Source organism: Ruegeria sp. CF4 (assembly GCF_056537345.1).
Window position 1 is genome coordinate 1 of record NZ_JBQFRJ010000011.1, and the last position, 56,057, is coordinate 56,057.

55 protein-coding genes and 2 tRNA genes (1 of these 57 running past the window's edge) are annotated in these 56,057 nt (G+C 59.9%); 22 read left to right on the forward strand and 35 right to left on the reverse strand.

Translation table 11 applies throughout. The annotated features are described in order from the left end of the window. Positions 1 to 246 precede the first annotated feature (246 nt). Complete coding sequence (locus ACR0NF_RS17825) at positions 247 to 1,356, forward strand: hypothetical protein (protein WP_480778708.1); 1,110 nt, start codon at positions 247 to 249, stop codon at positions 1,354 to 1,356. A gap of 17 nt (positions 1,357 to 1,373) precedes the next feature. Here the strand turns inward: ACR0NF_RS17825 and ACR0NF_RS17830 are convergent, their stop codons facing one another. From ACR0NF_RS17830 to ACR0NF_RS17865, 8 genes are all read right to left on the reverse strand, one after another. Beyond that, positions 1,374 to 2,546, reverse strand: coding sequence for a DUF6538 domain-containing protein (locus ACR0NF_RS17830; RefSeq protein ID WP_480778709.1), 1,173 nt, complete (start codon positions 2,544 to 2,546; stop codon positions 1,374 to 1,376). Between the two features lie 62 nt (positions 2,547 to 2,608). Next, positions 2,609 to 2,683 (reverse strand) — tRNA-Phe (locus ACR0NF_RS17835). A 79-nt stretch (positions 2,684 to 2,762) separates the two neighbouring features. Further along, positions 2,763 to 2,945 carry a DNA gyrase inhibitor YacG gene (locus ACR0NF_RS17840; RefSeq protein ID WP_480468992.1) on the reverse strand — a complete coding sequence of 61 codons (183 nt, stop codon included), beginning with the start codon at positions 2,943 to 2,945 and terminating at the stop codon, positions 2,763 to 2,765. Continuing rightward, on the reverse strand, positions 2,942 to 3,964 hold the full coding sequence (locus tag ACR0NF_RS17845; RefSeq protein ID WP_480468991.1) for a ribonuclease E/G: 1,023 nt from the start codon (positions 3,962 to 3,964) through the stop codon (positions 2,942 to 2,944). The genes ACR0NF_RS17840 and ACR0NF_RS17845 overlap by 4 nt, the downstream gene beginning before the upstream one ends. Further along, positions 3,961 to 4,542 carry a Maf family protein gene (locus ACR0NF_RS17850; protein ID WP_480468990.1) on the reverse strand — a complete coding sequence of 194 codons (582 nt, stop codon included), beginning with the start codon at positions 4,540 to 4,542 and terminating at the stop codon, positions 3,961 to 3,963. The genes ACR0NF_RS17845 and ACR0NF_RS17850 overlap by 4 nt, the downstream gene beginning before the upstream one ends. A gap of 11 nt (positions 4,543 to 4,553) precedes the next feature. After that, positions 4,554 to 4,772 carry a translation initiation factor IF-1 gene (gene infA / locus ACR0NF_RS17855; RefSeq protein ID WP_005978431.1) on the reverse strand — a complete coding sequence of 73 codons (219 nt, stop codon included), beginning with the start codon at positions 4,770 to 4,772 and terminating at the stop codon, positions 4,554 to 4,556. 91 nt (positions 4,773 to 4,863) lie between these two features. Continuing rightward, positions 4,864 to 5,739, reverse strand: coding sequence for a carbon-nitrogen hydrolase family protein (locus ACR0NF_RS17860; RefSeq protein WP_480468989.1), 876 nt, complete (start codon positions 5,737 to 5,739; stop codon positions 4,864 to 4,866). 398 nt (positions 5,740 to 6,137) lie between these two features. Further along, positions 6,138 to 6,212 (reverse strand) — tRNA-Thr (locus ACR0NF_RS17865). Positions 6,213 to 6,295: 83 nt separating this feature from the next. Here ACR0NF_RS17865 and ACR0NF_RS17870 point away from each other — a divergent pair. The 9 genes from ACR0NF_RS17870 (at position 6,296) to ACR0NF_RS17910 (ending at position 12,100) form a co-directional block, all read left to right on the forward strand. Then, positions 6,296 to 6,451 carry a hypothetical protein gene (locus ACR0NF_RS17870; protein ID WP_480468988.1) on the forward strand — a complete coding sequence of 52 codons (156 nt, stop codon included), beginning with the start codon at positions 6,296 to 6,298 and terminating at the stop codon, positions 6,449 to 6,451. Between the two features lie 6 nt (positions 6,452 to 6,457). Continuing rightward, positions 6,458 to 7,726: a UDP-N-acetylglucosamine 1-carboxyvinyltransferase gene (murA, locus tag ACR0NF_RS17875; RefSeq protein WP_480468987.1), complete on the forward strand. Its 1,269-nt coding sequence runs from the start codon at positions 6,458 to 6,460 to the stop codon at positions 7,724 to 7,726. Beyond that, a complete protein-coding gene (locus ACR0NF_RS17880; RefSeq protein WP_480468986.1) occupies positions 7,723 to 8,199 on the forward strand; it encodes a DUF2948 family protein in 477 nt (158 codons plus the stop codon). The genes murA and ACR0NF_RS17880 overlap by 4 nt, the downstream gene beginning before the upstream one ends. Then, positions 8,196 to 8,717: a GNAT family N-acetyltransferase gene (locus tag ACR0NF_RS17885; protein ID WP_480468985.1), complete on the forward strand. Its 522-nt coding sequence runs from the start codon at positions 8,196 to 8,198 to the stop codon at positions 8,715 to 8,717. The genes ACR0NF_RS17880 and ACR0NF_RS17885 overlap by 4 nt, the downstream gene beginning before the upstream one ends. Positions 8,718 to 8,777: 60 nt before the next feature. After that, positions 8,778 to 10,079, forward strand: a complete 1,302-nt coding sequence (gene hisD / locus ACR0NF_RS17890) for a histidinol dehydrogenase (protein ID WP_480468984.1) — start codon at positions 8,778 to 8,780, stop codon at positions 10,077 to 10,079. Positions 10,080 to 10,177: 98 nt separating this feature from the next. Further along, complete coding sequence (locus ACR0NF_RS17895) at positions 10,178 to 10,657, forward strand: UPF0262 family protein (protein WP_480468983.1); 480 nt, start codon at positions 10,178 to 10,180, stop codon at positions 10,655 to 10,657. 3 nt (positions 10,658 to 10,660) lie between these two features. Continuing rightward, entirely contained in the window at positions 10,661 to 11,113 is a 453-nt protein-coding gene (locus ACR0NF_RS17900; RefSeq protein WP_480468982.1) for an arsenate-mycothiol transferase ArsC, read from the forward strand. A 2-nt stretch (positions 11,114 to 11,115) separates the two neighbouring features. Then, positions 11,116 to 11,514 carry a ketosteroid isomerase-related protein gene (locus tag ACR0NF_RS17905; protein WP_480778710.1) on the forward strand — a complete coding sequence of 133 codons (399 nt, stop codon included), beginning with the start codon at positions 11,116 to 11,118 and terminating at the stop codon, positions 11,512 to 11,514. Beyond that, positions 11,507 to 12,100: a GNAT family N-acetyltransferase gene (locus ACR0NF_RS17910; protein ID WP_480468980.1), complete on the forward strand. Its 594-nt coding sequence runs from the start codon at positions 11,507 to 11,509 to the stop codon at positions 12,098 to 12,100. Before ACR0NF_RS17905 ends, ACR0NF_RS17910 begins: the two co-directional genes overlap by 8 nt. Before the next feature lie 72 nt (positions 12,101 to 12,172). Here the strand turns inward: ACR0NF_RS17910 and ACR0NF_RS17915 are convergent, their stop codons facing one another. From ACR0NF_RS17915 to ACR0NF_RS17935, 5 genes are read right to left on the reverse strand one after another with little or no spacing between them, the layout of a single operon-like run. Continuing rightward, complete coding sequence (locus ACR0NF_RS17915) at positions 12,173 to 13,183, reverse strand: Ldh family oxidoreductase (RefSeq protein ID WP_480468979.1); 1,011 nt, start codon at positions 13,181 to 13,183, stop codon at positions 12,173 to 12,175. 13 nt (positions 13,184 to 13,196) lie between these two features. Further along, the gene (locus ACR0NF_RS17920) at positions 13,197 to 13,826 is read right to left on the reverse strand and encodes a DUF3726 domain-containing protein (RefSeq protein ID WP_480468978.1); all 630 of its coding nucleotides are present in this window, start codon (positions 13,824 to 13,826) and stop codon (positions 13,197 to 13,199) included. After that, positions 13,823 to 15,508, reverse strand: a complete 1,686-nt coding sequence (locus ACR0NF_RS17925; protein WP_480468977.1) for a hypothetical protein — start codon at positions 15,506 to 15,508, stop codon at positions 13,823 to 13,825. Before ACR0NF_RS17925 ends, ACR0NF_RS17920 begins: the two co-directional genes overlap by 4 nt. After that, positions 15,505 to 16,482, reverse strand: a complete 978-nt coding sequence (locus ACR0NF_RS17930) for a membrane dipeptidase (RefSeq protein ID WP_480666518.1) — start codon at positions 16,480 to 16,482, stop codon at positions 15,505 to 15,507. Before ACR0NF_RS17930 ends, ACR0NF_RS17925 begins: the two co-directional genes overlap by 4 nt. Beyond that, the gene (locus ACR0NF_RS17935; RefSeq protein ID WP_480666517.1) at positions 16,482 to 17,924 is read right to left on the reverse strand and encodes an aldehyde dehydrogenase family protein; all 1,443 of its coding nucleotides are present in this window, start codon (positions 17,922 to 17,924) and stop codon (positions 16,482 to 16,484) included. Before ACR0NF_RS17935 ends, ACR0NF_RS17930 begins: the two co-directional genes overlap by 1 nt. A 100-nt stretch (positions 17,925 to 18,024) precedes the next feature. Here ACR0NF_RS17935 and ACR0NF_RS17940 point away from each other — a divergent pair, with 100 nt between their 5' ends. Then, complete coding sequence (locus tag ACR0NF_RS17940; protein WP_480778711.1) at positions 18,025 to 18,897, forward strand: LysR family transcriptional regulator; 873 nt, start codon at positions 18,025 to 18,027, stop codon at positions 18,895 to 18,897. Positions 18,898 to 19,025: 128 nt separating this feature from the next. Further along, the gene (locus ACR0NF_RS17945; RefSeq protein WP_480778712.1) at positions 19,026 to 19,472 is read left to right on the forward strand and encodes a hypothetical protein; all 447 of its coding nucleotides are present in this window, start codon (positions 19,026 to 19,028) and stop codon (positions 19,470 to 19,472) included. On the opposite strand, the gene ACR0NF_RS17950 is transcribed toward ACR0NF_RS17945, so the two are convergent. The 5 genes from ACR0NF_RS17950 to ACR0NF_RS17970 form a co-directional block, all read right to left on the reverse strand. Then, positions 19,469 to 19,714, reverse strand: coding sequence for a MoaD/ThiS family protein (locus ACR0NF_RS17950; protein WP_480468972.1), 246 nt, complete (start codon positions 19,712 to 19,714; stop codon positions 19,469 to 19,471). The two genes, ACR0NF_RS17945 and ACR0NF_RS17950, sit on opposite strands and share 4 nt — an antisense overlap. Further along, a complete protein-coding gene (locus tag ACR0NF_RS17955) occupies positions 19,707 to 21,962 on the reverse strand; it encodes a xanthine dehydrogenase family protein molybdopterin-binding subunit (protein WP_480778713.1) in 2,256 nt (751 codons plus the stop codon). Before ACR0NF_RS17955 ends, ACR0NF_RS17950 begins: the two co-directional genes overlap by 8 nt. After that, entirely contained in the window at positions 21,962 to 22,441 is a 480-nt protein-coding gene (locus ACR0NF_RS17960; protein WP_170408211.1) for a (2Fe-2S)-binding protein, read from the reverse strand. The genes ACR0NF_RS17955 and ACR0NF_RS17960 overlap by 1 nt, the downstream gene beginning before the upstream one ends. Continuing rightward, a complete protein-coding gene (locus ACR0NF_RS17965; protein WP_480778714.1) occupies positions 22,438 to 23,304 on the reverse strand; it encodes an FAD binding domain-containing protein in 867 nt (288 codons plus the stop codon). The genes ACR0NF_RS17960 and ACR0NF_RS17965 overlap by 4 nt, the downstream gene beginning before the upstream one ends. A 129-nt stretch (positions 23,305 to 23,433) precedes the next feature. Beyond that, positions 23,434 to 26,646 carry a reductive dehalogenase gene (locus ACR0NF_RS17970; protein WP_480778715.1) on the reverse strand — a complete coding sequence of 1,071 codons (3,213 nt, stop codon included), beginning with the start codon at positions 26,644 to 26,646 and terminating at the stop codon, positions 23,434 to 23,436. Positions 26,647 to 26,723: 77 nt separating this feature from the next. On the opposite strand from ACR0NF_RS17970, the gene ACR0NF_RS17975 reads away from it, so the two are divergent. Next, positions 26,724 to 27,626 carry a LysR family transcriptional regulator gene (locus ACR0NF_RS17975; protein ID WP_480468968.1) on the forward strand — a complete coding sequence of 301 codons (903 nt, stop codon included), beginning with the start codon at positions 26,724 to 26,726 and terminating at the stop codon, positions 27,624 to 27,626. On the opposite strand, the gene ACR0NF_RS17980 is transcribed toward ACR0NF_RS17975, so the two are convergent. Further along, entirely contained in the window at positions 27,617 to 28,468 is an 852-nt protein-coding gene (locus ACR0NF_RS17980) for a LysR substrate-binding domain-containing protein (protein ID WP_480468967.1), read from the reverse strand. The two genes, ACR0NF_RS17975 and ACR0NF_RS17980, sit on opposite strands and share 10 nt — an antisense overlap. Positions 28,469 to 28,571: 103 nt before the next feature. Here ACR0NF_RS17980 and ACR0NF_RS17985 point away from each other — a divergent pair, with 103 nt between their 5' ends. Then, entirely contained in the window at positions 28,572 to 29,273 is a 702-nt protein-coding gene (locus tag ACR0NF_RS17985; protein ID WP_480468966.1) for an SDR family oxidoreductase, read from the forward strand. A gap of 2 nt (positions 29,274 to 29,275) precedes the next feature. Here ACR0NF_RS17985 and ACR0NF_RS17990 read toward each other — a convergent pair whose 3' ends face one another. The 3 genes from ACR0NF_RS17990 to ACR0NF_RS18000 are packed head-to-tail and all read right to left on the reverse strand — an operon-like array spanning position 29,276 to position 33,813. Continuing rightward, positions 29,276 to 30,547 carry an NAD(P)/FAD-dependent oxidoreductase gene (locus tag ACR0NF_RS17990; RefSeq protein WP_480778716.1) on the reverse strand — a complete coding sequence of 424 codons (1,272 nt, stop codon included), beginning with the start codon at positions 30,545 to 30,547 and terminating at the stop codon, positions 29,276 to 29,278. Between the two features lie 42 nt (positions 30,548 to 30,589). Continuing rightward, on the reverse strand, positions 30,590 to 31,624 hold the full coding sequence (locus ACR0NF_RS17995) for an ACP S-malonyltransferase (RefSeq protein WP_480778717.1): 1,035 nt from the start codon (positions 31,622 to 31,624) through the stop codon (positions 30,590 to 30,592). After that, positions 31,621 to 33,813, reverse strand: coding sequence for a dehydrogenase E1 component subunit alpha/beta (locus ACR0NF_RS18000; RefSeq protein ID WP_480778718.1), 2,193 nt, complete (start codon positions 33,811 to 33,813; stop codon positions 31,621 to 31,623). The genes ACR0NF_RS17995 and ACR0NF_RS18000 overlap by 4 nt, the downstream gene beginning before the upstream one ends. Before the next feature lie 180 nt (positions 33,814 to 33,993). Between ACR0NF_RS18000 and ACR0NF_RS18005 the strand changes: the two genes are divergently transcribed. Beyond that, complete coding sequence (locus ACR0NF_RS18005) at positions 33,994 to 34,884, forward strand: LysR substrate-binding domain-containing protein (RefSeq protein WP_480778719.1); 891 nt, start codon at positions 33,994 to 33,996, stop codon at positions 34,882 to 34,884. 1 nt (position 34,885) lies between these two features. On the opposite strand, the gene ACR0NF_RS18010 is transcribed toward ACR0NF_RS18005, so the two are convergent. Beyond that, positions 34,886 to 35,638, reverse strand: coding sequence for a nuclear transport factor 2 family protein (locus tag ACR0NF_RS18010; protein WP_480778720.1), 753 nt, complete (start codon positions 35,636 to 35,638; stop codon positions 34,886 to 34,888). A 158-nt stretch (positions 35,639 to 35,796) separates the two neighbouring features. Beyond that, the gene (locus ACR0NF_RS18015) at positions 35,797 to 36,954 is read right to left on the reverse strand and encodes an acyl-CoA dehydrogenase family protein (RefSeq protein WP_480778721.1); all 1,158 of its coding nucleotides are present in this window, start codon (positions 36,952 to 36,954) and stop codon (positions 35,797 to 35,799) included. 204 nt (positions 36,955 to 37,158) lie between these two features. On the opposite strand from ACR0NF_RS18015, the gene ACR0NF_RS18020 reads away from it, so the two are divergent. From ACR0NF_RS18020 to ACR0NF_RS18040, 5 genes are all read left to right on the forward strand, one after another. Then, positions 37,159 to 37,791 (forward strand): pyridoxamine 5'-phosphate oxidase family protein, encoded by a 633-nt coding sequence (locus ACR0NF_RS18020; RefSeq protein WP_480778722.1) that lies wholly within the window; start codon positions 37,159 to 37,161, stop codon positions 37,789 to 37,791. A gap of 106 nt (positions 37,792 to 37,897) precedes the next feature. After that, complete coding sequence (locus ACR0NF_RS18025) at positions 37,898 to 40,372, forward strand: heavy metal translocating P-type ATPase (RefSeq protein WP_480778723.1); 2,475 nt, start codon at positions 37,898 to 37,900, stop codon at positions 40,370 to 40,372. Then, positions 40,369 to 40,758 carry a Cu(I)-responsive transcriptional regulator gene (cueR, locus tag ACR0NF_RS18030; RefSeq protein WP_480656951.1) on the forward strand — a complete coding sequence of 130 codons (390 nt, stop codon included), beginning with the start codon at positions 40,369 to 40,371 and terminating at the stop codon, positions 40,756 to 40,758. Before ACR0NF_RS18025 ends, cueR begins: the two co-directional genes overlap by 4 nt. A 91-nt stretch (positions 40,759 to 40,849) precedes the next feature. Then, complete coding sequence (locus ACR0NF_RS18035) at positions 40,850 to 41,722, forward strand: NAD(P)-dependent oxidoreductase (protein ID WP_480468956.1); 873 nt, start codon at positions 40,850 to 40,852, stop codon at positions 41,720 to 41,722. 110 nt (positions 41,723 to 41,832) lie between these two features. Continuing rightward, positions 41,833 to 44,898: an aminotransferase class III-fold pyridoxal phosphate-dependent enzyme gene (locus ACR0NF_RS18040; protein WP_480778724.1), complete on the forward strand. Its 3,066-nt coding sequence runs from the start codon at positions 41,833 to 41,835 to the stop codon at positions 44,896 to 44,898. A gap of 44 nt (positions 44,899 to 44,942) precedes the next feature. Here ACR0NF_RS18040 and ACR0NF_RS18045 read toward each other — a convergent pair whose 3' ends face one another. After that, positions 44,943 to 45,419 carry a hypothetical protein gene (locus ACR0NF_RS18045; RefSeq protein WP_480656948.1) on the reverse strand — a complete coding sequence of 159 codons (477 nt, stop codon included), beginning with the start codon at positions 45,417 to 45,419 and terminating at the stop codon, positions 44,943 to 44,945. After that, positions 45,416 to 45,583, reverse strand: a complete 168-nt coding sequence (gene hemP, locus ACR0NF_RS18050; RefSeq protein ID WP_480468953.1) for a hemin uptake protein HemP — start codon at positions 45,581 to 45,583, stop codon at positions 45,416 to 45,418. Before hemP ends, ACR0NF_RS18045 begins: the two co-directional genes overlap by 4 nt. Positions 45,584 to 45,807: 224 nt before the next feature. On the opposite strand from hemP, the gene gph reads away from it, so the two are divergent. Then, positions 45,808 to 46,482 carry a phosphoglycolate phosphatase gene (gene gph, locus ACR0NF_RS18055; RefSeq protein WP_480468952.1) on the forward strand — a complete coding sequence of 225 codons (675 nt, stop codon included), beginning with the start codon at positions 45,808 to 45,810 and terminating at the stop codon, positions 46,480 to 46,482. Between the two features lie 210 nt (positions 46,483 to 46,692). On the opposite strand, the gene ACR0NF_RS18060 is transcribed toward gph, so the two are convergent. From ACR0NF_RS18060 to ACR0NF_RS18070, 3 genes are all read right to left on the reverse strand, one after another. After that, positions 46,693 to 47,868, reverse strand: a complete 1,176-nt coding sequence (locus ACR0NF_RS18060) for an acetate/propionate family kinase (protein ID WP_480468951.1) — start codon at positions 47,866 to 47,868, stop codon at positions 46,693 to 46,695. Beyond that, the gene (locus ACR0NF_RS18065; RefSeq protein ID WP_480656947.1) at positions 47,868 to 49,253 is read right to left on the reverse strand and encodes a bifunctional enoyl-CoA hydratase/phosphate acetyltransferase; all 1,386 of its coding nucleotides are present in this window, start codon (positions 49,251 to 49,253) and stop codon (positions 47,868 to 47,870) included. The genes ACR0NF_RS18060 and ACR0NF_RS18065 overlap by 1 nt, the downstream gene beginning before the upstream one ends. Before the next feature lie 76 nt (positions 49,254 to 49,329). Continuing rightward, positions 49,330 to 50,598, reverse strand: coding sequence for a cytochrome-c peroxidase (locus ACR0NF_RS18070; protein WP_480778725.1), 1,269 nt, complete (start codon positions 50,596 to 50,598; stop codon positions 49,330 to 49,332). 15 nt (positions 50,599 to 50,613) lie between these two features. Between ACR0NF_RS18070 and ACR0NF_RS18075 the strand changes: the two genes are divergently transcribed. After that, positions 50,614 to 51,084: a tetratricopeptide repeat protein gene (locus ACR0NF_RS18075; protein ID WP_480468948.1), complete on the forward strand. Its 471-nt coding sequence runs from the start codon at positions 50,614 to 50,616 to the stop codon at positions 51,082 to 51,084. Between the two features lie 31 nt (positions 51,085 to 51,115). Here the strand turns inward: ACR0NF_RS18075 and ACR0NF_RS18080 are convergent, their stop codons facing one another. The 6 genes in view from ACR0NF_RS18080 to ACR0NF_RS18105 are tightly spaced (at most 53 nt apart) and all read right to left on the reverse strand, a layout consistent with a single transcriptional unit that may run on beyond the window. Continuing rightward, on the reverse strand, positions 51,116 to 52,177 hold the full coding sequence (locus tag ACR0NF_RS18080) for a TRAP transporter substrate-binding protein (protein WP_480468947.1): 1,062 nt from the start codon (positions 52,175 to 52,177) through the stop codon (positions 51,116 to 51,118). A gap of 25 nt (positions 52,178 to 52,202) precedes the next feature. Further along, positions 52,203 to 53,492, reverse strand: coding sequence for a TRAP transporter large permease (locus tag ACR0NF_RS18085; RefSeq protein ID WP_039540899.1), 1,290 nt, complete (start codon positions 53,490 to 53,492; stop codon positions 52,203 to 52,205). Then, positions 53,493 to 54,080 carry a TRAP transporter small permease subunit gene (locus ACR0NF_RS18090; RefSeq protein WP_170514490.1) on the reverse strand — a complete coding sequence of 196 codons (588 nt, stop codon included), beginning with the start codon at positions 54,078 to 54,080 and terminating at the stop codon, positions 53,493 to 53,495. Positions 54,081 to 54,133: 53 nt separating this feature from the next. Continuing rightward, a complete protein-coding gene (locus tag ACR0NF_RS18095) occupies positions 54,134 to 54,649 on the reverse strand; it encodes a flavin reductase family protein (RefSeq protein WP_480778748.1) in 516 nt (171 codons plus the stop codon). Next, a complete protein-coding gene (locus ACR0NF_RS18100) occupies positions 54,649 to 55,539 on the reverse strand; it encodes an aldo/keto reductase (protein WP_480778726.1) in 891 nt (296 codons plus the stop codon). The genes ACR0NF_RS18095 and ACR0NF_RS18100 overlap by 1 nt, the downstream gene beginning before the upstream one ends. Continuing rightward, positions 55,539 to 56,057, reverse strand: partial view of an LLM class flavin-dependent oxidoreductase gene (locus ACR0NF_RS18105; RefSeq protein WP_480778727.1) — the final stretch only. It continues 636 nt past the right edge of the window; only the last 519 of its 1,155 coding nucleotides appear in the window; its start codon lies beyond the right edge, outside the window; its stop codon occupies positions 55,539 to 55,541. Before ACR0NF_RS18105 ends, ACR0NF_RS18100 begins: the two co-directional genes overlap by 1 nt.

A 56,057-nucleotide genomic window follows, 5' to 3' on the forward strand; every position in this document is an offset into this window, starting at 1 on the left:
AACGCGCCTGTTGACGTGGACTCACCCCTCCTGATACCCCCTGTTTTACTGAGGTGATCACCGGTGACGGTGCCTGTAACGGGAGCGGAACTTCCGCCCCCGGGCACCACTTAAAGTCCCAACCTGTTGATCAAACTTGGTTTTCTTGTGGAAACTGCGCGGGCGTAGGACACTATGTTGCAAGCAATTCCTTGCCGCATCTCCGATACGCCTTCTTGTCACAGCGAGCAGAAAAACACGTAACCAATGGCAAACTTTGAGACCAAGAAAATCCACACTCTCAACGCAAGAGGCAACATCATGCTCGAAGTTTACCGAGATGTACTGTCGCTGTCGGGTTCGCAGATGCACACCCTCATCCAAACCCTTCGACATAGGGTCGAACACGCCCTCGGCGCAAAAGGTATTTCTTACGATAGGTTAAGGAGCGCATTAGAACCTTCTCAAGATCGCCGAGAAATCGCTTTGATCTTCGATACCACCAAGATCAACCACGATTGGTATGGGTTTAAGGTGATGGAGAGGATACTTCCGCTCCTAGACCTTAAGTCCAACCATAGTGTGTTGGAAGGTGACTACCTTGGTCGAACTGGGCAAAGCGAAAAACAATACAATGCCTTCAAGAACGCCGTGCGACTTCGTCAGGATATTACCTATCAACATCCTTCACAGTTCCACGTGGTGTATATCAACAACCTTACCGAAGCTATGTTCGAACGACTGGACAAAGGCCTAGCGGGCTATTCTGGATATGCTGGGTACGCCGACATGACATATGGTTCGGAGTTCAAGTTGTTCCTCTCAACCATGCTGGCAAATTCTTTCATCAAGTATGGAAAGGCGATCATTCAAGGGCATGAGCCCGATCGTCCGGACAATGAGGACTGCAATATGAAAGGTTATCCGTTCGAAAAGTTCGGATACCGGTGCAGAAGCATCAACGGCGACCTAATGGGGGTGCTCTTGTCATACAAGATCGAGCGGCCTGTATACGGCGGCTTCGAGGTTGATACTGAGTTTTCGTTGAATGCTATCGGAGTAAAAGTAGGAGATATCGACAAGCTTTCTGTCGAGGTTACCGACGCCAAGGCAGAATACCTCAAAGAAAGCAAAATCAGATCCCTTGAAATTGCCGGATTGGCCGATATCGGAGCGACAGAATTGGCAGGCATGATAAAGTCTAAGCTAAGAGGCAACTACATTTATGGACTAAGCCATATCGCTGAACACAACGTGACCAAGTTTAGTATCATCCTAGAGTTCTCCGGCTCCAAGACAGGTTCACCCAAAAGGCTCAAGGCAGCACTTGCTTACGAGGCAGAAAGAGAGGTTTTGCGCCTCTTAACGATGTACTGAGAGGCTGATCAGCCACTTCAGTCTTCGGGTAGCAAAGACATCCATCGAGCCAATACAGGCAAGGGATAACCGACGCCATAGCTCTGACCGACGCCTGTAGCTTGCCAACCACCAATCTGATCAACGATGTCCGCAGGGCACTCAACGGCACGCAACCGATCTCGCATTGAGTGACGAAAGCTGTGAAGCGTGCAATTGGCTGGCACCAGCGGCTTCAGCCACTTGTTAAGTGCCGCGCTTGCCGAGTTGGCATTTGTTTTCCCAGTGTTGTTGTAGCGAGGAAAGGCGAATGCGTCATTGGCGAATGCGTTGCGAATTCGATTGGCCGCCCATAGCGAACTCCCGACCAATGGCACCTTGCGGGCACTACTAGCGGTTTTGAGGCGCCTCCAGTCGTGCTCTTTGATGACAACGTGAGGATGGGAGCAATCTAGCAATAGATCATCGGTCGATAAACCGGCAGCCTCGGCGAGCCGCATACCTGTGTCTGAAATCAAAGCAACTAGCCATCGAATCTCATCGTCGACCCTCTGACACTCTTGCTGGATCGAAGCGATAACGTCGACGGGCAAAGGTGCGCGTTCTTGCACTCCAGCTTGCCGGTCGAAATACACCCCTCCGAAAGGGTTCGTGAACGAAACGCCCATCTCGCTAGCAGCAAAGTTCGTGACTGAGCGGACCGTTCCTAAAATTCGGGTGATGCTGCTGCCCGACAAGCCGCGCTCCAACAGCGCATCTCGGAAGTCATTGGCGTCTGCCTTAGAGTAAGCTCGAAGGTCTTTGTCTCCAGCGACGTCGATCGCGTAGCCACAACTCCGCTCTGCCGCACGGTGAAAAGTGACCGGGCGACCGTCTCCCTTGAGTTTTAGATATACGCCGACAGCCTCTGAGAGCGTCAGCGAGTCGGTCTTCGTAGCATCTGGCGCTTCGTGAAAAGTTTCGGATGACACGCGAAGTCGGCTTTTCCCAGGCAACTCGGCGTCCTTGCACCGAAGGTGGTACCAGTACTCATCCAGTTGGTCCGCAGCACGTCGTGCCCGTACCGCTGCGATCCTTACCGACCTTGTTCGCAGTGAATACGCGATTTTCCTCGTGTCGTAGTGCTTCAAAAGGTCCGCCGGGACCCGCCGCTCGAAGTAGTAGATGCCGTTCTTGGTGAACGAAAAAGGAACCAATTTGTCATACGCCATGTCCTACGCCCGCGCAGTTTCCACAAGAAAACCAAGTTTGATCAACAGGTTGGGACTTTAAGTGGTGCCCGGGGGCGGAATCGAACCACCGACACGAGGATTTTCAATCCACTGCTCTACCCCTGAGCTACCCGGGCACGGGAACGGAACTTACCGTTGGGTGGAGGCGTTCTATGATTTGCCATCGGGAGTGTCCAGAGGCTTTTTGACATTTTTTCAATGTTGACGCGGTTGTCCTTGATCATCGTCTGAAACGTCAGGATCCGCATCCTCTTCGCGCTGTGAAGGAACAGAGTATGACCCGTTCAGCCATTTGGCCAGATCAAGATCCGCGCAGCGTTTTGAACAGAAGGGGCGGAAGCTGTGGACGGAATCTTCGCCGCAGATCGGGCAACTCATTTCAGCACCTCAGTCAGCGGAACGCGAGCACGTTTGCGTTGCAATTCATAATGACCAAGCGGGGTCCAGCCGGCCAGAATGGTCTCGTCGGGATCGGTTTTGAAGGCAGCGCGCAAGGCGGCCTCGAACCCACGGCGGTCTTTCTTGGGCATTGGGGCGAGATCCAGCGTGATTTGTCCGCCAAGCCCGCGCACTCTCAGCACCCGAGGCAGTGATTTGGCGCAGGCGAAGTTGGCTTTGGTTCCTGCCGCCAGCGAACTGTCCGACCCGGTATTAACATCAACCGCGACCAGTGCCCGCGTGGGCTGGATATAGAGGTGCCCGCCACCCGCAAGAGGTTCGGAGATGCCGCGCGCGACGTCCAGCGCATCCAGCACGCCGTGATCCTCGAAACCACCCGGGGCGGTGACGACCTCGGCTGGGTCAGTCCAGTCGCGCCAGGCGAGAATATGCGGGCCATCACCCTCGCTGAGGGTTTCAGGCTGGTCGCCCGGGTCGTTCAGAACCTGTTCGGCCTGGAGACGCATCGCAGCGATGTCTTCCGCGATCTCGTCGCTTTCCGCCCCGGCGCAGCAAGACCTCAGGATCAGGCCATGCGGGCTGTCCTCCATCTGCTCGTGCGCGATTTCCAGCAAGCGGTCTCGCTCGTCTTCGTCGCGGATGCTGCGCGAGATATTGAGGCCGGGTGCATCGGGCGTGACAATGGCGAAGCGGCTTTTGAACAGAACGCGGTTGGTAACCGGTATCGCCTTACCCGGCTCGGCGTAACCACTGATCTGGACCAGCAGCAACGCCCCCGGAGCCAACCCTTTGACCTGCCGCAGAAAAGCGGGGCCGTCGGGGGTGGTCAGAAACATGCCGCCCTGCCCTTTGACCGGGCGCTCGGCGCGCGCACGATAGATGGTGCCCGGAGGAGGTGCCTCTCCGGTAATCAGAAAGTCCTCAAGTGCGCCATCCATCATGAGTGCGGCGGCTTCGCGGCCTTCGATATGGTCCAGAACGATTGTGCGGCCTTTCATGACACCTCACCACGATACAAGGGGTAACCGATGCCTTGCAAAAGCGAGGCAGTCTCGGCCAGAGGTAAGCCCACGATGCCGGTGAACGAACCAGAAATCCATGGGATGAACGCTCCGGCGGGGCCTTGGATGGCATAAGCGCCGGCCTTGCCTTGCCAGTCCCCCGTCGACAGATAAGCGTTGATCTCTGTGTCCGAGAGGCGCTTTACCTTGACCTGTGAAACCACGTCGCGTTGCAGAATTTTCTCACCGCGGCGTACGGCAACCGAAGTGATCACACGATGGCGTCTGCCGGACAACGCATGCAGGAATTCGGCGGCCTGCCCTGCATTTTCAGGCTTGCCCAGAATACGGCGGCCCAATGCAACGGTGGTATCCGCGCAAAGGGTGACATCACCGCTATCCGCCTGAACCGCCTGCACTTTTTCGCGCGTGATGCGACTGCAATAGGGAAGCGGCAACTCGCCTTTCAAAGGCGTTTCGTCGATCTCAGGAGGGTGTATCGCATCAGGATGAACACCAAGCTGCGCCAGCAGGTCCAGCCGCCTTGGGCTGCCCGATCCGAGGATAAACGCCATTGGGCGAAGCGTTATTTAAAGCGGTAGTTGATCCGACCCTTGGTCAGATCATACGGGGTCATCTCGACCTGAACCTTGTCGCCAGCCAGAACACGGATGCGGTTCTTGCGCATCTTGCCTGCCGTATGTGCGATGATCTCATGGCCGTTTTCCAGCTCGACCCGAAACGTCGCATTAGGCAGGAGTTCCTTCACGACACCGGGAAATTCGAGCGTATCTTCCTTGGCCATGTTGTCTCCACATCTAAGTTGCACTCGCAGAATCTGCGAGGGTGTGCGCTTAAATGAGCTTATTTCGGCCTTATTTCAAGGGCGGAATCACCTAAAGGGGTGATATTGTGACTGAATCGACTCTGGGACCCTGTTCGACCCAATGAGCACGGTTGAGCACATGACCATCAGCGCGGACAGCAGCGATTGCGCCCAGATCGACATCGGCATAGGTCCATCCCGGCTGGTTCAGGACCCCCTCGGCCAGAACACCGGTTTGCGGGAAGCCTTTGTCGGGCGGGCCAAAAACACCGCCCATGCCGGTGTTCATATCCACGGCTTCAGACCACTCATTGTTGCCGACAAGTGACGACATAACTGTAACGCATTGATTTTCAAGTGCTCTTGACATCGCACCAATGCGTACACGCCAATATCCTGATAGGGCCTCAGTGCAGGATGGTACCAGGATCAGGTCGGCATCCTGCAGGGCGCGACCCAGCAATGGGAACTCACTGTCATAACAGATCAGCACGCCGATCTTTCCCAAAGCCGTATCAAAGAGCTTCAGCGGACCGCCCGGCGCGATGTCCCAGGCATCACGTTCGAACCGGGTCATGATCTGCTTGTCCTGATGGTCAACGCCACCGTCGGGCGCATAGAGCGTGGCCCGATTCACCGGTCGGCCCGGTCCATCCACAACAGGGGCCGAGGCACCCAGAATGTATGTGTTGTACTCTTTCGCGAGGCGCTGATGTATGTGTTGTACATCTTCCATGCGGTCGGAAACCGCCCGGATCGAGCGTTCCAGATCGCCAGCTGCAGCTGCACCATCAAGCGTCGAAAGCTCCATCGCGCCGTATTCGGGAAAGACCAGCAGCCCGGCCCCCTGCCTCGCGGCCTCGGACACCCAACGATTCAGCTTGTCTTCGTACTGCGCCCAGCTGTCGAACCAGTCGAGATCATATGCAGCGGTTGCGACTTTCATGCCCGAAATCCTTAACGGTTTATTTCGCGCTACATTAAGGTGCGCATTCGGTGGCTGTATAGGCCAGTTGCAATGCCTTAGATAGTCGAGTCCGAAAGAACAGACAGCGCTCAACGCGGCAGAAGCCAAGATCGGCAACAAAAACTTGGAACTCGTCGCAAAGGCGGAAGGGTGACGTCCGAACACCGTCAGGTTTGAGGAAAGTTTTGTATTTACCTCGGGATGCCCCTCAAGGCATTGGGGTATATATGAAAATAGCGGTCATATCGCCGTGCAAACCACGCTCAATTTGACCCTTGAAAAGCCGATGAAACACAATGGGAATCGCGGGCAAGAAACTATAAAAACTGCTTTTTTCTTCAAGGTGTTGAAGAATTTTAACGATCAGAATGGAGAGATGGTGCTGCTGGAGAGAATTGAACTCTCGACCTCTCCCTTACCAAGGGAGTGCTCTACCTCTGAGCTACAGCAGCGCCGTGGGCGGGTGATTAGACTCAAACGAAACGCGGCGCAAGGGTGTCTGGACGGTTTTTTTCCACTCCTGTAGAGAAAGGCAATGGCAGACAAAAATTCACCCAAAAAACACGGCAAACCCGGTGATGCACGCGAGGAGCGGCTGAAGGCGGCGCTCAAGGCGAATATGGCGCGGCGCAAGGCGCAGGCCAAGGCGCGGGCGGCATCCGAGGACAAGGCCGGCAAGGACGAGGGATAAGAGCAGATGGATTCGATTCTGGTAACGGGCAACGGCCCGCTGAACGGGCAGATCCCGATTGCGGGGGCCAAGAATGCGTGCCTGACGCTGATGCCCGCGACGCTTCTCAGCGAAGAACCCCTGACGCTGACCAATGCGCCGCGTCTAAGCGACATCAAGACCATGACCGCGCTGCTGCAATCACTGGGGGCCGAGGTCTCGTCGCTGCAGGACGGTCAGGTGCTGGCGATGTCCAGCCATGACCTGATCAGCCACACGGCGGATTATGAGATTGTGCGCAAGATGCGTGCCTCGAACCTTGTGCTGGGGCCAATGCTGGCGCGGCTAGGGCAGGCTGTGGTCTCGCTGCCCGGCGGCTGTGCAATCGGGGCGCGACCGATGGATCTGCATGTCGAAGGGCTTGAGGCGCTGGGGGCCGAGATCGAGCTGAAAGACGGGTATCTGCACGCCAAGGCCCCGGGCGGCCTAAAAGGTGCAGTGCATGAGATGCGCTTTGCCTCCGTGGGTGCGACCGAGAACATCGTCATGGCCGCCACGCTGGCCAAGGGCACCACGGTGCTGAAGAACGCCGCACGCGAGCCCGAGATCGTCGATCTGGTCGAATGCCTGCGCAAGATGGGGGCTCAGATTTCGGGCGAAGGCAGCTCGACCATCGAAATTCAGGGTGTCGACCGTTTGCATGGCGCGACCCATCAGGTGGTGACCGACCGGATCGAACTTGGCACCTACATGCTGGCCCCGGCCATTTGCGGGGGCGAGGTCGAATTGCTGGGCGGGCGCATGTCGCTGGTCGAAAGCTTTGCGGCCAAGCTGGATGCGGCGGGGATCAGCGTCTCTGAGACCAACAAGGGGTTGAAAGTGTCCCGCAAGAACGGGCGTGTGACCTCGGTCGATGTGGTCACCGAACCGTTCCCCGGTTTCCCGACCGATCTGCAAGCGCAGATGATGGCATTGATGTGCACTGCCGAAGGTGTGTCCGTTCTTGAAGAGCGTATTTTCGAGAATCGCTTTATGCATGCGCCCGAACTGGTGCGCATGGGTGCGAATATCGAGGTGCATGGCGGCACCGCCACCGTGACCGGGGTTGAGCGTTTGAAAGGCGCGCCGGTCATGGCGACGGATCTGCGGGCTTCGGTCTCGTTGATCCTTGCCGGTCTGGCGGCGGAAGGTGAGACGGTGGTCAGCCGGGTCTATCATCTGGATCGCGGATATGAGCATGTGGTGCGCAAGCTGGAAGGCGTGGGCGCAAAGATCGAACGGATTAAGGGTCAATGACAGACGCGAGTTTCAAAGACGGCCGCGAGGCACCACTGAACCTTGGGGCCGAGGATGAGGATGACCTGAAGGTCATCGCGACCCTGACACAGGACGCGATTTTCCCGGTCACCGAGATGACATGGCAACCCAGCCAGCGCCGCTTTGCGCTGCTGCTCAATCGCTTTCGCTGGGAAGACAAGGATGCCGCCGCCCGGCGCGGTCGTGCGTTTGAGCGGGTGCAGGCCGTTTTGATGTTCGGCTCGGTTCTGTCGGTGGCCAGTCAAGGCATCGACCGCAGCGACAAGGACATGATCCTGTCGCTGTTGTCGGTCGAATTCGAACCGTCGGAAGATGGCGCAGGGCAAATCCTGCTGACGCTGGCGGGCGATGGCGCGATCCGCCTGTCGGTCGAGGCCATTGATGCCACGCTGAAAGATGTCACGCGCCCCTACAAGGCACCGTCCGGCCACGCCCCTCATCACCCCGAGTGAACAACAAACGCGGCATAGCGCAGGCCTTCCCGAACCCGCCGCAAGGCACTGCAGTGCGGCGGGCAACCGTGTTTGATGTGTTCGATATCAGTCGCACCCTGATCCGTTCGATCCGCAATCTGTGTCAGGCGGATAATCTGGGTGACCCCGAAAAGCTTGCTCTGTGGATCGCCAACAAGGACCCGGCCTCGGTCCGGGGCTGGATCGAGGCCGGCGCCTCTCTATGGGTCGCGACCAGGGGGGATGGGATCGCAGCTGTTGGCGGGTTGCGAGCAGAGGGTGAGATATCGCTGCTCTATGTCGATCCCGATTGTTCCGGTTGCGGACTCGGCACGGCGCTGTTGTGCCGTTTGGAGAATGAACTGCATGCGCAAGGCTGTACCGAGGCACACTTGCAGGCAACCAAAACCGCCCATGCGTTCTATCGCAAGCAGGGTTGGCAGGATGATGGTGGCCCAACCGAGTGGCACGGCATCCCGCAATTCCCGATGCGCAAATCGCTGCACCCCTTGGGCTAAGGGTTGAGGCCGCCCGGTCTCGGCGATAAGACCCGTGGGAACGCTTTCGGAGTCCCTTATATGCCCGTTTTCCTCGACACGACCTCCGCCGATTTCGAGCCTGTGTTTCAGGCGCTGTTGTCCGCCAAGCGTGAGGACAGCCCCGATGTGGATGCGGTCGTGGCGCAGATCATCGATGATGTGCGGACCCGTGGCGATTCGGCAGTGATCGAGTTGACCGCCAAATTCGATCGGTTGGAGCTGACGCCCGAAACCATGGCCTTCTCTGCCGAAGAGATCGCCGAGGCCGTTGCACAGGTCACGCCCGAGGACCGCGCCGCACTGGAACTGGCTGCCGCGCGTATCCGGGCCTATCACGAAAAGCAGATGCCTGAGGATCATCGGTGGACCGATGAGTCTGGCGCTACGCTAGGCTGGCGCTGGTCGGCGGTGTCGGCTGCGGGGCTTTATGTGCCGGGCGGATTGGCATCCTATCCGTCGTCGGTTCTGATGAACGCGATCCCGGCGAAGGTGGCAGGGGTGGAGCGGCTGGCCATCGTTGTGCCGACACCTGACGGTCAGGCTAACCCGCTGGTCCTGCTGGCAGCGCAGCTGTCGGGCGTGGATGAGATCTATCGCATCGGCGGCGCGCAAGCGGTGGCCGCGCTGGCTTATGGCACCGATACGATTGCGCCGGTCGACAAGATCACCGGGCCGGGCAATGCCTTTGTCGCCGCCGCCAAACGCCGAGTATTCGGTAAGGTTGGCATCGACTTGATCGCGGGGCCGTCGGAGATTCTAGTGATCGCCGATAAGGACAACGAGCCCGACTGGATCGCGCTGGACCTGCTCAGCCAGGCCGAACATGACGAAAGCGCCCAGTCCATTCTGATCACGGACGACGCGGGCTTTGGTCAGGCCGTCGCGCAGGCGGTCGACAAACGCCTCGAAACCCTGGAACGCCGCGCCATCGCCGGGGCCAGCTGGCGCGACTATGGCGCCGTGATCACCGTGCGCGATCTGGACGAGGCAGCCGCGCTGTCCAACCGTATCGCGCCCGAACATCTGGAACTCTGCGTGGCCGATCCGGTAGCGCTGAGCCAGCAAACCATCCACGCAGGCGCTATCTTCCTCGGTCAGTACACGCCCGAGGCCATTGGCGATTATGTCGGCGGCCCCAATCACGTGCTGCCTACCGCGCGTTCGGCGCGCTTTTCGTCCGGCCTCAGCGTCATGGATTTCCTCAAACGCACCACGCTCAGCCAGATGACGCCCGAGGCCCTGCGCGCCATCGGCCCCGCGGCGGAAACGCTTGCGCGATCCGAAAGCCTCGAAGCGCATGGCCTGTCCGTTTCCGCGCGCCTGAACCGGCTGAATGACTGAAGTGACGCAAAGACCCGGCGCGCATGGCGTTTCTGTGCGTTGCCCATTGAAATTCGTTGTTATAGGTCTGTGCAGACGTAAGGATTGTGACCGTTAAGATGACCCGTATCTCGCATATCGAACTGGATGACCGAAACCTGCCCCCGCCGACCCCTGAGATCGAGCAGGAGCGCAAGGTCGCCATCTATGATCTGCTTGAAGAGAACTCGTTCACCCTTCCCGCACGCGACGACCGGGCGATCCCGGACGGGCCTTACCATGTGCAGCTGTCGATCCGTGACAAACGGCTGGTCTTCGACATCGAAACCGAGGCGAGCGAAAAGGCGGCCGAATTTCACCTGTCGCTCGGCCCGTTCCGGCAGGTGGTCAAGGACTACTTCCAGATCTGCGAAAGCTATTTCAACGCGGTGAAGAACCTGCCGCCCAGCCAGATTGAAACCATCGACATGGCCCGGCGCGGCATTCACAACGAAGGCAGCCGCGTGTTGCAGGAGCGACTGGAGGGCAAAGCCGAGGTCGATACCGATACTGCCCGCCGCCTCTTCACGCTGATCTGCGTGCTGCATTTCGGAGGCTAACGGGTGACGCCGCTGCCGCAGTCCATCCTGTTCTGTTGCGACCACAATTCGGTCCGGTCGCCCATGGCTGAAGGCATCATGAAGAAATTCTACGGCACAGGTACCTATGTACAGTCTGCCGGAGTGCACAGCGATCTGGATATCGATGGGTTCTGCATCGCGGTCTGTCAGGAGATCGGCGTCGAGCTGTCCCGCCATCGCACACGATCCTTCGACGAGATGGAGGAATGGGGGGACGATCTGAGTTCGTTCGACCTGATCGTCGCGCTGTCCCCGGCCAGCCAGCGCCGGGCGTTGGAACTGACCCGAATTTTTCACCTCGATGTCGATTATTGGCCAATTATGGACCCTACCGGTATGGGAGAGACACGGGAAGCCAAGCTACACCACTACCGACAAACCCGCGATCAGATCGTTTCGCATCTGAAAGACCGCTGGGGCGAACCGACGGAGTGACCATGAACCTGACCGTGAAAACCTATTTCGACGCCTTCAACGCCGGTGATATGGACGGCATGCTGGCCTGCCTGTCCGCTGATGTGGCCCATCACGTGAACGAAGGCCAGATTCGCGTGGGCAAGGAGAAATTTGCCGCCTTCTGCACCCATATGAACCGCTGCTATCGCGAGAATCTGACCGATATCGTGATCTTCGAGGCCGAAGGTGGCACCCGCGCTGCCGCCGAATTCATCGTTAACGGCACCTATCTGGAAACCGATGAGGGCCTGCCCGACGCGCATGGTCAGACCTATCGCCTGCCGGCGGGTTCGTTCTTTGACCTCCAAAATGGCAAGATCACCCGCGTGACCACCTTCTACAATCTTGCCGATTGGACCAAACAGGTCTCGAATGGCTGAAATCACCGATGTACGCCCCTTGACCGGAGCGGCGCTCGGGGCTGCTCTGGACGACGTTGCCCGTCTGCGGATCGAGGTGTTCCGGGTCTGGCCCTATCTCTACGACGGTGATTTGGCCTATGAGCGCGAATATCTGCAATCCTACCGCGATAGCGACAAGGCCATCGTTGTCGGCGCCTTTGATGGCGACAGGCTGGTGGGGGCCTCAACCGGTGCCCCGCTGACCGATCACGCCGACGATTTCGCCGCCGCTTTCGCAGATACGGGCCTGACCCTTTCCGAGATTTTCTATTGTGCTGAATCCGTGCTGTTGCCCGCCTACAGGGGGCAGGGTGTCGGGCATAAGTTCTTTGATCAGCGCGAGGCGCATGCCCGTGCTCTGGGTTTCTCCAAATGCGCCTACTGCAGCGTGCAACGTCCCGCTGATCACCCGATGCGGCCTGATGGCTACCGCCCGCTGGATACATTCTGGCGTGCCCGAGGCTATGCGCCTCTGCCCGGGGTGGTCGCGCAGTTCGCCTGGAAGGATGTGGGCGAGGACAGCGACAGCCAAAAGCCGCTACAGTTCTGGATGCGGGATTTGTGACGGTTGGTGGGCGTAAGCCGCCCACTTGCCGTAATCTCACCACCCCATACTATGCTAGTGCCCTGAACAGACCTAGCCCAGCAGCGCTTCGATCTTGGACAGCGTAGCGGTGTTGACGGCGACGCCGTGTTGCGCGGCTGTTTCGCGGCAGCTTCGGCGGCCGTCTCCGGGCAAATGCGCGCCTTCTTGGGTGTGAATGGCAGACACGAGTTGCGCGATACCTTCCGGGAAACCGCCGGATGCGGTTGCGTCTGGGTCGATAGCAATGAAGAACTGCCCTGTCTTGGGTGGGCCGCCCGCCGTTCCCGAAAAGGGTGAGGCGTGGATACCCAGCGTCGCCCCTGTCAGCGCGGCAGCCAGAATCTCGGTCAGAAGGGCCACGCCCACGCCTTTATAGCCACCCGATGGTGCCATGGATCCTTTGAGCCCCACATTCGGATCGGTTGTCGGATTGCCATCGGCATCCAGCGCCCAGCCAATCGGGATCGGTTTGCCTTCGCGCGCATGCTTCATGACTTCGCTTTTGGCGATGGTGCTGGCGCTTTGGTCGATCAGCAGGGCGGGTTGGCCATCGTTTCCGGGGACCGCGATTGAGAATGGGTTGGTCCCGACCACGGGCTTGGCGCCGCCGGACGGAGCGATAGAGGCAGGTGCATTGGTGAAGCCAAGCCCCACAAGGCCCGACTGTGCCAACCGGAAGGTGTGATAGCCCAGAACGCCGCAATTATAACTGTTGCGGATCGCCAGAACCGCGACGCCTTGCGCGCGCGCCGCAGGGATCAGCGCCTCGAAACCTTTGTCAATCGCTGCATGGGCGAACCCGGTCGCTGCATCAACCGTCACCACGCCGGGGCGCGGCTGGGACAGTTGAGGCGTGGCTTGCCCATCCACCTTGCCACACTGAACATGCTCGGCGTAGATCGGGATATAGGCCAAGCCATGGCTTGCCACCCCGTCCGCCTCGGTCGCTGCGGTTGCAACAGCCAGGGGCCGGGCGTTCTCGGGGCTGGTGCCCGCAGCCACCAATGCGCGGAAAGACAAATCCTCGATTTCAGCAAGGGTGAGGGTACGGGTTTCGATCATGTCGGTCTCTCATTCAGTCGTTATCGGATAGGCCAGCCCCGGCCCCCAACAGGCGGGATTCTTCGGTCGCGGGCGCATAGGTGCGATGGGCAAATCGGTTGAGCGTATCCCAGCTTGCCGAATCCGGCGTCGCGCGGGTTGCTTGTGGTCGAGGGGTGGTGATCTGACCGCCCAGCGCGACTTCAACGCCATCAGAAAGCGCGGGCCAGTCCTGCCCGGCAGTGAGGCATCCACCGTCCGTTGTGGCCATGAACTGGCCGGTCGTAAGGGTGATCACCGAATTCTGAGCGCGGGCCGCAGACGCCGCGAAGGGCATCAGAAGGATCGGTGCCGCAAGGTTTCGGATACGTATCGGACCCGCGCGCAGCAGGTCAGATCGATCGGATAGTAAAGCGCCCGTGATGATCGGACAAAGCGCGCCCTGCCCGGCCCAATCCGCGTGCGCCGCGACCGGTCGATGGTCCCTGAGCGAGGCAGCCAGACCTTGTTCGAGCAGCTGCGCCAGGGATTTCGCGCCATCCATCCCTTGCGCACAGAGCCAGCGCGTGGCCTTGCCCGCCTCTTCCGCCAACCCCCAAGGGTAACCGGCCCCGCGCGTGGCGCGCTTGGCGGTGGCTTCGATCTCGTTCAGCGACACATTCACGGTGCAAGCTCCGGATAGACCCACATATCAGCGGTTCGGTTGTTCAGATCCTCGGGATACGGCGCGCCAGCATACATGCAGATGCGCACCCAACGATCCGAACGGGGGTCGAAATGGGTTGCACCAAAAAAAGAGAGTTTGGCACGCAGCATGTCGATCGGCAGAACATCGGCGCTGATCGTGTTGTCGCGGATCTCGCCGTAGGGCGCGACGCGGCTCATTTGTGCGCGGCGAATTGTGTGGCGGTGTTCGGGATGCTCAAGCAGAAAATCGGCAACGGGTGCTGTTTCCGGCCATTGAGAAAGCAACTTGTGAGCCAGAGCGGCATCGCGCGCTGGTGCAAGCGGCTGTTCATAGTCTGCAATCGGCTCATCAAATCGCTCGCCCAGTCGCGGTTCGAGCTTTTCTTCCGACACATACCAGGCGCGCGCGCAGTGTTCGGGCGCGCTCCAGTCCAGATCCAGCGCCCAGCCAAAGCTGGCGCGGATCAGGTCACGCACCCCAGCAACGGGCATCGCGCCGTCTATCACATGCGCCGTCCGGCTGCTGTCTGCCATACAGCTGGTCAGCCCATCGACCAGATCGCCGTAGGGTTCCAGGATCAGCGAGGCCAGCAGTTCCTGCCCTTCCTCGCTCAGCGCATCCTGCGACCAGAGGATCAGCCGGTTCCACGGATAATTCCGGGTCAGGTCGGTTTGGTCCAGATACTCGGATATTGCGCCCAGATCGGTATTCAGCGCGGCCAGTTTCCCGATCTGAATGGGGTGTTCGGACCGCCACCACGAGGTCGAAAGCTTGCTGCGCTCAAACACATCGCGAAAGCAGGCCAATTCAGCCTCTGAGGCTGTTTCGACGGACCGGACACGGGCAATGGCCTCTTCCCGCACCATGATCCAGTTGTTGAACAGAACGGGATGGTTGACGATGAAGGGCGCCATGCCCAGCCCGGTCGAGTTGCCGATGCCCAGCCAGCGCGCGATGTCGGGGTCCAGCTCTGCCGTCTGGTCGCCGCCTTTGGCGCGGGCCATGTGCTGCACCAGATCACGCACGAAAGTTCGTGTCAGATAGACCGACAGCATCTCGGCCTGAAATGGCGCGCTGACCTCATCACGGTCTGCAATCTTCTCGCGATCCGCTGCGCCGAATTTGCCCGAGCCGTAAACGGCGGTGGTCCGCATCAAGTAGCCGACCTTGTAAATCTGTTCGAGATCGGGTTGCTGACCGGCAGCCAGACGGTCTACCACATGCGCCCACAGACGCACCGAACGGTTGGCACGCGACAGAGACAGTTCGTTTTCGCTCACCCGCCCGGCCTCTTGCAGGGGCACGTTCCGCGACAGGCGGTCGATGTCATCTTCAGTCGGGATACCGTCGAAAAGCGCGAAGGTCGCGTCCCAGGCTTCGGCAATCACGCGATCCGAGCGTTGCTCAGGCGGCAAATCATGGGCGAACGCCACCAGCGAATAGGCCCGTTCCGGGCCTTGCGCGGTATAGACCGCGTGGCCAACACCTTTGTCGTCAATCTGGAAGACCGCGCGCGTGAACGTCCAGTTCTCAGCCGCCATCCGGCGGGTCAGTTGCCGCATGAAGCTGAGGCGGCATTGATGCAGCGATCCCAATCGCGACAGGCGCATTACCAAGGCCGGGTCGCGGCGCGCGATATGAGGGCTTTGATCGGTCATGCGCTTTGGGGGCCGAAATTGTCGGTGAAGAAGCGATACCAGTTGCCACCCATGATCCCGGCGACCTCTTCGGTGTTCATGCCTGCGGCGCGCAGGCCGGATGCGATATTTCCAAAGTCGCGGTTGTCCTGAAACCAGCCCGGCATCGGCGGGAAACCGGGGGCCGAGGCCGAGCCTTCGCCGTAATCGATCTGTTTCGTCCAGCGTCCGACCCGCATCCATTCAACCACGCTGTCGGGCTGATCCTGACACAGGTCGGTGCCAATCCCCAGATGGTGGGCACCGTATTTCTCAGCCGTGCGGGCGATCATCTCACAGAAACTCTCCAACGTGCAGTCGGACTTGTCTTTCAGGTGATGAGGATAGACCGAAAAGCCGAGCATCCCACCGTTTTGTGTAACCGCACGGATCACGTCGTCGCGCTTGTTGCGCAACGCGGGTGACCATTCGTGCGGATTGGCGTGAGTGATAGCGATGGGACGCTCGGACAGTTCGGCGGCCTCGATGGTCGACCGGTCCGCCGAATGGCTCATGTCGACAACAAGACCTACACGGTTCATTTCTTTGATTACCTGCTTGCCCATGCGGGTGATACCGGTGTCTTCGGCCTCGTAACAGCCGGTCGCCAGCAGCGACTGGTTGTTATAGGTCAGCTGCATGAAGCGGGCACCCAGGTCATGCAGTATCTCGACCAACCCGATATCGTCCTCGATGGGGCTGGGGTTCTGGAACCCGAAGAACACAGCCGTCCGTCCGGATGCGCGCGCGGTGTCGATGTCGCTGGCCCAGCGGCCTTTCATGATCAGGTCGGGGTATTGTTCGAACCAACGGTTCCACTTTTCAAAATTCAGAACCGTTTCGCGGAAGCTTTCGTGATAGGCGATGGTGACGTGGATCGCGTCCACGCCGCCTTCGCGCAGTTGGCGGAAAATCTTCTCCGACCAGTTGGCATATTGCAGCCCGTCAATCAGCATCAGACCGGGCCTGCGCTGATATAGGCGGTTTTGACGGTAGTGTAGAATTCCGCCGCCGCCTTGCCCTGTTCGCGCGGACCATAGGAGCTGTCGCCGCGTCCGCCAAAGGGCACGTGGTAGTCGGTGCCTGCGGTGGGCAGGTTCACCGTCACCACACCGGTGCGCGCGTTGCGGCGGAAATGAGTGGCCCGGGCCAGCGATTTGGTCACGATGCCTGAGGTCAGGCCGAAATTGGTGTCGTTGACCACGCTCAGCGCCTCGTCATAGTTGCCGACCTTGATGACGCTGGTCAGCGGCGCGAACATTTCCTCGCGGTTGATGCGCATTTCGTTATTGGTGTTCAGGAACACGCCCGGCGACATGTAGAACCCGTCATGCGGCATTTCCAGACGCTGACCGCCACAGGCCAGCTCGGCCCCTTCGGTTTTGCCCAGATCGACATAGGCGAGGTTTTCCTGCAACTGCTGCTGGCTGACAACGGGACCCATCTGAGTGCCCTCTTCCAGCGCATGCCCAACCTTCATCGCCTGCGCGCCTGCCACCAGTTTTTCGACAAACGCATCGTGGATACCCGCATGGACCACCAACCGCGATGAGGCTGTGCATTTCTGCCCTGTGCCACCGAATGCGCCGCCCAAGGCCAGCGTCACCGCCAAATCCAGATCGGCGTCGTCCATCACGGCCAGTGCGTTCTTGGACCCCATCTCCATCTGTACTTTGGTCAGGTTCTGAATGGCGGCGGCGGCGATGCCCTTGCCCACTGGCACGGAACCGGTGAAGGAAATTGCGTCGACCTTCGGGCTTTCGACCAGCCGTTGGCCGATGCTACGCCCAGACCCCATAACGAGGCTGAACAGACCCTTGGGGATATCCTGCCGCTCGATGATTTCGGTCAGAGCCACTGCCGAAGCCGGCGTAATGTTGGCAGGCTTCCAGACCACTGCGTTGCCATAGCAGAGAGCAGGTGCAATCTTCCACGACGCCGTCGCGGTGGGGAAGTTCCACGGGCTGATGATGGCGACCACGCCAACCGCTTCGCGCCGCACGTCAATCTCGATATCGGGACGGACGGAATCGGCGTTCTCGCCGATCTGGCGCAGGCATTCGGCGGCATAGTAGGTGAAGAACTGACCGGCGCGGAACACTTCGCCTTTGCCCTCGGCCAGCGGTTTGCCTTCTTCGCGGGCCAGCAGCGTGCCCAGCTCTTCGGCGCGGGCCATCAGTTCAGTGCCGATGGCGTTCAGCACAGCCTGTTTGCGCTCCAGCCCGTAAGCCGCCCACTCGGCCTGTGCGATACGCGCCTGATCCAGCGTCGCCTCAAGCTGATCGGCGCTGGCCTGAGCAAACATGCCGACCAGATCGCTCAGGTCCGATGGATTGCGGTTTTCAATTTCGCTTTCGCCCGCCAGCCATTCGCCAGCGATCAGGTTCAGTTTGGTCACGTTGCGCCCCAGAGTCAGAATTTGTTCTCCATAGGATGGATTCTTCGGGCGACATCAGTCAAACTCAAACAATTGAAGTTAAGTTCAGGAAAATTGAAATTTGACACTGAAGATCGAAATGCTGCGCTGTTTCTGTACCGTTGCCCAAACCGGCAATCTGGTCGAGGCTGCAGACCGGTTGGGCCGCACCCAATCGGCCCTGTCGATGACCCTGAAACAGCTTGAGGATCATCTGGGCAAGAAGCTGTTTGAAGGTGAACGTAAAAATCAACTCTCCGCACTGGGAGAGCAAGTGTTCGATCTGGCGCTGCAACAGGTTCGGCAGTTCGATCAGACAGTCCAGAATATCGAAGCTGCAGCCCATGCCGAGCAAGGCCTGATCCGCATCGTGTCGGTCCCGTCTGTCGGCGCGCTGATCTTTCCGAACCTTCTGGAGCATATGAGCAGACAGTACCCCGGTGTACAGATTGAGCTGCGCGACACCGACACCCAGCAGGTGCTGGACGCGCTGACCGGTGATCAGGCGGATATCGGCATCGCCTCGGGGCTGCATGCGTTGAACGGGGTCAAAGCCGTTCCCCTGTTCGAGGATGCATTTGGCCTTGTAGCGGCTTCGGGTCATCCGCTGATCACACAAAAGACGCCGCCGACCATCGTGGATTTGCAGAATGCTCCCTTCATACGCAACGCGTTGTGTGACCTGATCCAGACTCCGGACTTTGCAGCCGTGGCCGAGACAGCCGAGGTCACCATCCACAACACCCATTCCCTGATCACGATGGTCCGGTCCGGAAGATGGATCACCGTCCTACCCAAGACGGTGACCGAGTTCCTGCCCTCGGAGGTCGCCTTCTGCCCCATCGCGAATCTGCACGACAAGCGGCAGGTCTATCTTTATCTTCGTGAGAGGACCCGCTTCCCCTCTCTGACAAGGGCCTGCAGTCAGTTTATCCTGTCGCACGGATTTTCCTGACCGGGAAACGTCAGACACCGCTCTGCACATTCTCTCGCCATGCTGTGAGCAAGGTTTATTGGGCAGAAACCAAGGGCAACCACATCTTTCTATCAGGCCCACAAGTGGTGTCAGAGATAGGAGAGATGATGAAAAAGTCCATCACGACATATCTGCCCGCACTCGTTGTTTTGCTGGCCGGGCAAGCTGTGGCTGCGCAGGAGATCGCGGTGCATGGCCCATCGGGATACAAGCGCGTCTCGGCATCGGATGCCGCTTTTCATGGCACGGCGGAGCCGCGTATTACGCGGTATCACACGCTTGCTGTGAACCCGGCGCAGGTTGACTTTCCGGTTGTGAAAATCAACGTGCACAAACCCAAGATCAAGCTGAAGATACACAAGAAACCCAAGGTGAAAATATACAAGCAGCCGAAGCAAAAGCAGCTGTATCATCACCCGGCATACAAGCGCCCTAAATATCGGCACCCGGCGTATAATCATCCCAGATACCAGGCGCAGAGGCTGCATCTGCGGTCCAGAGCCTATCGCGCGCCGCATTACCGCTATGCCCCCAAGCGGTATCGGCGGCACTAGCCGCCGCGCAGGCGTTGCATGAGATAGACTTCGCTGCCTTCGGGGATTGGTTCGGTCAAGCCACTGGCGATGACGCGCCCGTCTATGGCAATCGACACGCCCGCATCAATCGGGGCCTGAAGCTGCGGATGCGCGCGCACCAGTTCGCGCAGCAGCTCTCCGGTGGTTTTGGCCTCGACCTCGACCACCTCGCAACCCCCGGTCAGAGACCGGAGGCTGGACCAGAGGTGGACCTCAACCATTGTCCTTGAGCGCGGCCAGAATGCGCGGCGGGGACATCGGCAGTTGCTTCAGCCGCACGCCCGCTGCGTTGGACACAGCATTGGCGATTGCGGCCAGAGGTGGAACGATGCCGGTCTCGCCCACACCACGCACACCGAACGGGTGGCCGGGGTTGGGCACTTCGACGATCACCGTGTCGATCATCGGCAGGTCGCTGGCAACGGGGATGCGGTAGTCGAGGAAGATCGAGTTCTGCAGACGACCGTCGTCGCCATAGATATATTCCTCGTTCAGCGCCCAGCCGATGCCCTGCGCGGCTCCGCCCTGATACTGGCCTTCGACATAGGTCGGGTGGATCGCCTTGCCCGCATCCTGAATGACCGTGTAGCGGGTGATGCTGGTCTTGCCGGTTTCCGGATCAACCTCAGCGTCGACGATATGGGTGCCGAAGGATACACCCGCGCCTTCAGGCGTGGCCTCGAAATGGCCCGAGATCGGGCCGCCGGTCGCGCCCATATGGGCGGTGATATCGGCCAGCGGGCGAGGGTCGAAGTCACCGGCGTTGGGGCCTGAGGGCACAGCACAGCCGTTCTCCCACTTCACCGCATCAACCGGAATACCCCAGCTGGCTGCGGCACGGGCGCATAGCTGCTCGACCGCATGGCGGGCCGCCTTGATGGTCGCCAAGCCCGAGGCATAGGTCACGCGGCTGCCGTGGCTTACATCATTGTAACCCAGCGTTGCCGTATCGGCGACGGTCACGCGGATATTCTCGTAGGGAATACCCAGAACCTCGGCCGCCATCAGCGCCATTGACGCGCGCGAGCCGCCGATATCCGGCGTACCGACCATGACTTGGGCCGAGCCGTCCTCGGACAGGGCCAGAGAGACCGAGGTTTCGCCTCCATGGTTGAACCAGAATCCGCAGGAGATCCCGCGCCCCTGCCCCGGCTTCAGCGGGGCTGCGTAATGTGGATGCGCTTTCGCAGCTTCCAGCGTTTCGACTAGGCCGATGCGCTCATAGGTCGGGCCATAGCTGGCCTTGGTGCCCTCATGAGCCGCGTTTTTCAGACGCACATCCAACGGGTCGAGGCCCAGTTTGTTGCACAGCTCATCCAGAACGGATTCAACGGCAAACGCGCCCATCGGAGCGCCCGGTGCACGATAGGCGGCCTGTTTCGGGCGGTTGGCCATCACGTCATAGCCGACCTGACGCACATTGGTCAGGTTGTAGGGCGCAAAGGCGCACATGGCGGTCATGTCGCCGGGTGCACCCGGGAAGGCTCCACCCTGAAGGCGGAAAATGCCCTGAGCCGCCGTGATGGTGCCGTCTTTCTTCATGCCGATCTTGATATCCATCGACGCGGATGAGGTCGGGCCCGTGGCGCGGAACACCTCGGACCGGGTCATCACCAGCTTGACCGGACGGTTTGCCTTGCGGCTGAGCGCCAGCGCGACCGGTTCGATGAACACGGTGGTCTTGCCGCCAAAGCCGCCGCCGATCTCGGACGCGGTCACGCGCAGTTGCGAAGTTTCGATCCCCAGCACCGCGGCGCAGGTTTTCTGCGCGATCCAGTGACCTTGGGTGGTGCACCACAGCTCACCCTTGCCATCCATGCCCAAGGAGCCCATGCAGGCATGCGGTTCGATATAACCCTGATGGGTGGCCTCGGTGACAAAGCTGTCTTCGACGACCAGATCGGCCTCGGCAAATCCGGCTTCGACATCACCATGGCCGCTTTCGTGATAGCGCACTACGTTGGGGTGCATGCCCTCAGGCACAGAATAATCCGCCGCACCTTCGCGGATGACGGGTGCGTCGGGGGCCATCGCCTTGTCCACGTCGGTGACATGAGGCAGGACCTCATATTCGACCTCGATCAGCTTCAGCGCATCGCGTGCCGCCAGGGCCGATGTCGCTGCAACTGCCGCCACCGCGTGGCCGTCATAGAGCGCCTTTTCACCCGCCATGACGTTTTCCAGCACGTTCCAGAATTCGCCTTCAAGCCCCGGTTTGAACGGGACATCGGCGAAATCGGCGCGGGTCACGACGGCTTTGACATCCTTGTGGGCCTCGGCCTTGGAGGCGTCGATCTTCACGATCCGCGCATGCGCATGAGGCGAGCGCAGGATGGCGCCGTGCAGCATGCCGGGGGCCGAGATATCTGCACCGAACTTGGCGCGGCCCGTCACCTTGTCCAGACCGTCGGGGCGGTCAGGGCGGGTGCCGACAAAGGTGAAATCAGATTTGCGATCGTCCAGAGCCATTATGACGCCTCCCGCATTTCAGCCGCCGTATCCATCACGGCGCGAATGATCTTGTCATAGCCGGTGCAGCGGCAGAGGTTGCCTGCCAGCCAGTACCGGGTTTCCTCTTCGGTCGGGTTGGGGTTCTTTTCCAGCAGCGATTTGGCCGCCACCAGAATGCCCGGGGTGCAGATGCCGCATTGCAGGGCGGCATATTCGATCATCTTCTTCTGCAGCGGATGCAGGACGTCGCCGTCCGCAATGCCCTCGACCGTTTCGATCTGCTTGCCCTCAGCCTCGACGCCCAGCATCAGGCACGAGCACACCAGACGGCCATCAACGCTGACCGAACATGCGCCGCAATCGCCGGTGCCGCAGCCCTCTTTCGCGCCAGTCAGGTTCAACTTGTCGCGCAGACAATCCAGCAGGGTTTCGCGCGGGTCGCAGAGGTATTCAACCGCGTCCCCGTTCACGGTGGTGGATACGTGGAACTTGCTCATACGTCTTCTCCCTTCGCGCGGGCATAGGCGATTTTCGCGGCGCGCTTGGCCAGTACACCGGCCACTTCGGTGCGGAACGCGATGGTCCCACGTTTGTCATCGATCGGGTTGCAAGCGGCAGAGGCCGCGGTTGCCAGTGCTTCCAACGCGGCTACATCCAGCGCGCTGCCAATGATTGCCTTGGCGCAATCTTCGACCAGCAAGACGGTCGGGGCCACGGCACCCAGCGACACGCGGGCTTCGGTGATGGTATCCCCATCCAGCCGCACGTTAACGCCCACACCAACAACCGCGATATCCATCTCGGTGCGTGGGATAAAGCGCAGGTAGGCATCACCGCCGTTTTCCCCGCGTGCGGGGATGTTGACCGCCGAGATCAGTTCACCTTTAGCCAGTGAAGTCTTGCCGGGTCCGGTCGGGATGTCTTCGACCGCCACCTCTCGCGTGCCGTCCGGGCCAGTCACGGTGACCGTAACGCCCGCCGCAACCATCGCGGGCACCGAATCCGCTGCCGGGGAACCATTGCACAGGTTGCCCGTCAGAGTGGCCCGCCCCTGCACCTGAGTCGAACCGATCAGGTCCATCGCCTCGACCACACCCGGCCAGTCGCGCCCCAACTCGGCGTGTTCGCTCATCTCGGCACCGGTCGCGGCGACGCCCAGCGTCCAGCTGCCATCGGCATTGCAGGTAATTTCGCTAACGCCGTCGATCTTCTTGATGTCGATCAGCGTATCGGGCGTCACCAATTCCGAGCGCAACTGCACCAGCACATCGGTGCCGCCTGCCAGAAACCGAGTGATGCCCGTTGCATTTGCGGCCAGAGCCGACGCCTCGGCAAAGCTGGCGGGGCTGTGATAATCCATGAAAATACCTCGCACCTGTTGATCAGGATAGACTGGGGTTCGCCGGGGACGTTAGTCCAGCAAATCGGCGGCGTCCATGGCTGGATCGACCAATTTTTCTAATTCAAAATGTCGTTTTTTCACCAATGATCACAGATCGATCTCGATCACCCCGTCTGGTGCGGCTGCTCGGCTTTGGCATAGGATGATCGCGCCTTCTCTTTGTTTGTTGGACAGGACAAAGTCGCGATGTTCGATCTCGCCGGATATCACGCCGCATTTGCAGACACCGCAAATGCCGTCGGAGCACTTCACATCGACGTGGAAACCCGCTTCGTTCAACACCTGAGCAGCATCCTTGTCTGCCGGAACGGTCAGGTCCCGGCCCGATTTCGCCAGCCTCAGAGTGAACGGGTTATTTTCATATTCGGGCTGTTCGGGGACCGAGAAATACTCCAGATGCCGCGCTTCTTCGGGGAAACCCTGCGCCTCGGCAGCCTGTATAACACCGTCCATATAGCGGTCCGGGCCGCAGGTATAAACGTGCCAGCCGTCCTGATATCCGCCCAGAACAGCCTCCAGATCGGCGCGCGTGCCTTCATCCGAGAAATGATAGTGTACATGATCGGCCCATGGCATAGCTGCCAGATCGTCCAGATATCCGGCACCGGCGCGGGTGCTGGCGGAATAATGCAGCTCGAAGGGCTTGCCCAACCCGTACAGGCGATGGGCAAAGGCAATCATCGGCGTGATACCGATACCGCCGCCCATCAGGAAGGTTCTGGTCGCGGTCTCATCCAGCTCAAAGTGGTTGATCGGCTTCGAGATGAAGACCTTGCGCCCTTCATTGAAGATACGATGCAGCAAGGCCGAGCCTCCGCGCCCTTCATCCTCGCGCAGCACACCGATCTGGTAGATTGTGCGGTCCGAAGGGTCGCCCGACATCGAATATTGCCGCAGGAATTCAGGCGAGACCAGCACATCCAGATGCGCCCCAGCGGTCCATTGGGGCAAAGGCGCGCCGTCGAGGGTCGAGAATTCGTACTTGGTGACGTCCGCAGTCATCTTATCGACCTTGGTCAGTTCGACCCGCATCACCGGGGCGTCCCCGGCGACCTGATAGCGATGGATGACCGACATGTCGCCCGCCGCTTTGCGCGTCTTGTAGTCTTCGGCGGTGACCATCGCCTCATAGGCGGCAATCCCGGCTTCGCGGTCCATGTTGAACGGGTATGGCCAAGGATGCGGTGCCAAGGGCGCGGGGTAAACGGCGAGCGTCTGATCCTCGTATTTCAGATCGAGGTCTTTTTGCAGATCCCGCCGGTTCAAAGAATGCTGGGATGGGCGATAGGCCCCGTCGGGTTCCAGTTCGATGTCCCACCACCATTTCTTGATGTCATTTAGACCCCCGTTGCCGACGGCATCATCCAGTTTGGCCAAGGCAGGCGCGGCCTGCGGGATGTTCATCGCGGCCCATCGGAAGGGACGTTCCTTGAAGATCCCCTCCAGATTCCACGGGCAGGTTTTCATACAGCGCCCGCACATCGCGCCGCCCGGCGTGGTAATGCGATAAGTGGCGCATTTCTGGCTATCAGATTTCCAGATTTCATAGCCGTTGAACATCAGCTTCGGACCGGCGGTGATGGCACCCGAGGGGCATTCGCGGGCACATTTGTTGCAAGACTCGCAAAAGGTCTGCAGGCCGAAATCGATAGGTTTGTCATGCGCCATCGGCATGTCAGTGGTCACCACACCAGATTTCAGGCGTGGGCCGAGATAGGGGTTCAGGATGACTTCGCCGATCCGGCTGACCTCTCCCAATCCCGACAGCAGCAGCAGCGGCGGTTGCAGCACCTCGCCATCCATCACCGTATGCGCCTTAGCTTTATAGCCGAGATTGCGGATTTGCTGCGCGATCACACCGCCAAGCAGTGAAAACCGCAGATAGGCACGCATGGATTGGGCCACGCTGATCCAGTCATCGCCGCTGGCGCCTTCCATCGTTTCATAGCCCTGATCGATGATCATGCTGATGGCCTGATCATGGGGCGGAACGATCTCTTCTCCGGTGGCGTCGTGAGAATACCAGCTCCACTCGGGGCACCGGCTGAGGCCGACCGCATCGACCCCAAGGAAATAGGTCGCGGCCTTGATATTTGCTGCGTTGCGCTCTGCATCGGTTGGCCGCAAAGCCTCAGCGCTGTCGCCGTCCTGCAGCAACACAAATGCGCCCAGCGCGCGGCGTTGGGCAAAGCTAGGGGCAGATTTGCGCACATAATGACCGCCCTTGGTCGCATCCTGCAGCGATTTACCCATGTCACCGAACTGGGCCCGTGCGAACATATCCGCGCGCTTGGGCACGCGGGCTACGTTTTCCTTGTCGATATAGGTGGTCGGAGTGTCGACCCGTTTGAGGTTCTCAAACGGATGCGCCCCGTCCACATAACGCCGCTTGGCATAGGCATCCCGGTTCAGCGCGTTCTTTGCAAAGCCCGCACCCAGCCACCAAGCGGGTCCTTGCGTGCGGAACCAAGGCTGGTCGGCCATCGGGCGCAGTGGGCGGTCATGCGCGATCTCCATCTCGGTGGTCACGGCGGCCAAACCGAACCGCTTGCCTAGCCACGGCACCACAACCGCGCCGTCCTCGACCGAGGCCAGTCCCGCCGCAACCGCCAGCTTGCCCAGATCGACCTCGGACGACATTGCCGTATGCGCACGCGCATCGAAGCCCAGCAGGCGGATGTAATTGGCAATGACCACCGCATTCTCGGTCGCCAGCAGGCACGCACGATGATCCTGCGCATCGCCGATCCAGTCTGTACCCGGCTCTGACGGCTCAGGGTCGCGGTTGAACTCATAGAGGAACACAATCGCATGACGATGAGAGTCGATGGGTTTCGGCGCGGCCTCCATGCTTTCTTTCAGGTCCGCCATGATCACGTCGATGCCCGAGGCAAGTGTCTTGGTCTGCCGCGTTTTGAGCGCATGGGCCAGCCGGTCGATATCCGGGTTGCGCCGCGGCTCAGCCAGCATCGCCTCCGCAGGCAGCGGCCCGCAGCCCATCATCGACGCATCATTGAAATAGCCGAATGCTTTCAGATGGTTGGCACGATCCACAGGGTTGGCAGGAATCTCCGAGGCAACCGGATTCACGAACCCATCCCGGATCGCGTCCATCATCGCCTGAAATTCGCCCATCGCATTCACGATGCTTTCGGGCTGCTCGGGCCTGTGAAAGCTGAGTGCGCGCATCGGTTCGACCAGCGCCAGATCAGGCATCCGATCCTGCCGCGCCAGCCGTTCCAGCGGGAACGGACCCATGTGAACAGGTCTGTTCTTGTCCGAGAAAAAGCGGATCCCCATTGCGCGCCTCCTGCTTGCTGCCCACTCCCCTACCCCGGCATGGACACCAAAACCATTCATGAATAATCATAGATGGTATGAGCAGAATTGATTTCACAGATCTCGACGGCAAGGTCCTGCGAGTGTTCCTGACGATACTCGAAGAAAGCTCGGTCTCGAAAGCCGCGGACCGGCTGGGCGTGACGCAATCGGCTATCAGCCATACGCTTGGTAAGTTGCGGCAGGTGCTGGGTGATCCGCTGTTTGTCAGGTCCGGTCAGGGACTGACCCCGACCGAGCGTGCGCTATCGCTGAAAGAGCCGGTACAGCAGGTATTGGACAGCATGCGCGCGCTGACCGAAGGCCGCCCGTTTGATCCGCTGTCCGAGCAGATGGACGTTCAGATCGCCACAAATGATATGCCGCGCGAGCTTATATTTCCCGATCTGTTGCGGGAAACGCGTGAAGAAGGCGTTCGGTTGCGGCTGGAGTTCATCCCCTCGGGCGTTCCCGACCCGGACCTGCTGCGTAGCGATCGGTGTCAGTTGATGCTGACCCCTCTGCCGCCGGATGGGCCGGATATCTTTCAGAAACGGCTGATTACCAGCCCGCTGATAGTATTCTACGACGCCTCCCGTCGCGATCCGCCCAAGGATTGGCAGGCCTATTGCAACAGCGACCATGTCGAGGTGCGCTTTGCCGATGGGCGAAACGCCCGCGCTGTTATGCGTGGCGTGGATCAGAGCCAGATCAGACCGCCCGTCGTGACCTTGCCGCATTTCAACGCGATCCCGCCCTTCGTGAAAGGCAGCGACCTGATCTCGACCGATACGGCGTTGATGAAACGCGGTCCGCTTGCAGCGCTGGACTGCGCGCCGCTGCCGTTCAAATGCGAGCCGGTGTCGATCTATATGGTCTGGCACCAACGCTCGGCCAACGACCCGGCACATCGTTGGTTACGCGAACGGATTGAGGCCATTGCCACAACTCTTCAGACCTGAGACAGCAACCAGTCGCGCATCTGTCTCACCAACTCTGGTTGACGCGGTTTCTGCGGGGTGACGATGAAAAAGCTCAGGTCATCAACCAGCACCTCGGAGAGCGGCTGCACCAACCGACCCGAGGCCAGTTCTGCCGACACAAGCGGTGCGTTGGCCAGCGCAAACCCCTGCCCAGAGATTGCGGCATCTATCGCCAGGCTTGTCTGGCTGAAACTCATCATCCGGGGTCGCCCATCGACCCCGGCGCGTTCCAGAAACAGGGGCCACAGCCCATGGGAATCGCTGAGCAGAACGTGCTGCATCAGATCGTCTGGACCAGAGATTTGCGCGGCAAGCTCCGAGCTGCCAACCACCACGAACTCGGTCGAAAACAGGGGCGTCGCCTGCAAGCCCTGTGCAATCGGCATTCGGCTTTGACGCACTGCGATGTCGACTCCGTCCGACCTGAAATCCGCCAACCGCTCGCGCGCGTCGACCTGCACCGAGATGTCGGGATGTCGGGTCACAAAATCACTCAGACGCGGCACCAGCCATTTTGAGGCAAAGCTGGGCGTGACCGAGATCGTGATCTGCCGCTGATCGGCCAAATCATCTACAGCCTCTTCGATCAGCCGAAACGCCCGGCGCAGCGGTGCGTGGAACCGACGCCCCGCTTCGGTCAGGCACAAACCGCGTGGAAGGCGTTCGAACAGCGCCGTTCCCAGCCGCGCCTCAAGCCCGCGCACCTGTTGCGCAACCGCCCCCTGGGTTACGCCGATTTCTTCCGCGGCAAGGCGAAAATTCAGGTGACGCGCCGATGCTTCAAAGGCGCGCATCGCGTTGAGAGGTGGAAGAGCGGGCATTCCCTGACTGTAGATTTTCTACTGCCACCGCGCAACAGAACTGATTGGTAAAATTGATCTTGCTGCGCCATCGTCTTGCGAAACAAGGCATAGGAGTGTGTAGATGGAAAAAGTAGCTTTGATCACCGCAGGCGGCAGCGGCATGGGCGCAGACAGTGCGCGCAGATTGGCGGCGGACGGGTTCAAGGTCGGCATCCTGTCTTCCTCGGGCAAGGGTGAGGCGCTGGCGCATGAGTTGGGCGGCGTGGGCATCACCGGCTCGAACCAATCAAATGATGATCTGCAAAAGCTGATCGATGCAGCGATGGCCCATTGGGGGCGGATTGATGTGCTGGTCAACTCGGCAGGTCACGGCCCTCGCGCGCCGGTGCTTGAACTGACGGATGAGGATTGGCACGCCGGCATGGATGTCTATTTCATGAACGCCGTACGGCCCACACGATTGGTAACCCCGATCATGCAGGCGCAAGGCGGTGGGTCGATCATCAACATATCGACCTTTGCCGCCTTCGAGCCTGATCCGGTGTTTCCGACCTCTGGCGTGTTCCGCGCAGGGTTGGCGGCATTTACCAAGCTGTTCTCGGACCAATACGCTGCCGACAATATCCGCATGAACAACGTATTGCCCGGTTTCATCGACAGCCTGCCCGAGAAGGAAGAGTTCCGCGCGCGCATTCCACTGGGCCGCTATGGGCGCAGCTATGATGAGATCGCCTCGGTCGTGGCCATGCTCGCCTCCGAAGGCGGAGGCTACATCACTGGACAAAACATTCGCGTCGACGGTGGAATCACCCGGTCTGTCTGACGTCAGAACCGGGCCTTGATGAGATGCGTCAGCGCCGCGCCGGTTTCGAAATAGGCGCGGCGCAGGCCGGTCCAGCGCTCGCTGTAATCGGACACCGCAGGCACCGGCAAAAGCACGGGGTCGTCCTGCAACAGGCTCTGCGCGGTCAGGCGGCCAAACACGGTGCCGGGACCGATACCGCGACCCGAATATCCGTGGATGGCAAGCGCGTTCGGTCCGATCCGGGTGATCTTGGGGATATGGTCCGAGGTCATGGCAATGCGCCCGTGCCAGCCTTGTTCCAAGGGTTGATCGGCCAGTTGCGGATAAAGCTCGGCCAATTTACGCTTGGCCCACGCGGTATGTGTCGCGCTTCCCGCATGGGCGAGATCGCCCATCGCACCGAGGATGAAGCGCCCTTCGTGATCCATACGAAACGAGGTCATGATCAGGCCGGTATCCCACGCCCCCTCACCGCCTGACAGAATGCTGGCCCGCAGATTGTCGGACAGAGGTGCCGTGGCGTATTGGAAGTAATAAACCGGCACATAAGCCGGTGCTGAGTCGGCCAGATTCTGGTGATACGCGTTGGTCGCCTGGATCACCAACTTTGCCCGAACGGTGCCTTGTGGCGTCGTCAATATCCAGACATCGCCATCATGCCGCATCGATCGCACCGGGCTTCGTGCAAAGATCTGCGCGCCGGCCTCCTGCGCCGAACGCGCCAGACCGCGCACATATCCCAGTGGCTGGATCGTGCCTGCACGCGGGTCAAATAACGCCCCGTGAAACGCCTCGCTTCCGGTGCGGTTCGCGGCCTGATCCGAAGAAAGCAACTCGACCGGAGCACCTGTCGCGCTCAGTTGCGCGTGGCGGGATTGCAGGTCGCGCAAACCGGCCGCCGAATGCGCGCAATGCAGGGTGCCATTGCGGACCGGGTCGCAATCGATCCCATGTGCTTCGATCAGGTCGAACACCTCGGATGGAGCCGCACCCAGAAGATCGATCAGGCGGTTCCCGGCTTCCGTGCCCAGATATTTGCGTATCTCTTCAGGCGGCAACCACAGGCCCGCATTGGCAAACCCGACATTGCGACCGGAGCCTCCATGCCCGATCTCCTGCGCCTCAAACACACAGACCGAGGCCCCCGCCTGCGCGGCTGTCAGAGCGGCCGAACAGCCGGTATACCCACCGCCAATGACCGCAAGATCGACGGTGATGTCGCGGGTCAGAGGTTGGCTTTCCACATGCTCGCGGCAGGTCTCTGACCAAAGGGACTGATCATGATCGCTCACATCGCGCTCCTTGCAGTATTACGGGTCCATTAGGGCGCAGGATCAGCCGGTTGCAAGCGCCCTTTGATCTTCACGGCCCATGGCGATCAGGAAGGGCTGCGCCTCTTGCCGCGCCTGGAACGCGGCTTTGTCACCCATGCCACGCCAATCAGACAGAACCAGCGACTGCGCAACTGCGCCGCCCAAGGTGGCTCCGGGTCCGGTGACAATGAACAGATCGGGTGCAAATTCACGAGCCGCAGTCTGGATCGCGCGCGTGAAATCGTAAGGTTCGGTCACCTGATGGCCCAGAGTGTAATCCCGCAGCGCCTGCGTATCCGTCGCCCCCGGCCACCAGATTTTCCCGCGCCCGTCGATCAGGGGGCGATCCGGCTGGCCGAAAAGGTCCGCCCCCAGCCGCGCCCGACCTTCGGCCGCAACCGGCGCTTGCAACGCCGTGTGGAACGCGGCGTGGTTGGCCAATCGCATGGGAAAGCGTTCCTGTACCGTTGGCTGAGAAGCCTCGAACGCTTTCAGGCCGTCCTCGTTGCCCGCAAGAACCAGCATGCCGCCGAGATCAATTGACAAAGCCAATGTATGGCCTTCGATCTGGTTGATACGCGCCACATCCGCCAAAAGGTCAGCCTTGCGGGTGGCGTCATTGGCCCAGCTATCGTCTGTGAAGGGATACACGAGTTGCCCGCCGATCAGATGCTCCTGCATCAGTGTGCCCATGGTGTTCACCACACGAAAGCCGTTCTCGGGCGACAGGGCACCGCCGGCGGCCAATGCGATGTACCATCCCATTGAATTGCCCGTAACGGCAACCACTTCGATGTCCTCGGCCAGCGTTTGTGCATCAGCCAGCGACGCGGCGTAGATCAGCGGGGACGCCACATCTCCGCGCGAGTATTTGCTGACGGTGTAGCGGTCTGCACCATCCAGAGCGGTGACGGCCTCCTGCCCGGCCTCAGCGCGGATGGCGTCAAAGTCACGGAACATCTGCATTCGGTCGGTGTGGTGACGGTGCAGATAGCCCAGTTCAGGCTTGTTATAGGTTCCCCGACCGGGACAAATCACAACGGCGGTGCGGGTCATGCTGCGCCTCCGGTCAGGTTCAACGCTGCCGCAACGATACCGTCTTTTGAGGGCAGAGGCGCAGCATAGGCGGGGCCAGTAGCGATGAAACAATCCTCGGCCACCACGCGGGCGGTTGGGGTGGAGGGACTTTCTTCGGCGAAGAAAGTCATCAGCGCCTCGGATTGACTGCCGGTGCGGCGGCATTCGTCGACGACTAAAACATGCGCGCATGTTTTGGTGGCCTCGCGCAGGGCCTCGACCGGCAAGGGGGCGAGCCAGCGCATGTCTATGATCCGCGCCTTCAGCCCCGCCGCCTGCAATTCGGGCAGCGCCTGTTTCGACAGGTAATGCCCATTGCCATAAGTCACGATAGCCAGATCGGTACCGTCCCCTTGCACCCCGACCTCGCCCAGTGCGATGTGTTGGTCCGGTGAGGGATAGGTCGTCATCCACCCCGCATCCTGCGCCGCGTGCAGATCCCGCATGGGATAGAGCGCAATCGGTTCCAGAAACACCACCACCCGCTGTTCCTCACGCGCCAGTCGCACGCATTCGCGCAGCATCTGCGCCGCATCCGCGCCAGTGGATGGGCAGGCGATGATCACGCCCGGAATATCCCGCAGAACGGCCAGAGAATTGTCGTTGTGGAAATGCCCGCCAAAACCCTTCTGATACCCAAGCCCCGCGATCCGCAACACCATCGGGTTCGTGAACTGACCGTTCGAGAAGAAGGGCAGCGTTGCGGCTTCGCCCCGGATCTGGTCTTCGGCATTGTGCAGATAGGCCAGAAACTGGATCTCGGGGATCGGAACGAATCCGTTATGGCCCATGCCGATGGCGAGGCCCAGAATGGATTGCTCATCCAGCAAAGTATCGATCACCCGGTCTGAGCCAAACCGTTGCTGCAGCTTCTGCGTCACGCCATAGACACCGCCCTTACGGCCCACATCCTCGCCCATGCAGACGATTTCGCCATGTTCCAGCATCAAATCGGTCAGCGCCCAGTTGATCAGGCGGCTCATAGGCTGAGGCTCGTCCATCGCGCGCATATCGCCGCCAAAGGCCTTGGCCCGCGCCTCGGCGCTGGGGCCGTTGGTCGGTTTACAAGGGCGCTTGGGCGGGATCAGGCTGGCCATGACCTCGGCCGCATTGGCCAGATGCGGGCGTGAGGCAGCCTCCGCCGCCACGCGGTCGGTGCGGGCGCAAGTCTCTTCGTAGATTTTCAGCGCCTGAACCGGGGACAATGCCCCGGCCTGATCCAGCAGGCGCACGGAATGCAACAGGGGGTCGTTGGCCTCATCCGCCTCAACCTCGGCTTTCGGCAGGTAGGTCGTGGGCACATCCGCACCGGCATGGCCATAGAGGCGCACGGTTTTCAGATGCAGGAAGGCCGGTTTGCGCCGGGTGCGGACATAGTCAGCAGCCTCCTGCGCCACGGCGAAGGTCTCGTAGATGTCGAGGCCATTGGCCTGGAAGTACCTGATCCCGGGCCGATGCTCCATCGAGGCCTGAATCCAGCCCTTGGGTGTCTTGACCGAAATTCCGATCCCGTTGTCTTCGCAGACAAACAGCAGCGGCAGCGGGGTCGATTGAACGCTGGTCCAGCCCGCAGTGTTGATCGCCCCCTGCGCGGTCGAATGGTTGGCTGAGGCATCGCCGAAGGAACACATCGCGATCCCATCTTCAGGAAGATTCCGATGTTCCGGATCATGCCGCCGCGCCGCACCCAAGCTATAGGCTGCGCCGACAGCTTTGGGCAGGTGGCTGGCAATCGTAGAGGTCTGCGGCGGGATGGTCAGAGCCTTGGAGCCCAGAACCTTATGCCGCCCGCCCGAGGTGGGGTCTTCTTTGGAACAGGCAAAACTCAACAGCATGTCCCAGGCGATCTGCTGGCCCGGCACCTGTTCGGCGCGGGCGATCTGGAATGCGGCATCGCGGTAATGCAGGAATGCGATATCCGTCGGCCGCAACGCGTGGGCTACCGCTGCCATCCCCTCATGTCCTGAAGACCCGATCGTATAGAACCCTTGCCCCGCCTTCTGCATGGCGCGACTGGTCCGATCCAGGGCGCGGCTGAGCACCTGTGACCGAAACAGCGACACGGCATCAGTCGGACTGAGCCCCGGTCGCGGAGGCGCACCTTCTGGCAGGTCGCGCTGTGCAACGCGAGTCAGGAAGTTCTCATGTACGATCTGGGCACGGTCCATGGGTCTTGCCTTGTCTGGTCGGTGTCATCGGCCCGTCGGCCACTGGCTAATTTGTCCCGCGCTCTGCCGGGGATTTCAAGCTCAACACTCTGGCGAGCATAGGGGCCATTTTGAACTCATCGCTCTGGCAGCGGGAAAAAACCAGTGCTATTGCATCCAAAAGGTATGAGGTTTCATCATATGATTGCGCCACGCCGGTTTCTTCCGTCTATCTCGTCCCTGCTGGCGCTAGAGGCCGTGGATAGGCTGGGCAGTGCATCAGCCGCAGCAGAAGAGTTGTCTTTGACACAAAGTGCAATCAGCCGTCAGCTGAAGACGATGGAAGATCAGTTGGGCGTGCAACTGATCGAGCGCAGCCAGATGCGTCTGCATCTGACACCTGCGGCCAAAGACTATGTGCAAACCGCAAGGTCCGCGCTGCAGGAACTGGCGCAGGCGGCGCTTAAGCTGAAGGCAAACCCGGCGGGCGGTTCACTGGACCTGTCGATCCTGCCCGCCTTTGGCATGCATTGGCTTGCCCCCCGGCTGCAGAGTTTTGCCCGCCGCCACCCTGAGGTCACGGTCAATCTGGGCACCCGGCTGAAGCCGTTCGATTTTGCCTCTGAACCCTTCGATGCAGCCATTCATTTCGGCCAAAGAGACTGGGCCGGGGTCCACTATCTGCCGATCATGCGAGAAGAGGTGCTGCCGGTCTGCGCACCGGGGTTGATCGGGACCACCGCCGACACGTTGGAGGCCCTTCGCACCGCCCCATTACTGCATCTGGAATCACGTCCGGACGCCTGGGAGAGATGGTTTGAAATGCAGGGCCATTCCGTCACCGGCTTACGAGGGATGCTGTTTGATCAGTTCTCGACCATGATACAGGCCTCGATACATGGATTGGGCGTCGGTCTATTACCTGCATATCTGGTGCAGGACGATCTGGAAGCCGGGCGTCTGGTGCCCGCTTGGGAAGGACCTCCTGTCAGTTTGGGCGACTATTATCTCGTCTGGCCCAATGACCGTGCCACGCCCGAACCGCTGAAATCCTTTCAGGATTGGCTAAGGGATCAACTGGCTTCGGAATAAGTCAGAACTTGCCGTTGCCATTTTTCCATTGCTCACGTGGCGCAATGGCTTCGACGGTGTCCCAGTGTTCGACGATCTTGCCATCCGCGATGCGGAAGAGATCATAGAACGCGCTATGCTTCCCCTGAAACTCACCCTCGCAGACGGTCAGAACAAAATCGCCCTCAGCCAAAACCCGATGCAGGTGCCGATAATTCACCCTGTCTGGGTCTGAGAGTTCAGCCCGCAACACGGCAATGTCATCGGTCAGGCGCGGGTTGTGTTCCATGTAGGCAGCCGCATCGATGCAAGAGGCGAGTTGCTCCAAATCACCGCCAATCAGAGCCGCCTCAACAAAGGATCGAACGAAAGCCCGGTTCTGTTCGGTCAATGCAGGATCACCAACCTCAGTCGACCCATCAACCATACTGTGACCCGACGCATTGGGGCCTTGGCGGGCCTGTATGTTGTCCCAATGCTCCACCGCCTGCCCATCTGCAAAACGGAACACCTCGAACCCGATATTGCGACGCGAGAAATCATACTCGGTATGGGCAAAAACAAACGCCCCATCCTCGAACGCCCGGACGATGTTGACGCGCGGAGAGGTCTCGGACAGACGCTTGAACAACGCAGCCAGCCCCTCGCTGCCTTCATGGGTCTGCGGGTTATGCTGGATGTAGCGCGCCTCGTTCACCACCGAGATCGGGCCGGGATCACCGGTTTCGATGCTTTTGAGCAAGGCGCAGATGCGGGATTTGTTCGACGCCGCCATGAGCACGCTCCTTTTGCCGAAACAACTTGTGGCAATCATGGCAGGCGGATGGCGCATCGGCAATGTCGGTACGCGTCAAAGGCTGCGCGGCCTTCGGCCTTGCGTCCTGCGGACGGCAGGGGGCCAGGAATGTCGACGACGGGCGGGAGCGCTTTGCCTCAGACGTCCAGCGAACGGGCGATGAGTTCTTTCATGACCTCATTGGTGCCGCCATAGATCATCTGAACCCGCGCATCCGCATAGAGCCGCGCGATCGGGTATTCCATCATGAACCCATAGCCGCCGAAAAGTTGCAGACATTCGTGCATGATCTCGTTCTGCACTTCAGAGCCCCAGTATTTCACCATCGAGGCGGTGGCCGCATCCAACTCACCTGCCTCAAGCTTGCCGATGCAATCGTTGACGAAACTGCGCAGCACTTCGGCCTTGGTTTTGCATTCGGCCAGTTTGAAGCGGGTGTTCTGGAAATCCATTACCCTCTGACCAAAGGCCTTGCGCTCCTGCACGTATTTCACCGTTTCGGCGATGGCGAAGTCAATCGCGCCCAGCGCCATGATCCCGATGGTCAACCGCTCCCATGGCAGCTGTTTCATCAGTTGATAGAACCCCTGCCCCTCTTCCGGGCCCAGCAGGTTCGTCATGGGCACTTTGACGTCTTCAAAGAACAGCTCAGCCGTATCGTTGCCCTTCATCCCCAGCTTCTTCAGGTTACGCCCGCGTCGGAACCCCTCGGCCCCTTCCGTTTCGACCGCGATCAGCGACACCCCCTTGGCGCCCAGCGATTTGTCGGTTTTGGCCGCGACGATCACAAGATCGGCAGACTGACCGTTGGTAATGAAAATCTTGGACCCGTTCAGCCGATAGGAATTGCCATCCTTCTCGGCGCTGGTCTTGACCGCCTGAACGTCCGACCCGGTGCCCGGTTCGGTCATAGCCAGCGCACCGATCATCTCACCCGACGCAAGTTTCGGCAGCCATCGCTGTTTCTGATCCTCGCTGCCATAGGCAGTGATATAGTGGGTTACGATGGATTGGATCCCGTACCCCCAACCGGCGTCCCCGCGTGCGGTCTGCTCATAGAGCGTCACGGAATCAAATCCCAAGCCGCCGCCCACGCCGCCATACTCCTCGGCAATCGAGCCCGCCATCAGGCCCGCCTGCCCGGCCTGCAGCCAGAACGCGCGATCCACGACACCGTTTTCGATCCAGGTTTCGGCGTTGGGCACCAGTGCATCATCCATGAACCGGCCCGCCATATCGGCAAACATCCGGTGTTCGTCAGTAACCCAGGCGGCGGTGCTGGTAAAAAGCGACATCAAAAGCTCTCCAGATCAAGTGTTTGTCCAAAGCTATCCTTGCACGCGATTCCTTCCAATCCATGTGACGTGGCGTCCGCGCAGTTCGCTACGCAACGTCCCTTTGTGCGCCAACCTCTTGGGATCACATCTGAGTTCCACCGGGTGACAAGCCCATCCCAAGCGGCTTTTATCCTTGCCAACCATATCGACGAGAGAAAACCCATGCCGCGTGCCTTTTCCGAACTGACCTTCACACCCGCCGTGCGCGCCCACCAAGATCGCATGGGTTCGGCGGACGGTTATGCAAAATTCATCGAAGGTGGGCCGCAGCAAGGCCATCGGATTGGTCCGGCTGAGCAAGAGTTTATTCAGGCCCGGGACGGGTTCTATCAGGCCACCGTGTCCGAGACAGGTTGGCCTTATGTGCAGTACCGTGGCGGACCGATTGGATTTCTTAGGGTTCTGGACGACCGAACCATCGGCTATGCGGATTTCTCAGGCAATCAGCAGTATATTTCGCGCGGCAATCTGGACGGCAACGACCGGGTTGCGCTGATCCTGATGGATTACGCAAACAGCCGCCGCCTTAAGATACTTGGGCGGATGGCTTTCACCGAAGGGGCAAATGCTGCTGCCCACCTCTTTCCAGAGGGTGTCGAAGCCAAGGCTGAGCGCGCCGCGATCCTCCATGTCGAAGCGCTGGACTGGAACTGCCCGCGCCACATCACGCCCCGCTTTACTGAGGCCCAATTGAGGCCGCACATGAACGCGCTGGGTCAGCAATTGGCTGAGCTGCAGGCCGAAAATCAAAGACTGCGTCAGGAACTGGCCGCATTGAAGTCTGCAACCACCTAACCCGCGCCAAACCGACGCGGGCCAGGGAAATGATGGCTCAACCCTTGACCTTCCCGTGACTGGAACCCTTATTTCAGAGGCGAAAGTCACTTTTGGGACGACTCGGATGTCGGCATCACAACACAATCAGATCAAGATTACGGGCATGAACTGCGCCTCCTGCGTCGGCCGGGTTGAGGCCGCGTTGGGTGCGTTGCCCGGCGTCAGAGAGGCTGCGGTGAACTTCGCGACCGGCACGGCGGATGTGACCCATGACGCCGCGCTTTCGGATATTTTGACTGCATTGGATACAGCGGGCTACCCTGCGGCGGCACGTCAGGCACGTTTGAAGATCGATGGGATGAGCTGCGCGTCCTGTGTCTCCCGGATCGAGCGTACTCTGCATGCCATCCCCGGTGTGACGGAGGCATCGGTCAACCTCGCCAATGCAAGTGCTGTGATCGACTATGCCGACGGCCTGACCGATCCGGCATCGCTGGCAAAACGCGTGTCCGAGGCCGGATACCCAGCCAGACCCGCCGATACGGGCGCAGAGGATCAGGATGAAAAAGCCGAAGAACTTGCCGGTTTGCACCGTACGACACTGATCGCGGCGGCGCTGGCCGTGCCGGTGTTCATCCTTGAAATGGGCGGGCATATGATCCCGGCCTTTCATCAATGGATGATGGCCACAATTGGGGCACAGACCAGTCATGTGATCCAATTCGCCCTGACCACGATATTGCTGATCGGTCCCGGGCGCGTGTTTTATGCCAAAGGTATCCCCTCGCTTCTGCGCGGCGCGCCGGACATGAATGCGCTCGTCGCGCTGGGTACCGGGGCTGCGTATCTTTATTCGGTGATTGCAACCTTTGTACCGCAGGTGCTGCCGCAGGGCACCGCCAATGTGTATTTCGAGGCCGCAGCCGTCATTGTCGTCCTGATCCTGCTAGGCCGTTTGCTGGAGGCCCGTGCCAAAGGGCGGACCGGGGCCGCCATACGCAAACTGGTTAGGCTGCAGCCCAAAATTGCACGTGTCGAAAAAGATGGTCAGCTGATCGACCGCACCATCGCCGAGATTGTGGTCAGTGACATCGTTCAAATCCGACCCGGAGAGCGCGTGCCTGTGGATGGTACCGTGCTGGACGGCAATTCTTATATCGATGAGAGCATGATTACCGGCGAGCCCGTGCCCGTTGGCAAAGCCATCGGTGATCCTGTTGTTGGCGGTACAGTGAACGGCACCGGGGCTCTGCGCATTCAGGCGACGCATGTGGGCGCGGATACGGTCCTGGCGCAGGTCATCGGGATGGTCGAGCAAGCGCAAGGGGCAAAGCTGCCCATTCAGGGGCTTGTCGACCGGATTACCTATTATTTCGTCCCTGCTGTTATGGCGATTGCTGTGCTGACGGTAGCGGTGTGGTTGATCTTTGGCCCTGCCCCGGCCTTGCCATTGGCTTTGGTCGCCGGGGTATCGGTCCTGATCATTGCCTGCCCCTGCGCGATGGGTCTGGCGACGCCGACCTCGATCATGGTGGGCACGGGCCGCGCTGCCGAGTTGGGCGTGCTGTTCCGCAAGGGTGACGCGCTGCAACAATTGCAACAGGCCAAGGTCATCGCGCTGGACAAAACAGGGACGCTGACACTGGGCCGACCGGAACTGGAAGAGGTCATCATCACCAACGGCTTTGACCGCGCCGAGGCTCTGCGCCTCGCCGCCGCTGCCGAGGCCCGGTCCGAGCACCCGATCGCCACAGCGATCACTCGTGCTGGGCCCCAGGCCTTGCCCGAGATCGAAGCGTTCGAGTCCCTGACTGGCCTCGGCCTGCGCGCTCAGATCGAGGGGCGCGACGTGCTGGTTGGCGCGGATCGGCTGATGGCCCAGAATGACATTGATCTGGGCGACCTGCGGACCGAGGCGCAAAAGCGCGCTGCACAAGGTGCGACACCGATCTATGTCGCCATCGACGGTCAGGCCGCAGCAGCTTTGGCCGTATCCGATCCGATCAAACCGGGTACGACCGAGGCGCTGGCCCGCTTGCATGAGATGGGCGTAACGCTGGCGATGATCACAGGCGACAATGCACAGACGGCTCATGCTTTGGCCGACCGTTTGGGCATCGATCATGTCACAGCCGAGGTGTTGCCCGATGGCAAGGTCGCCGCGATCTCAGCCCTGCAGCAGCAGTTCGGTGCACTCGCTTTTGTGGGCGACGGAATTAATGATGCTCCGGCGCTGGCAACGGCGGATATCGGTGTCGCGATTGGCACCGGCACCGATGTGGCGATTGAAACTGCAGACGTCGTACTGATGTCAGGCGATCTGCGCGGCGTGGCCAATGCGGTCGAGATCAGCCGCCGGACCATGCGCAACATCCGGCAGAACCTTGGCTGGGCCTTTGGCTACAACACGCTTCTGATCCCGGTTGCTGCCGGGGTGTTGTATCCGTTTGGCGGGCATCTGTTATCGCCGGCTCTGGCCGCAGGAGCGATGGCGCTCTCGAGCGTCTTCGTTGTTTCAAACGCGCTGCGCCTGCGGCGTGTAAGAGCCAGCCTGCCGGAAGCGCAGACCAACACGAGCCAAAGAGAGATGGCGGCATGAATATCGGAGACGTCTCAACCCGCACCGGCCTGCCTGCCAAGACAATTCGGTATTACGAGGACATCAACCTGATCAAACCGCTGCGCGACGACAACGGATATCGGCGTTTTCGGGATCAGGACATTCACAAGCTGAACTTTCTGGGCCGCGCCCGCGCCCTGGGGTTCACGATCGAGGATTGTCGCACTCTGTTGGCGCTCTACGAAGACGAATCCCGTGCCAGCGCTGATGTGAAACGCGTGGCGCGCGATCATCTGGCCCGGATCGATGCGAAGATCGTCGATCTGAAGGGCATGCGCGATACGCTCAGCCATCTTGTCGAAGCCTGCGCCGGAGATGACCGCCCGGATTGTCCGATTCTGAAAGACCTGGGCCACAAAGCGTGACGCGGGGTTGCCCTTTGGGCTCAGCTTTGCTTTGTCTTCGCTGAACATTCCGGCGCGATGCGCGCGCCGGACAGCGGAGGGGATCTCAAAAATGGCAAAAGTCGCGTTCCTTGGCCTGGGTGTCATGGGCTATCCGATGGCGGGGCACCTGCAGGCTGCAGGGCATGAGGTCACGGTTTACAATCGCACCGCAAGCAAGGCCGAGACCTGGGTTGCACAGCATGGTGGCGCGATGGCGACCACGCCGCGCGCAGCGGCGGAGGGTGCGGATTTCGTGATGGCCTGCGTCGGGAATGATGACGATCTGCGCATGGTTTGCTCTGGTGAGGAAGGTGCCTTTCACGGGATGGCGGAGGGTGCGATCTTTGTGGATCACACCACCGTTTCAGCGAAAGTGACGCGCGAGCTTTATGCGGCCGGTCAAGCGAAGGGTATTGCTTTTGTCGACGCGCCGATCTCGGGCGGACAGGCGGGCGCTGAGAATGGCGTGTTGTCGATCATGTGCGGTGGGGATCAGGCGGCTTACGACAAGGCCGAGCCTATGATGCAGGTCTATTCGAAGATCTGCCGCAGGATTGGTGACAGCGGCGCGGGTCAGATGACCAAGATGTGCAACCAGATCGCCATCGCCGGGCTGGTGCAGGGCCTGAGCGAAGCGTTGCACTTTGCCGAGAAAGCCGGGCTGGATGGCCGCGCTGTGGTGGAGGTGATCAGTCAAGGCGCCGCAGGCAGTTGGCAGATGGCGAACCGCTATGAGACCATGCTGGATGATCATTTTGAGCATGGCTTTGCCGTGGATTGGATGCGCAAGGATCTGGGGATTTGTCTGGAAACTGCAGATGAAACCGGGGCGTCCTTGCCGGTGACTGCTCTGGTCGATCAGTTTTACAAGGATGTGCAGAAGCTGGGCGGGGGGCGTTGGGATACGTCCTCTCTGTTCAAGCGGTTGCGCGCGTTGGGGTGATCGAAGAGGGGGCTGTCTGCCCCCCATCGCGCCTGTCGGCGCGATTCCCCCCGAAGATATTTTTGGCCAGATGAAGAGGATCCCCTTTGGGGAGAGCTAAGGGGTGTCGCATGAGCGATTTGAACGCATATTGGGCCGGGAAGCTACGCCAACGCTGGGGGCTGGATGCTCGGTTGACGCGGTTGGATGGGGAATATGACCTCAACTTTCTGGTGCAGGCGACCAACGGTCAGGATTATGTGCTGAAGGTCATGCGGGCGGGGTGTGAGCCCGGATTGGTCGATTTGCAGATCAAAGCCTTGGAACATATCGCTTCGGCAGCGCCCGGGCTGCCTTTTCCAAAGGTCTTCCCCGATCTCTCGGAAGCGATGTTGCCCGCAATTGAAGATGAAAGCGGAACGGAACGGTTGGTTTGGTTGCTGGAGCGGTTGCCGGGTGAGTGTTATGCGCGCAGCGCGCCCAAGACAGAGGATCTGATCCTGAAGCTGGGTCGCGTGCTAGGCGCGACAGATCGGGCGCTGGAAGGGTTCGATCATGCGGGTCTGCATCGTGAGGGGTTCAAGTGGGACCTGATGCAGGCGGGTTGGATTGCCGATCAGTTGGAAGCAATTGAGGACACTGTGCGGCGTGCCCTGTTGCAGGATGTTGTGGCTGGCTTTGATGCCATTCGCAGCCAGCTGGATGATCTGCCCAAACAGGCCATTCACAATGATGCAAATGACTACAACATTCTGGTCGAGGGTGAATTGAGCGAACGCCGCAGCGTCTCGGGCCTGATTGATCTTGGAGATATGTGCGCCGCACCGCGGATATGCGATCTTGCGATTGCCGGAGCCTATGTGGTGCTGGATCATCCCAAGCCCGAACGCGCGCTGGCAGCGCTGGTGCGCGGCTATCATGCCGCCAACCGGTTGCGCGCAGATGAGGTCGATTTGATCTGGCCTCTGTTGCAGATGCGGCTTGCGGTGTCCGTTGTGAACTCGACCCTTATGGCAGCGGAAAACCCGGATGACCCTTATGTGACGGTCAGTCAGGCCCCGGCGTGGCGATTTCTTGAGAACACATCGCTCAATGGCCATTTGATGTCGGCGCGGCTGCGCACGGCCTGTGGTTTGCCGGTGGTGGACGGAGCGGAGCGCATACATGCCTATCTGGCCAACCATCGCGGGCAGTTCGCGCAAATGTTCGGGCAGGATTTGAGCGCAACGCCCATGGGCTCGCTTTCGGTTGAAAATTCGACCTGGCCTCAGAACCCGTTCCACATGCCCCTTGAAGAGGCAGCGCGCGTGGGGGAGGAGTTCGGTGAAGGCCTTTGGCTGGGATATTACAACGAGCCCCGCCTGATCTATGCCGAGCCGGGTTTCCGCAAGGGGCCGTGGAAGGCCTCGGATCGGCGGACGGTGCATCTGGCTGTGGATGTGTTTGCGCCTGCGGGGACCGTTCTGCATGCGCCGCTCAGTGGTCGGGTCGAAGCGGTAGAAAACCGCGATGCGCATCTGGACTATGGCGGGGTGGTGATCCTGCATCATGAGACGTCGGATGGCGATGCATTCTATACGCTTTACGGCCATCTTGACCCCGAGGTCTGCGACCGTTTGAAACCGGGAGATCCGGTGGCGCAGGGCGCGGCTTTTGCGCAACTGGGGGACGCCACGCAAAACGGCGGTTGGGCGCCGCATGTGCATTTCCAACTGGCGTTGACCACACGAGGCATGCAAGCCGACTGGCCCGGCGTGGCCGATCCGGATGAGTTGGAGCTGTGGAATGCTGTCTGCCCCAACCCGGCTGCGCTGTTGAACCTGCCGGACGATAAGGTCGCGTATCGCCCGACGGACAAGCAGAAGATTCTGCAGGGGCGGCACAATCACTTCGGGGGCAACCTCAGCCTGACATACGATGATCCGGTCATGCTGGTGCGCGGTTGGAAGCACCATCTGTTCGATGAATGGGGTCGCCCCTATCTGGACGCCTATAACAACGTGCCCCACGTGGGGCACGCGCATCCGCGGATTCAGGCGGTCGCAGCGGATCAGCTGAAGCGGATGAACTCGAACACCCGCTATCTGCACCCTGCACAGACCGCCTTTGCTGAGAAGGTCTTGTCAAAACTCCCCGACCGGTTAGAGGTCTGCTTCTTCGTCAACTCCGGCACCGAGGCCAATGAGCTGGCCTTGCGTCTGGCGCGGGCGCATACCGGGGCGAAGGGGATCGTAACGCCGGATCACGGGTATCATGGCAATACCAACGCGGCGGTGGCGATCTCGGCCTACAAGTTCAACAAGCCGGGCGGCGTCGGCAAGGCGGATTGGGTGGAGCTGGTTGAGGTTGCGGATGATTATCGCGGCCCGTTCAAGCGGGACGATCCCGACTGCGCCACAAAATTCGCGAATTTTGTCGATCCCGCGATTGCCGCTTTGCAGGAACGCGGCCACGGTGTCGCTGGATTCATCGCAGAAACCTTCCCGTCGGTCGGAGGGCAGATCATTCCGCCCAAAGGATATCTGCCTGCCGTCTATGATAAAATCCGCGCTGCGGGTGGTGTTTGCATCGCCGACGAAGTGCAGACTGGGCTTGGTCGTCTTGGAGAGCATTATTTCGGCTTCGAACATCAGGGCGCGCTGCCGGATATCGTGGTGATGGGCAAACCCATCGGCAACGGGCATCCTCTGGGTGTGCTGGTCACGACCAAAGAGATCGCACAAAGCTTTGATAACGGGATCGAGTTCTTCTCGACCTTCGGCGGATCAACTCTGTCCTGCCGCATCGGTAAAGAGGTGCTGGATATCGTTGATGACGAAGGCCTGCAGGACAATGCCCGCGTTATGGGAGCCCGCCTGATGGAAGGGCTGCGGCAGATCGAAACCGATTTCCCGCAGGTCGGCGATGTGCGCGGCATGGGTCTGTTTCTGGGTGTCGAGTTGATCAATCCCGATGGTTCAGAGGCCAGCGAGATCTGCAGCTATGTCAAAAACCGGATGCGGGATCATCGCATTCTGATCGGCAGTGAGGGGCCGAAGGACAACATCCTGAAGATCCGCCCTCCGCTGACGATCGAAGCCGAGGATGTGGATATGATCCTCTGGGCCCTGCGCGATGTGTTGTCCGAGGTGGGCGATTACACGCCAGAGCCTTCTTGCGATCATGATCATCATCACGCCGGTTGCGGCTGCTGCTAAAAAACAAAACCCCGGCAAAATGGCCGGGGTTTTGAGTTTACCGATCAGTGGAGCACCGAGCTTGGGGGTTGGTGCCCTGTCGTCGGCAGGGGGATTGAGGCGGTCATGCGACGCAAGGCCAGACCAAGTTCTTCTGACAACGACGCCAGAGCGGGGGCGAAATCCGGGCGCACGATCAAAGAAGCCATCATCATCGCATCTTCGCGCGCGCCTTCGGAGGCGGCGGCAATCATCTGGGCAAAGCAGTTCTCATCCGCGCCCAGACAGGAGCATCCGAGCCCGTGCCGAACCAGTGGTCTCCGCCCGTGATGAGCACAGAGCGCGCACAATCGATCCAGCGTCAGCATAGCGGCCCGACCATGATCCACGCCCAGCGCGATGTCGAAATCGCTGGCCGCATTGGCACGACCGGTTTCACCATCGCCCCATAGACGCAAGTACATCACAGCACCTGCCTCAACCGGGGTCAGATCGGACAGTCGTCCAACGGCGGCACCGCCGCGCGATGCAGGCACGCTCATTTCGTCAGGATCAGTTTGCCCGCGCGGGTGATGCGCAGGGTGTAAAGCTGATCACCAAGCTCGATATGAGCCAGGTTCCCGCCTGCGGTCAGGTCTTCTGCCTTATGCGCGGGCAGCATCGAGATAGCATAGCTTTGGGTCGGATTGGGGGTCTGCGCGTTCATCGGAGCATCTCCAGAGCGTTTTGGCACTTGGCCTTATCTGTTCGTGGTTCGCTTGATCTGGCTGACCCGATCTCGGGTTGGCTGACTGTTCTCAACCCTTAATCTGATAAAAATAGTAAGATTTGTCAACCCTTGGTTTTTTAGGCATTTCAACCGCTTCCTGTTGCACAGATCGCCGCTGCGCCTTAGGCCTTGGGCGTACCTGAACAGAGACGGAATCGAACATGGTGGCAGTTGTAGTATTTGACCTGGACGGGACTCTGGTGGACAGCATCGCCGACATCGCAAATGCCGCGAACCGGATGCTGACAGATCAGGGACTCACCCCCCTGCCCCAGGATACGATCCGAAGCTTCGTCGGCAACGGCTTGCCCAAGCTGGTCGAGCGGGTCATCGATCATTGCGGGATCGACCGGGATCGACACCCGGAGCTAACACAGCTCACTCTGCGCCATTACAATGCCGTCGCCTGTGATCAGACCGCCGTCTATCCCGGCGTACCCGAGGCGCTTGAACAACTGCGTGCCATGGGCTGCACTCTGGGCGTATGCACCAACAAGCCCGAAGAACCGGCGCGTCATGTCTTGGACGCACTGAATCTGTCACAGTATTTCGACGTGGTCTTTGGCGGCGACAGCCTGAACACCCGCAAACCCGATCCTGCGCATCTACACGCCAGCTTCGAGGCCCTGCCTGATACCGGCCCCCGCATATTTGTCGGAGACAGCGAAGTCGACGCTGAAACCGCGCACAGGGCGAAGGTGCCATTCCTGTTGTTCACCGAAGGCTATCGCAAATCACCGATCACCGAGATGCACCATACGCTCAGCTATGCCGACAGCGCGGAATTGCCCGATCTGGTGAACCAGATCCTCGGGGACACACCACAGCACTCATGACCCCTAAAAAAAGAGAGAGGGGCCGGCCAAGGGGGTAAGAAGCCAGCCCCTCATCGGGGGAAATTTGTGAAAGTGGTACGGGCGTTCTGCCCGGTGTTAATGAATAATTAACGTATCTACCCAAGCGCCGAAATTGGGGGATTCCCGTAGAGCAGCGCTTTTTTGTCAAAACTCCAGCAAAATAACGTCCATCCGGGTGCGTTTTGCGACCTATCCGGCAGACATTCCGGCGGCTGCGCGGGCGATCACAAGTTCTTCGTTGGTAGGTATGACCATCAGCTTCACGGCGGACGACTCGGTCGAGATCACACGTGCACTGCCGGCATTGGCTTTCTCGTCCAGCTCAGCCCCGAGCCACCCTAGATCCGAGCAAATCTCGGATCGTATCAAAACCGAATTCTCTCCGATCCCACCGGTGAACACTACAGCGTCCAGACCACCAAGCACCGCTGTAAGCGATCCCAGTTCCCGGCGGGCGCGGAAGGTGAAGTACTCGATTGCCCGCTTGGCCTCAGGCGTATCCGACTGTTCAAGTGTGCGCATATCGTTGGACAGACCCGACAACCCCAGAAGACCCGACTTGCGATATAGCAGGTCCGATATCTCTTCTGCCTCCATACCCTTCTGCTGCATCAAGTACAGCATCACGCCCGGATCAAGCTGACCGCAGCGCGTGCCCATCGGCAAGCCATCCAGCGCTGAAAAGCCCATGGTCGAGCCCACCGAGCGACCTCCATGAATGGCGCACATTGATGCGCCATTGCCCAGATGCGCCACGATCACCCGCCCGGAATGCACCCCTGGCGCAGTCTGGGCCAGGTGACCCGAGATGTAGTCGTAGCTGAGCCCATGGAAGCCATAGCGACGGACACCCATGTCATAATATTCAGTCGGCAGCGCGAAGGTATCGTTCACCCACGGGTGATGACGATGAAAGGCTGTGTCGAAACAGGCCACCTGAGTGGCCTCGGGAAAGCGCGCCATCGCGGCCCGCGCACCGGCTAAGTTATAGGGCTGGTGCAGCGGCGCGAAGGGTTTCAGCGCCTCCAGTGCGCTTAGAACATCGGGGGTAATGGTAGCGGGCCGGTCGTTATCCGGACCTCCGTGCACGATGCGGTGCCCCACCGCAGCGACCCGGGCTGCGGGAAACTGGTTCTGCAGCAGGCTGAGAACCCGATCCAGCGCGCTGTCGTGATCGCGGATTGCATCCGAAACCTCGTCGATCAGTCTGCTGCCATCCGCCCCACGCAGGCTGACCGACGCCCCGGGGCTGCCGATCCTGTCGACCATTCCGGTGCAGACCGGGCTGGGATCGCCGTCGCCCCGAGCGAACAGCCCGAATTTCAGCGACGAGGAACCAGCATTCAGCGTAACGATATGATCCATCAAACCTTTCCAGACAACCGCGCCGCATGCAACGCCGCCACGGCGCAAGAGGCGAGGCGCGCCTTGTCGTCATCCGCACGGCTGTTCAGAATAATCGGCACCCTCGCCCCCAGCACCACTCCGGCACCTTCGGCATGGGCAATATAGGTCAGCTGTTTGGCCAGCATATTGCCAGCGTCCAGATTGGGTACGACCAGAATGTCGGCGCGGCCCGCCACTTCCGAGACAATCCCTTTGGTACGTGCTGCCGCCAGGCTAACCGCGTTGTCCATGGCCAGAGGGCCATCGACCAGACCGCCCTTGATCTGCCCACGCTCGGCCATCTTGGACAAAAGCGCTGCGTCGATAGAGGAGCGGATCGCGGGGTTCACCGTCTCGACCGCCGACAGAACACCAACCTTTGGCGCGCCGATACCGATTGAGATCGCCAGATCGATGGCATTCTGGGTGATGTCGATTTTCGTTTCCAGATCAGGCTCGATATTGATGGCCGCATCGGTCACCAGCAGCGGATGAGGCTGCCCGGGTACATCCATTACAAACACATGGGTAAAGCGTCGCCCGACTTTCAAACCCCTGTCACGCCGGAGCGCGGCGCGCAGCAGGTCATCCGTGTGCAGATGGCCCTTCATCAAGGCCTCGGCACGGCCATCCATCACCAGATCGACTGCCTTGTTGGCGGCATCGAAATGGCCCGCGACAGGGATGATCTCGGTCTCGCCCAACGGCAGATCAATCTCTTTGGAGGCTGCCAGTATCTTGTCGGGATCGCCGATCAGGATTGGTTCGATAATGGTCTCGCGCGCCGCCAGAAGCGCCCCGCCGAGCGAGTTCGGCTCTTCCGGGGCGATCACGGCTGTGGGGATCGGGGGCAACGGGCGCGACCGATCCAGCAACGCGTCGAAATGCCGGTGCCGCTGCACCACAAGACCCGGCACTTCGATCTCATGAAATGACATCTCTTTTTCCGGCGCGATCACCACCGCGGTGCCAGAGACGATCACCGCATCATCGCTGGGTCGGATCACCTGAGTTTCCAGAACCACCTCTCGGTTCTCGCGCTTTTCGACGACCGTAACGCGCGCCATCAGTTCCTCGCCCGCATGGGCGCGAGTGCTGAAATCGAAGCTTTGCGACTTATAGAGCGTCCCAGCACCCGGCAGGATATTCCCCAGCACGGCCGATATCAGAGCCCCGACAAACATCGCGGGCGCAATCGCCTCATCTATGTTGTCGCCATCTCCATCCTCGGCCGCCAGATGCAGGGGGTTATGATTACCGGAGTTCGACGCGAAGACATAAAAATCATCCTCGGTGCAAATCCGTCTTAACTCGGCCGTATCGCCAATCTGTAGCTGATCGTAGGGCTTGTTGTGGTACTGCATGGATACTCTCGACGGCTGATTTGTACCGAGCATTATGAGATTTCAGGTAAATATCCAATGACGTTCGCGGAGTTTTCTAGGGCTCAAAACCATCTGGCACGCCGAAGAGCGGCGTATCCAGCGTTGTGCCTTTCAACGCGCCCAAGAATGCCACCAAATCGGCGATCTGGGAGTCGGTCAGCTCCAACGGCTCAATATCGATCTTCTGGCGCTGGCGGTCCATCTCAAACCGGTCCTGCCAAACGATGAAATCCACCTTGGCCAGCCACGGTACATCCGGCAACCCAGCCATTTCAGGGGTCCAGGCCTCAAGGCTCTGCGATGGATTCAGGTGGTGACGGATGATGCCTTCCAGATCGGGAAAGGCGCCATTATGGCCGTAGGGCGCTGTCTCGGTCACGTTGCGCAGCATCGGGGTGCGAAAGCGATAGGCGTCCTCAAGCCGGTCGCTTTCCCCCATGCGACCCACATCGCGGGCATAGGGGTCCCATTGGCGGGTCTTGCCTGGACCGAAAGGCGGCAGGCCCAGCGCGTGGAATTTCTGATCCGACAGCAAAGGTCCCGAGTGGCAGTTTGCGCATCCCGCCTCGCCAAAGAACAGGGTCATGCCGTCGTGCTGCTGCGGCGTTAAAGCCGTGTGATCCCCTGCCAGGTATTGATCGAACGGGCTGTCCATGCTGCGCCATTCCAGCGCCATGAATGCCGCCAGCGCGTTGGCGACTTGGGTGATCGAGATATCCTCTGTCGCGTCGATTTCGTCGAAAGCCTCGACCATGGCGAGGCCATAGCGCGGATCGGTGCGAACGCGCTTGGCAAGGATCGGCCAGCCCTTGTCGATGCGGTCATGCACCGCGCCGGTGACCTGATTTTCCGCCACATTCCCGGCCATCTCAAATTGCGAGGTCAGCGGGAACAGTGCCTGCGCCGCCAGCAAAGAATTCAGCCCCTCCGGCAGCCATTCCTGCGCGGGCGAGTTGAAGCCGTTGCCGTAGACATCCGAAATACTCAGGCGGCCATCGTGGAAGACTGTGTGAAGCTCCTTTGTCCCAAGGTTCCACAAACCTGGTGAATTGCGCGGAATGCGCTTGCGGATCTTGTCTGCACCGATGCCCGGCGTGCGATCTGGCCCCAGGCCCTGCCCGCCCTCGCCGATGCCCAGCGACAACCCGTCCGAGGTGCCGAAATCCGGGTGGTGGCAATGAGCGCAACTGATGTTCTGGTTGCCCGACAGGATCGGGTCGTAAAACAGTTGATGACCAATGGCGGCCTGTTTCATATCAAAGGGGAGGAAATCATCATCCGTCAGCGGACGCGGCAAATCCTGAGCAGCCGCAGCCCCTGCCAAAAGGAAAGCAATCCCATGCGTCAGCTTGTATTTGCCCTTTGCCTTCTCGCGACCCCAGCGCTGGCTGAGTTGGAACAGGCACGCAATCTGATGGAGGCCGGAGAGTTTGAAGCAGCGCGCGAGGAACTGCTGCCCGCCGCTCGGTCCGGAAATGCCGAAGCCGAGGAATTGATCGGTGTGATGTACGGGTTGGGGCTTGGGGTCAAACAGGACTATGAGCGGGCGTTTGAATGGTATCTGCGCGCATCGATGAAGGGGCATCCGGGGGCGCAATCCGGCATCGGCTGGTATTATGAGCTGGGTCTCGGCATGCCCGCGCCTGATCTGGTGCGGGCCTATATGTGGTACACACTCAGCGCGATTGGCGGCGATCCCGATGCAGCGATCAGCCTTGAGGAAGTGGTCAAGAAAATGACGCCGGAGCAGATCGAAAGGGCGCATGTTCTGGTCAACGACTACAAAGGGTGGATGTACCCGTTTCGGTGAAGGCCGGGCCACGAGGGCCCGACCCAATATCTCAGTTCAGGTCCGCATCGCGTGAGGCGTTCACGTCCGCCTCGGCTGCTGCCACAGCGTCCGTCAACGCTACAAAGATCTCATCGCCACGTGTCACATTGGACTGGAACCAGTCATAGACCGGGGTTGCAGCCTCTTTGAACGCAGCCTTCTGGTCGGGTGTCAGGACATAAAGGTCACCGCCACCGGCGACAAAATCCTCATAAGCCTGAATCGACTTGCGCTTGGGCGAGGCAAAGGTCGCCTGCTGCAGAGCATAGAAGCCGTCCACGACGACACGGCGCATATCCTCGGGCATCTCCTGGAACTTGGCGTTGTTCATCCACCACAACGCGCCCATATAGGCGTGGCCGTCCAGCGTGACATATTGCAGGCCCGCGTCAGGGAATTTCATGCCCATGATGTCAGTGATACCGTTCTTGGACCCTTCAACAACGCCAGTCTGGAAGCTGGTGAACAGTTCCGGCCACGGGATCGGGGTGGGTGATGCACCCAGCGCCTTCACCAGTTCCTGCGGCAGGTCGGCGACCACGGTGCGGATCTTCAAGCCCTCCATGTCGGCGGGCTCAGCAATACGGCGCTGGGTGTTGGCGAAGTTGCGCCAGCCGCCGGTGTTGCCGATGGTCATCAGTCGGATCGCGCCGCCGGAATCCTCAAGCGCCATGTCACGCATGGTGCGGGTGAAATCGCCGGAAAGGACATGCTCGGCAATGCGGTCATCGGCCATCAGGTAAGGCAGGTCCAGAACCTGCACATAAGGAAAGATGCCCGAGGCCCCGCCCGAGGTGGAGATATAGATGTCGATGGTGCCATCGGCCACGCCCTGCAGGCACTCAGCACCGTTCGAACACAGCTGCGTGCCGATGAACAGCTCAACCTCGATGGCGCCGTTCGAGGCAGCCTCGACATAGTTCTTGAAGACGACCAGCCCGTCATAGTCTTCGTCATTTTCGTTCGAGTTGGCAGTGGCGCGCAGCGTATAGTCGGCAGCGGTCGCGACCATGGCGGACGCGGCCACCAGCGATGTGGCCACCGCTGCGGTTTTCATAAATCTTCTGAGCATGCGTTTCCTCCCTGTGATACTCAGTTCAGTTTGCAAATCCCGTTATCCTCGGGATCGTCATGGATAGTGCGGGGATATAAGTGATCAGAAAGATCACGATAATTTCGACTGCCAGAAACGGCAGGATTGCCTTGGCGATGGTCTCAACCCGTTCGCGTGAAACTGCGGCAGCCACAAATAGAACCAACCCCATGGGCGGTGTGGCCAGACCGACGGTCAGGTTGACGCTCATGATGATGGCGAAATGGATCGGGTCTACGCCGAGGCTGGTGAAGATCGGACCAAGGATCGGGCCAAGGATGATGATCGCGGGGCCTGCGTCCAGAAACATGCCGACGATGAACAGCAGCAGGTTGATCAGGAACAGCAGGATCAGCGGGTTTTCCGACAGGCTGAGGATCAGCGAGGCCAATTGTTCCGGCGCATGGCTGAGACTAACGACCGTCTTGAACGCCATCGCCGCGCCGACCAGCAACAGGACGACCGCCGAAGTCATGCCTGCATTGCTAAGTATTTCGGGAACTTCCTTCAAAGTAAGGGTGCGCAGAACAAAGAAACCGATGATGAAGGCATATCCCACGGCCACGGCGGCGGCCTCGGTTGGGGTGAATATACCGCCAAGAATACCACCCAGAATGATCACTGGTGTCATCAGCGGAAAGAACGCTTTCAGACTGGCCTGACGGCGTTCGGGCCAAGTGTATTTGCGGCTGGCGACTGGGAAGTCATACCGATCGGCCATGACCTTGATCATAAGCATCAAGCCAACGCCAACCATCACACCGGGTACGATACCAGCAAGGAACAGCGCCGCCACACTTTCACCCATGACATAGGCATAGATGATCATAATACCCGAAGGCGGGATGATTGGCCCGATCACCGAACTGGCCGCCGTGATCGCGGCGGCGAATTTGCGGGTATAGCCCTGCTTCTCCATCGCCGGGATCAACATAGATCCAAGCGCCGAGGTGTCAGCCACGGCAGAGCCCGAAAGGCCAGCGAACAGGATCGAGCTCAGCACGTTCACATGTGCAAGGCCGCCCCGCAGGTGGCCCATCAGGGCCTGACTGAACTCGACGAGACGGATGGTGATGCCGCCGCGGTTCATCAACTCTCCAGCCAGCATGAAAAACGGAATGGCCATCAGCGGGAAGCTGTCCATGCCGTTATAAACATTGCGATAAAGCAGCGTGATGTCGTTGGTCTGACCGCTGAGCCACAGCAAAATACCCGGAGCGGCCAGCAATGCAAAAAAGACCGGCAGGCCGATCAGCAGGAAAATCAGGAATGTGGGTAGGAACCAAATCAGCATTTATTCAGCCCCCACCGCAGCTTCGGGAATCTCAGGCAGAAGATGCCCTCCGCCCAGCATGGTCACGATGGACCGCAGGATCAGCTCGATATTGACCGAGATCAGAAGGATGATCCCCACCAGCAGTGACGCCATCATCCAACTGCGCGGAATGCGATACCATTCGTCGAACCCGAAAGAAGTGGGCAGATACAGGGCCGCAGTGGCGAACCGGCCACCAAATCCCGTCACCTCGGACCAGCCGATATTGACTGCAACCAGCAGGACGGCCAGCGAGATCAGCAGCAGGAATAGATTCAGCGAAAGGCCAAGCACGCGCGGCAGGAAGCGCTGCAGCATGTCGATGGCGACAAAACCTCCGCGTCGGAAGGCTGTGGGCGCCATCAGGCCCGTCATCCAGAGCATACAGAACCGCGCAGCCTCGTCCGGCCATGGCAGAGCGTTTCCAAGAACGTATCGAAAGAACACCTGGATCAGGATTGCGATCACCATGAATGCAATCGCAACGACACCAACCGCGCGGCCCAGTCGCAGCACGGTTTCGTTCACGAATGCAATCGGCGCTAACGCCGATGCCAGTCCGCCCATGCGGATCCTCCCTTGTTCAGCCGCGGGTTTGCCCCGCAGTCGTCATATCGCGCTTAGTTCTGCGCGAATTGGCCGAGTTTTCCGGCAAAGAAAGTCAGCGCGTCTCCATCCGCCATGCTGACTTTCAGAACTTTGCCCACCACGATCACATGATCGCCTGCATCGTGATAGGCGTGCTGCTCGCATTCGAACCGGGCAAGACTGCCCGGCAAGAGCGGGGTGCCGTTTACACATCGGTCATGTTCGATATCGCGCAACGCATGGGCGTCTTTTGAACAGCCAAAGCACAGCTCTGCCTGTTCAGCAGACAGAACATGCACGCTGAAATGACGTGCCGCGTAAAAATAGCGGAACCGGCGCGAATTGCGGTCGCCCGCCCACATCACCAGCGGTGGGTCCAGCGACAGGGACGAAAAGCTGTTGGCAGTAATACAGATCGGGCCATCTTCGCTGTCGCAGGTCACGACAGTAACTCCGGTGGCAAAACGGCCAAAGGCATCACGAAGGGTTCGCGTGTCGTCTTTATGCGGGACAAATGTATGGTTCATATCGCGCGAGATTGCATTCATCATGGCACCTCATGTCCCAGCGCCGCCTCATACAGGCGGTACCAGCTTTCACGATCCAGCTTGACCTTCAAAGCGTCCGAGGCGCGTTTGATACGGCCCAGATTATTTGTGCCTAGAACCGGCAGGATGTTCGCCGGATGTGCGAGCAGGAAGGCAACGGCCACTGCGGCGCGATCCACACCGAATTCTGCGGCAATCTCATCCGCAACAACACCGACCGGAGGGTTCCCGGCCATCAAAAGGCCCCCGCCAAGCGGGGACCATGCCATAAGCGGATGTCCATGCTGTTGGTGGAACGCCAGATCGCCATTGGTGAATGGGCTGATTTCCCCAAGCGAGATTTCAATCTGATTGGTGACCAACTGGGTTTTCATCGCCGACTGCAGCAAGGACCAATCCCACGGACGGAAGTTGGACACGCCAACCGCGCCGACCTTGCCACTGGCGACTACCTCATCCAACGCTGCACCGGTTTCATGGTGGTCCATCATTGGATCAGGGCGATGGATCAACAGCAGATCGATGTGATCGATCGCCATTTCGGACAGCGACGTCTCCACCGATTTCAGAATATGCGCGCGCGACGTGTCGTAGTATTTGACCTTGGCCTCAGCATAGCGGCCAACCGGAGCGACGATGTCACATTTGGTGACAATCTCCATCTTCTGGCGCAGGCTGGGATTGGCGCGCAAGGCATTGCCCAGAACGGCCTCGGCCGCGTATCCGCCGTAAATATCTGCTTGATCGAAGGTGGTGATGCCCTGATCCAGACAAGCCTGAATCTTGGCCTCGACATGCGCGGTCGAGGTGTCGCTGTCGTCACCCAAGCGCCACATGCCATAGACAAGGCGGCTCATTTCCAGCGTGTCAGATAGTTTCACACGTTGCATCAGCGACGAACTCCGTTGCCCAGCGGGGTCGCCGGGGTGGTTACAGGCACGCGCCCGTAGGCTTCGGGCAGCGAGCAGGTTTTCAAGTTGGGCATCACACAGGCGCCAAAATGCTTGGCCTCATCCATGTGCGGGTAGCCCGAGAAGATGAAGGCGCGGATGCCCATCTTCTGATATTCTTCGATCTTGGACATGACCTGATCGGTTGACCCGACCAGCGCCGCGCCACAGCCCGACCGCGCGCGTCCGACGCCTGTCCACAAGCCCGGCTCGACATAACCGTATTCATCCGCCAGATCGCGGTTCTTCGCCTGATGCGCCACGCCCAGTGAGGTCGCGTCCAGCGCCCGTTCGCGGATGGCGCGGCCATATTCGTCATCCAGTTTCGAGACGATGTAATCCGCATATTCCTGCGCCTCAGCCTCGGTATCCCGAACAATCATGTGGACGCGCAGGCCATAGTCCAGCGTGCGATTGTAATTCTCGGCCACAGCGTGAACGGCCTTCATCCGTTCGGC

Bases quoted from the DNA above. Each gene is read 5' to 3' on its own strand.
- ACR0NF_RS17825 (WP_480778708.1), top strand. From the start codon at position 247: ATGGCAAACTTTGAGACCAAGAAAATCCACACTCTCAACGCAAGAGGC.
- ACR0NF_RS17830 (WP_480778709.1), bottom strand. From the start codon at position 2,546: ATGGCGTATGACAAATTGGTTCCTTTTTCGTTCACCAAGAACGGCATC.
- ACR0NF_RS17840 (WP_480468992.1), bottom strand. From the start codon at position 2,945: ATGAGTTGCCCGATCTGCGGCGAAGATTCCGTCCACAGCTTCCGCCCC.
- ACR0NF_RS17845 (WP_480468991.1), bottom strand. From the start codon at position 3,964: ATGAAAGGCCGCACAATCGTTCTGGACCATATCGAAGGCCGCGAAGCC.
- ACR0NF_RS17850 (WP_480468990.1), bottom strand. From the start codon at position 4,542: ATGGCGTTTATCCTCGGATCGGGCAGCCCAAGGCGGCTGGACCTGCTG.
- infA (WP_005978431.1), bottom strand. From the start codon at position 4,772: ATGGCCAAGGAAGATACGCTCGAATTTCCCGGTGTCGTGAAGGAACTC.
- ACR0NF_RS17860 (WP_480468989.1), bottom strand. From the start codon at position 5,739: ATGAAAGTCGCAACCGCTGCATATGATCTCGACTGGTTCGACAGCTGG.
- ACR0NF_RS17870 (WP_480468988.1), top strand. From the start codon at position 6,296: ATGGCAGACAAAAATTCACCCAAAAAACACGGCAAACCCGGTGATGCA.
- murA (WP_480468987.1), top strand. From the start codon at position 6,458: ATGGATTCGATTCTGGTAACGGGCAACGGCCCGCTGAACGGGCAGATC.
- ACR0NF_RS17880 (WP_480468986.1), top strand. From the start codon at position 7,723: ATGACAGACGCGAGTTTCAAAGACGGCCGCGAGGCACCACTGAACCTT.
- hisD (WP_480468984.1), top strand. From the start codon at position 8,778: ATGCCCGTTTTCCTCGACACGACCTCCGCCGATTTCGAGCCTGTGTTT.
- ACR0NF_RS17895 (WP_480468983.1), top strand. From the start codon at position 10,178: ATGACCCGTATCTCGCATATCGAACTGGATGACCGAAACCTGCCCCCG.
- ACR0NF_RS17905 (WP_480778710.1), top strand. From the start codon at position 11,116: ATGAACCTGACCGTGAAAACCTATTTCGACGCCTTCAACGCCGGTGAT.
- ACR0NF_RS17910 (WP_480468980.1), top strand. From the start codon at position 11,507: ATGGCTGAAATCACCGATGTACGCCCCTTGACCGGAGCGGCGCTCGGG.
- ACR0NF_RS17915 (WP_480468979.1), bottom strand. From the start codon at position 13,183: ATGATCGAAACCCGTACCCTCACCCTTGCTGAAATCGAGGATTTGTCT.
- ACR0NF_RS17925 (WP_480468977.1), bottom strand. From the start codon at position 15,508: ATGACCGATCAAAGCCCTCATATCGCGCGCCGCGACCCGGCCTTGGTA.
- ACR0NF_RS17930 (WP_480666518.1), bottom strand. From the start codon at position 16,482: ATGCTGATTGACGGGCTGCAATATGCCAACTGGTCGGAGAAGATTTTC.
- ACR0NF_RS17945 (WP_480778712.1), top strand. From the start codon at position 19,026: ATGAAAAAGTCCATCACGACATATCTGCCCGCACTCGTTGTTTTGCTG.
- ACR0NF_RS17950 (WP_480468972.1), bottom strand. From the start codon at position 19,714: ATGGTTGAGGTCCACCTCTGGTCCAGCCTCCGGTCTCTGACCGGGGGT.
- ACR0NF_RS17955 (WP_480778713.1), bottom strand. From the start codon at position 21,962: ATGGCTCTGGACGATCGCAAATCTGATTTCACCTTTGTCGGCACCCGC.
- ACR0NF_RS17960 (WP_170408211.1), bottom strand. From the start codon at position 22,441: ATGAGCAAGTTCCACGTATCCACCACCGTGAACGGGGACGCGGTTGAA.
- ACR0NF_RS17965 (WP_480778714.1), bottom strand. From the start codon at position 23,304: ATGGATTATCACAGCCCCGCCAGCTTTGCCGAGGCGTCGGCTCTGGCC.
- ACR0NF_RS17970 (WP_480778715.1), bottom strand. From the start codon at position 26,646: ATGGGGATCCGCTTTTTCTCGGACAAGAACAGACCTGTTCACATGGGT.
- ACR0NF_RS17975 (WP_480468968.1), top strand. From the start codon at position 26,724: ATGAGCAGAATTGATTTCACAGATCTCGACGGCAAGGTCCTGCGAGTG.
- ACR0NF_RS17980 (WP_480468967.1), bottom strand. From the start codon at position 28,468: ATGCCCGCTCTTCCACCTCTCAACGCGATGCGCGCCTTTGAAGCATCG.
- ACR0NF_RS17985 (WP_480468966.1), top strand. From the start codon at position 28,572: ATGGAAAAAGTAGCTTTGATCACCGCAGGCGGCAGCGGCATGGGCGCA.
- ACR0NF_RS17995 (WP_480778717.1), bottom strand. From the start codon at position 31,624: ATGACCCGCACCGCCGTTGTGATTTGTCCCGGTCGGGGAACCTATAAC.
- ACR0NF_RS18000 (WP_480778718.1), bottom strand. From the start codon at position 33,813: ATGGACCGTGCCCAGATCGTACATGAGAACTTCCTGACTCGCGTTGCA.
- ACR0NF_RS18005 (WP_480778719.1), top strand. From the start codon at position 33,994: ATGATTGCGCCACGCCGGTTTCTTCCGTCTATCTCGTCCCTGCTGGCG.
- ACR0NF_RS18010 (WP_480778720.1), bottom strand. From the start codon at position 35,638: ATGGCGGCGTCGAACAAATCCCGCATCTGCGCCTTGCTCAAAAGCATC.
- ACR0NF_RS18015 (WP_480778721.1), bottom strand. From the start codon at position 36,954: ATGTCGCTTTTTACCAGCACCGCCGCCTGGGTTACTGACGAACACCGG.
- ACR0NF_RS18020 (WP_480778722.1), top strand. From the start codon at position 37,159: ATGCCGCGTGCCTTTTCCGAACTGACCTTCACACCCGCCGTGCGCGCC.
- ACR0NF_RS18025 (WP_480778723.1), top strand. From the start codon at position 37,898: ATGTCGGCATCACAACACAATCAGATCAAGATTACGGGCATGAACTGC.
- cueR (WP_480656951.1), top strand. From the start codon at position 40,369: ATGAATATCGGAGACGTCTCAACCCGCACCGGCCTGCCTGCCAAGACA.
- ACR0NF_RS18035 (WP_480468956.1), top strand. From the start codon at position 40,850: ATGGCAAAAGTCGCGTTCCTTGGCCTGGGTGTCATGGGCTATCCGATG.
- ACR0NF_RS18040 (WP_480778724.1), top strand. From the start codon at position 41,833: ATGAGCGATTTGAACGCATATTGGGCCGGGAAGCTACGCCAACGCTGG.
- ACR0NF_RS18045 (WP_480656948.1), bottom strand. From the start codon at position 45,419: ATGAGCGTGCCTGCATCGCGCGGCGGTGCCGCCGTTGGACGACTGTCC.
- hemP (WP_480468953.1), bottom strand. From the start codon at position 45,583: ATGAACGCGCAGACCCCCAATCCGACCCAAAGCTATGCTATCTCGATG.
- gph (WP_480468952.1), top strand. From the start codon at position 45,808: ATGGTGGCAGTTGTAGTATTTGACCTGGACGGGACTCTGGTGGACAGC.
- ACR0NF_RS18060 (WP_480468951.1), bottom strand. From the start codon at position 47,868: ATGGATCATATCGTTACGCTGAATGCTGGTTCCTCGTCGCTGAAATTC.
- ACR0NF_RS18065 (WP_480656947.1), bottom strand. From the start codon at position 49,253: ATGCAGTACCACAACAAGCCCTACGATCAGCTACAGATTGGCGATACG.
- ACR0NF_RS18075 (WP_480468948.1), top strand. From the start codon at position 50,614: ATGCGTCAGCTTGTATTTGCCCTTTGCCTTCTCGCGACCCCAGCGCTG.
- ACR0NF_RS18080 (WP_480468947.1), bottom strand. From the start codon at position 52,177: ATGCTCAGAAGATTTATGAAAACCGCAGCGGTGGCCACATCGCTGGTG.
- ACR0NF_RS18085 (WP_039540899.1), bottom strand. From the start codon at position 53,492: ATGCTGATTTGGTTCCTACCCACATTCCTGATTTTCCTGCTGATCGGC.
- ACR0NF_RS18090 (WP_170514490.1), bottom strand. From the start codon at position 54,080: ATGGGCGGACTGGCATCGGCGTTAGCGCCGATTGCATTCGTGAACGAA.
- ACR0NF_RS18095 (WP_480778748.1), bottom strand. From the start codon at position 54,649: ATGAATGCAATCTCGCGCGATATGAACCATACATTTGTCCCGCATAAA.
- ACR0NF_RS18100 (WP_480778726.1), bottom strand. From the start codon at position 55,539: ATGCAACGTGTGAAACTATCTGACACGCTGGAAATGAGCCGCCTTGTC.